Consider the following 43,994-nt stretch of genomic DNA (forward strand, 5'->3'; position numbering starts at 1 on the left):
AGGGAAGTAATGGTAAGTAGAATTGGAAATTTTAAAGTGAATATTAATCAAAAAGTAGGGGTGAAGCTAAAAAGCCGAACCTTGAAATAAAGTAAGATTAAGCTCTTCGAGTTTTCGAGAGCCTACTGACTATATAAGGAGGTATATATGATGAAGAGTTGTCCGAAATGTTCAGGGGAAATGTTGGAAACGAAAAATAAAGGAATTTTTATTGCACGTCGGAACGATGGTCTAATAGGTGAAACAGAGACAGTTAAATATATGTGCAGAGAATGTGGATATATAGAAGAATATGCAGTTAATCCTTTTTATCTAAAAAGAAGAGAATAATAAGATAGTAATATATTAAAGTCTTTCCTCTGTAATTTATTATAAATAAAATGCAGAGGAAAGACTTTGCATTATTTGCTTTAAAATTATGACTTAAAGTATTTTTCGTTAAGTATTGGCATAATAGAGTCAGAGGTATATAATTAATATTACATAAAAAGACATAAAATTTCATTTAATAGGGGATGAAGTCATGGATAAGATATATCTGGATTTTGATGGTTATGTACCAAGATACGTATCTACAGCATGTATTAATTGCAGCAGTGTTATGGGTACAAGCTTTTGTAGCATAAAAGATCGTGGTTGTTGTTATTATTATCCAAAGTTTAGTTTAATAGAGATACAGCGTATGTCAAAAACTTTAAAAGGACGAAAGACTTTGGATATTATATTAAAAAATCCTGGTACTATAGTATATCATTTTTATATACATGCAAAGGGATTCTTTGATAAACAGGGTTATGACAGATATATGAGAGATGGTGGTTTTTGTGAAGTAGAGGATAAAACCATGTTTTTTAGGGCTTGTCCATTTGTAAAAAGTAGCTATGGTTGCACACTCCCGCCTAAATATCGTACATTGGTATGTAACTTTTTTATGTGCAATGAGTTAATAGGTTCTAGAGACGCAAAGAATGGAATAGATAGATATTTAACTGAACGGGAGCGATATGCAAGGTGGTACAAATGGGAAAATACAAATCTTGAAGGTATTTTGAGAGAACGGGGATTAAACCTTATTGATAATATTTATGGAACCTTAAATTTGTTAGCGGAAATACCTGAAGACATATATGAGTTCCCGAAATTGCAGCCTATCTATTTAGATTACTCACCCCATAGCAGGGGAGCATAACAAGATAAGGGTGAATATTTGCATCTTACAGCATGTAAATGGTATGTTAGCCAAAATGACTTTGATAAAATATTAACAATAGTATAATTAGAAATAGGAAAATATAAATAAACGAAATATTAACGGAGGTGCTTATTCACATGAAGGGTTTTGCAATGTTGGGAGTAGGTAAGACTGGATGGATAGATAAAGAAAAGCCAGTAGCTGGGCCATATGATGCGATTGTTCGACCTTTGGCTGTTGCTCCATGTACATCTGATATTCATACTGTATATGAAGGTGCTTTAGGTGAGAGAAATGATATGATATTAGGACATGAGGCAGTAGGTGAGGTAGTAGAGGTAGGCAGCGAGGTTAAGGATTTTAAACCTGGTGATAGGGTAGTAGTACCTGCAATAACTCCTGATTGGAGATCAATGGAAGTACAAAGAGGTTTTCAACAGCATTCTACTGGTATGCTAGCTGGTTGGAAATTTTCAAACTTTAAAGATGGTGTGTTTGCTGAATATTTTCATGTAAATGATGCAGATATGAACTTGGCGATTTTACCTGATGAGATTTCCCTTGAGAAGGCAGTTATGCTGACTGATATGATGACCACCGGATTTCACGGATCAGAATTGGCTAAAATTGAATTGGGTTCAACTGTAGTATGTATAGGTATAGGTGCAGTAGGTCTTATGGCTGTAGCCGGTGCAAAACTGAGGGGAGCAGGTAGAATAATAGCGATAGGTAGCCGTCCTGCGTGTGTTGAAGCTGCTAAATTTTATGGTGCTAGCGATATAGTAAACTATAAAAATGGCGATACTGTAGAGCAGGTTATGGAATTGACAAAGGGTGAAGGTGCAGACAGTGTAATTATTGCTGGTGGTAATTCTGATATATTGATATCTGCTGTAAAGATGGCAAAACCGGGTGGAACAATATCCAATGTTAACTACTTTGGTGATGGGGATTTAGCTATACCAAGGGTAGAATGGGGCTGCGGTATGGCTCATAAGGATATACGCGGAGGATTGACACCAGGTGGTAGGCTCAGAATGGAGAGACTAATTGATCTAGTTAAATATGATAGGGTAGATCCAGGCAAACTTGTTACTCATGTATTCCATGGTTTTGACAATGTGCAGAAGGCTTTAGAGCTTATGCATGATAAGCCCAAGGATCTTATAAAACCTGTAGTTATAGTAGACTAATACTTCCATAAAAATATATGAAGGACTTTAGCTTTAATGCTAGAGTCCTTTTTTAATTGACAAAATCATGGGCAAATTATAATATAGAAAGTAGGTGAAACAGAAATTAAGGGGGTCTGATGCTTTGGATAATATCAATGATGTATATTTAGCCTTTGATATTGCAAGCCGACTTGTAGAACTCTTGCCAGGGGGCTTGGCAAATAAACAGGATTATCAGCGCCTTATAGCCATGCTCTATGGTATATTGGATTTTAATGCAGTGGTATTTTGGAGGGAGGAGAAGATAGAGGCACAGGCGGGAGATATACAGATAACCCTTGATAATCATACCAAATTTTCAAGTGCCAAGGTAGGCATTTCAAAAGGGCTTGATCATTTAGGCACCATAGCTTTCTATAAATTACCACAATATTCAGTATCTGATGTGGAAAAAACCATGGTAGGAGGAATAGGCCATCTTATATCAACACAGCTTACATTTAATAGCAAGGACTATTATGCCAGTTTGCGCTCAAAAGCTGAATTAAAAGCGCTACAGGCTCAAATAAACCCCCATTTTCTATTCAATGCTTTAAATACAATATCCTCCATGTGTAGGATAGAACCATTAAAAGCTAGGGAGCTTTTGCTCAAACTTTCAAATTATTTTCGGGCTACTATTGAAACTTCTCCAGATCTTGTAGATATAAACAAGGAAATAAGTACGGTAAAATGCTATTTGGATATAGAGAAAGCTAGGTTTGGCGACAATTTTGATGTTCAAATAAATGTACCCCTTGATACCCATCTTAAGGTACCACCTCTTATTCTTCAACCACTAGTTGAAAATGCTATAAAGCATGGCCTCGTTGGTAAACAAGGGGGTCTAATTATTATAGATGTAGTTAGACATACTAGATCTTATGAGATCAGGATAGCTGACAATGGATGCGGTATGGAGCCGGATATTATAGATAAGCTACTAAATGAAAAACAGGAGGAAAAGCGAATAGGTATATATAATGTTAATCAGCGCCTTAAAGAAATATATGGAGAAGAGAATGGCCTTGTAATACATTCTCAACCAGGAGAGGGTACAGAGGCTATCATAACTATACCAGTAAGGGAGAGGACGCATAGAGATGCCATTAAAGGTTATTATAGTAGATGATGAAAAGTATGCTATATCGGAGCTTAAATATCTATTAACCCGTTATAGTGATTTTAAAATATGTGGCGAGGCTACAGATGCAGGAGGTTGTCTCATGTTGGTAGCTGAATATAAACCCGATGTAGTTTTTTTAGATATTGAGCTACAGGATAAAAATGGTGTAGAGGTAGCGAAGAGCATAAAAAAGATAAGCTCTGACACCCATATAGTATTTGCGACTGCATACAGTCATTATGCTGTGGATGCCTTTGAAGTACAGGCATTTGACTATATCTTAAAGCCGTTTGAGGATCAAAGAATTATAGATACCATAAATCGTATTAACAATTATATAAAACCAAAAGGACTACCTGAAGTTATAACCGTATGGAAAAATGATCGAATGGTGGTGTTGTCTCCGAAAGATATTGTATATTGTAGCATATTAGATGAGAAGACCGTGATAAAATCTATAAAGGGCGAATTTACTACAAACCTTACTCTATCCAGTTTGGAAAATAAGCTACAGGACTTTATGTTTATGCGGACTCATAAAAGTTATCTTGTAAATCTAAAGTATATAAAAGAGATAATACCATGGTTTAATCACACATATCTTTTAGTAATGAATGGCTATGAGAAGGATGAAGTACCAGTTAGTCGTACCTATATAAAAAAATTCAAATCCATAATGAAGATAGATTGATATATATAATATAAAACACACCCCCAGATTTTTTACTCCCGTTAAAATCTAGAGGTGTGAGAGAGGGCTAATCTATTGATGATAAAGATTCATCAATTGCATGGGCTGCTTTTTTACCAGCGCCCATAGCAAGTATTACAGTTGCAGCTCCCGTTACGGCGTCACCGCCGGCGTATATACCTTCACGGGAAGTTTGCATAGTCTCCTCATCTACTATTATTCCGCCCCATTTATGGGTATCCAGTCCCTTTGTGGTACTGCGAATAAGCGGATTTGGAGATTGTCCAATTGCTACTATAACTGTATCTATGTCAAGGGTATATTCACTACCCTTTTTCTCTATAGGTCTGCGTCTGCCAGATGCATCGGGTTCACCAAGTTCCATTTCTATACATTCCATACTATCTACCCATCCATCTTTACCAAGTATCTTTGTAGGATTGGTAAGAAGTCTAAATTCTATACCTTCTTCCTTGGCATGTTCTACTTCTTCAGCCCTTGCAGGCATTTCCTCTTCAGACCTTCTATATATTATATAAACATTTTCTGCACCTAATCTTTTTGCAGTACGTGCAGCATCCATGGCTACGTTTCCGGCACCAACTACGGCTACATTTTTACCTACATATATAGGTGTAGGACTGTTTTTCCTATCATATGCCTTCATAAGATTGCTTCTTGTCAGAAATTCATTAGCCGAGTAAACGCCGTTTAGGTTTTCGCCAGGGACTCCCATAAATCTAGGAAGCCCAGCGCCGCTACCTACAAATACTGCTTTATATCCTTCTTCAAATAGTTCATCTATAGTTATTGACTTTCCTACTATAACATTGGTTTCTATTTTTACTCCCAATTTTGCTATATTTTCTATTTCTTTTTGTACTAGTGTTTTAGGAAGCCTAAACTCAGGGATACCATACATGAGCACGCCTCCCGCCTTATGAAGGGCCTCAAATATTGTAACATCATATCCCTTCTTAGCGAGTTCACCTGCACAGGTAAGTCCGGAAGGACCTGAGCCTACAATGGCTACTTTTTTACCATTTGATACAGGTTTTTCCCCATCTTTTTGTACATTTTTCATGGCATAATCTGCAGCAAATCGCTCTAATCGTCCTATGGCAACCGGTTCACCCTTTATGCCCCTTACGCATTTGCCTTCACACTGATTCTCCTGGGGGCATACCCTGCCACAAATAGCGGGTAGGGCATTTTGAGTGGTGATTACCTTATATGCCTCTTCAAACTTGCCTTCTTTTACCTTTTGGATAAACTGGGGGATAGGCACATTTACAGGACAACCCTCAACGCATTTTGGATTTTTACAGTTTAGACATCGCTCTGCTTCTTCCATCGCCTGTTCTTTGCTATATCCTAGAGTTACTTCTTTAAAATTCTTATTACGTACATCTGCTGGTTGTTCAGGCATTTTTACTTTGTTCTTGCTCATATTAGCCATTATTTTTCACCCCCCAGACCTATTCTACATTCGTGTTCATGTTCTTTTTCAAAAGCTACTTCTGTATCCTTATACATACGCTGTCTACGCATCAGTTCATCAAAGTCGACTAAAAATCCGTCAAAATCAGGTCCATCAACACAAGCGAACTTGGTTTCTCCACCTACAGTTACTCTGCATCCTCCACACATACCTGTTCCATCTATCATTATTGGGTTTAAAGAAACATTTGTAGGTATATTTAGGGATTTAGTAAGTTCAACTACTGCCCTCATCATGGGTACTGGGCCTATAGCTATTACTAGATCATATTTATTTTCCTTTACCAGTTCTTTAAGGGCATCAACTACCGTACCTTTCATGCCCTTACTTCCATCATCGGTAGCGATGGTAAGATTGGCTATTTCGGTAAATTTATCTTCAAGTATTACTAGTTCGGCTGTTCGCCCGCCTAGTATAACATCTACAGCTGTACCTCTATTTGCCAGTTCCCGTACTTGGGGATAGAGGGGGGCAATACCCACGCCACCACCTATGGCAAGGACACGTTTGTATTCCTTATCCAATGGTGCAGGCATACCCAAAGGGCCTGCAATGTCTTCAATATATTCACCGGTCTTTTTAGTACTTAATTTCTTTGTTGAATAGCCCAACTCTTGATATATTATGGTTACTGAATTTTTTTCTCTGTCATAGTCTGCTATGGTAAGGGGGATTCTCTCTCCTTCTTCATCCACCCTTACTATAACGAACTGGCCAGGTTGACAGCGTCTGGCTACATAGGGAGCTTCAATATCCATAGAATTTACTACTTTATTTAAACGCTGTGAATTCAAAATTTTATACATTAGCATCACCTTTTAATAATTTTAGAAGTTAATAGGATCTCCATAGAAAGCGCATTCCAATACTTTCTTAAGATCCTCTGCAGTTGCCTTCCTTGGATTGCTAGCTGTGCAGGGATCAAGTTCTGCATTCTTTGAGATTTCATCCAATGTTGATTTAAATAGTTCTTCTGTTACACCCTGTTCCTTTAGTGTAGATACGATATTTACCTTATCATTTAACTCTTCTACAGCCTTTATCAGGGACTCTACCAATTGCTTATCGGTATGGCCGGGTAAGTTCAACATACGTGCTATATCTGCATAATCCTTCATGCAAGTCTTGGAATTATACTTAATTACATATGGCAACAATATGGCATTGCAGCATCCATGGGGAACATCATATTGTGCACCAATCTTGTGTGCCAAGCTATGAGTAATACCAAGTAGTGCATTACTAAATGCCATGCCTGCTAAGCATTGTGCTATATGCATTTGCCCTCGAGCATTTTCGTCTCCATTATAAGAATCAACTAAGTGATCAAAAACCATGCTAATAGCTTCAAGTGCCAAAGGATCTGAGAATTTTGATCTAGCTGTTGCTACATAAGCTTCTATTGCGTGGGTTAGCGCATCCATACCGGTATGGGCTACCAATTTTTTAGGCATAGTAGCAGGTATGGAACTATCTAGTATTGCAATATCAGGTGTAATTTCAAAGTCAGCTAGGGGATATTTGATCTTTGTAGAATAATCGGTTATAACTGAGAATGCTGTAACCTCTGTAGCTGTACCGCTAGTAGAAGGAATAGCTGCAAATATTGCTTTTTTACGTAGCTGCGGCATTGAAAAAGGAGTCTTTATATCGTCGAATGTCAGATTTGGATACTCGTAGAATACCCACATTGCCTTAGCTGCGTCAATAGGTGATCCACCACCAATAGCAACTATTAAATCCGGTTCAAATTCCTGCATGGCCTTTGCACCTGCCATAACGGTTTCAACTGAAGGATCAGGCTCTACACCTTCAAATTTTTTAACCTCCATGCCAGTTTCTTTTAATATATTTTCTAATTTATCCAAAAATCCAAATTTCTGCATGGAAGATCCGCCTGTTACTATTATAGCCTTTTTGTGACCTTTAAGGTTCTTTAATTCCTCCATTGCATTATCGCCAAAGTATATATCCCTAGGTAGAGTAAAACGTGCCATTAAAATACACCCTTTCATATATTATTTATTATAAACTAGTATTTGTCCATGTCATCATTACAATACAATTATATCATCGTTAATTAAATAACAATGATATTTGGGGCAACTTGCACCTATGGGGACTCAAAATGCCTAAAAAGGGTGTTGTTATGCAAATAAAGTATACTAAAAAGCACTACCTTAAAATTTAGGGCAGTGCTTTTTAAAACATTACTGATTATTCAGCATTATATGGCAATAGAGCCATATTTCTAGCTCTTTTGATGGCTATTGTCAATTGACGTTGATGTTTTGCACAGTTACCAGAAATTCTTCTAGGAACTATCTTGCCACGCTCAGTAACATATTTTCTAAGTTTTGGTATGTCTTTGTAGTCTATAGTTTGTGCCTTATCTGCACAAAATACACATACTTTACGTCTGCTTCTGCGTTGTCTAGGTCTTCTGTTAGCTTCAGCCATTTATATTACCCTCCTTTTAATTAAAATGGAAGCTCGTCATCCTCTCCAGGTAGAGGCTGGAATCCAGGAGTAGTATCCTCTGACGGGAATGCCTGGTTATCCATATTGTTGGCCCCGGGGAAAGACGATGGCGAACTATTACCGCGATCTAAAAATTGTACCTCATCCGCTACTATCTCTGTTATATAACGTCTTTGACCTTCTGGAGTGTCATAAGTGCGTGTTTGTATTCTGCCTGCAACTGCTACTAATCTGCCTTTACCTAAATATTTGCTGCAATTTTCGGCCAGTCCTCGCCATGTAACTATGGGAATAAAATCGGCTTCCCTTTCTCCCTGTTGATTGGTGTAGTTTCTGTTCACTGCAAGCATAAAAGTGGTTACAGCTACACCGCTTGGCAAGTATTTAATTTCCGGATCCTTGGTCAGGCGTCCTATTAACACTACTTTGTTTAACATTTTATAACACACTCCTTTTAATCATCGTCACGGATTATGGTATATCTTAGTATACTATCGGTAATCTTGTATACACGCTCGAGTTCACCTGGTAGGGTGGCGGGAGCAGAGAAGTTCATGAGGACATAATATCCCTCTTTAAGATCATCTATAGGGTATGCCAGACGGCGTCTGCCCCATTCGTCTATCTTTTCTACTTGTCCACCTTCCTGTGCGATAAGGTCGGAAAACCTTTCCACTACACCTTTTACGGCTTCCTCATCGAGTGTAGGACGGATAATATACATGGTTTCGTATTTGCGCATTTCCATGTCGTTTCACCTCCTTTTGGACTTTGGCCCTGCAAAGAGCAGAGCAAGGATTTACAACTAAAAATTATATCATTACTGACTGATAAAATCAATAAAATAGTATGGATTAACTGTAAATTGCAATATGGATTATATTCGTATAAAAATTATGCTATACTCCTATGTGTTTTTCAGTTTTATATCATCTATATCGAATTAGTCATTTTAAAATTATTAATAGGACTTTAGGACTATTTTAACAAAAATATGAAACTTTTTTGGTAGTTAGGGTCTCTATATTATATAAGCAGTTCTTTTTTTTACTTAGGAACTTCATACAAAATGGGGGGTCTAAAATGTCTAAGTCATTAAAGATGAGATATATAGGCATTGCTCTAGTTATAGCTGCTTTTTTTATTATATTTATAAATAGAGATGTTATTCAAAAAACTTCTGGCAATACTATAGAGATAACACAGGATGATGTATATACAAAAATTAAGGCATTGGAAAAGGGGCAGATAGGCTCTGCCGGATGGAGCATTGATTTTGCAAATGATGAAGTCATTATACTACGAGATGATGCATATTTTTTAACCCTTATGAAAGAAAAGGATGAATTATCACTTAATACTATTATTTCTATAGATGGTCTTGGCATCAAAGATAGGGAACATATTATTGTTTCATACAGTCCTAATGGCAGATATGCACTTATAGGCAGCAATAAAAAAATATATGTTTGGGACATATCAGGTAAAAAAATTAGGGATATCGGCCATATTGGAATAAATCCTTCAGTCTGTGCCTGGGCAGGTACTTCTGAGTATTTAGCATTGACATCAGCTAACAAGGGAGAAGCTGTTGTTTATAATGTATTTAGTGGTGAGATAAGTTCTAGATCATTTGATAGTATTCCTGTTATCAATATGATAGTATCTGATGAGGGAGATATCGCATTGGAGGGGGATGGCGGGAGATGTATATATGTAGATATGGCTGGTGCCCATGATATTATAGATCAAGGCGGTAGGCTCATAGCTTTTGATGAAAATAGTATATTTTATGCCATTGAAAACAATGTAATGAGATTTTTAGCAGATGAACACCAATTAGTAAGGCAGATGGAAAATGGTTGTAGATATTTGGATGCTGATTTCAATAGGGTATTATTTGGAAATGAGAGATCCAATTCCATATATAATATAGATGCAAACATTATATATACATTTTACAGGGGAAGTGCATCTAAGGTGCAGATGTTTTCAACCGATTGCCAAAAGATGATATTTTCTAATAATGGAGTTATAAAGCTTATAGACTACTCTGGTAGGGATATAGTATTAGAAGATACAGCACATCCAAATCTTGATACCTCATATACATGGCTTAATAGTGAGGAAATAATAAAAGTTATTCAAGAGGATGATTCTGTTATAAGCATTATAAGTATACATCTAAAGGATGGTACGGAATCGGTTTTGTTTGAAATGCCATATAAGACCAGTTAAAAATATAAAAGGTGAATTATACGTGTAGGTAGAATTCACCTTTTATAAAGTATTATTTCAAGAATCCCTCTAGTATTATATCTTCTGCTTCTTTTTGTGAATAACCAAGGGATTGAAGCTTTAAAAGCTGTTCTGAAGCTATTTTGCCAATGGCTGCTTCATGTATAAGTTGTGCATCGGCATGGTAAGCAGATATTTCAGGTATTGAGCTTACGTTGGCATTGTCCATTATGATGGAATCACATTGTATATGGCCCCTGCATCGATTTTTACCTAAAAGATTTAGATTAAATACCTGCTTGGAATTTCCCTGGGCTACAGATCGTGATATTATCTGTGCCGAAGAATCTTCACCTAAAAGTTCTACATTTATAATGGAATAGGCCTCCTGATCATCTGAGGTAAGGAGCCTTTCTGTTACTATAAGGCGGGCATTTTTATGAAGCTTTACCCGGGTATCCCTTTTCGTATAATCTACTCCCTTTATCTGTACCAGCTCAAGTTCAGCTACACCATCTTCCTCTACTTCCACATAGGTAACAGGATTTAAGATTCTCTTGCCAGTACCCTGGCCTTGCCCGTAATGTTTTTCTACGTATTTCATGCGTGCTCCTTTGTGCACTACAAATTCATGTACGCCATCGTGTTCGGCGGTTTCATTGCCCGGGTTGTGTATGCCACATCCTGCTACTACTAAAACATCGGAACCTTCACCTATATCAAAACTGTTATATACCATATCATTCATACCACTAGCAGAGAGTATGACTGGTATATGCACGCTCTGCTTTTTGGTACCCGGTTTTACTATAATATCTATACCAGGTTTATCTTTTTTGGGAATAATATCTATATTAGCTGTGCTATTGCGTCCTAGAGCTTTACCATTTTTACGAATATTATATGCGCCCTGGGGTACATCATGAAGTCCAGCTACCTGCTCAAGAATTTGCTTGTCTATAGTATTCAGCATTAAAACCAGCCCCCTTTTCGCAACCTTGTTTACATAGGCAATTTGCATCTTGATCTATTTTAGAGAAAAAGTTTGTTTTGTTGGTCCTATCGATTACTTCTCCATCATTCATCACTATTACTTCATCAGCTAAATTGAGGATGCGTTCTTGATGGGATATTATTATTATTGTAGTATCGCTTCTCCTATGCATCTTTTCAAAGGTTTCAGCAAGCCTTTGGAAACTCCATAGGTCTATGCCTGCTTCTGGCTCATCAAACAGTGCTACTTTGAGGTCCCTTGCTATTACGCTGGCAAGTTCTATACGTTTTAACTCACCGCCTGACAAACTCCCATCTATTTCTCTGCTTAAATAGTCCTGTGCACATAATCCAACATCCATTAAAAGATCACATAAAGCAGTGACGTTTTTACCATTTCTAGACGATAACTCTAAAAGCTTCCGTACTGTTATACCTTTAAATCGCGGGGGTTGCTGGAAGGCATACCCTAATCCTAAATTTGCCCTCTCTGATATATCCATTTGGGTAATATCTTGCCCATTAAATATCAAATTCCCTGAAGTAGGGGTATATATGCCCATTATAGTCTTTGCAAGAGATGATTTTCCGCTGCCGTTTGGACCTGTGATGACATATATCTTGCCGCTATCCAATGTGAGATTGATATTTTTTAGTATATCTACTTGACCCTCTTCATCATCTATTGTTAAGGATACATCCTTGATGTCTAGCATAAAATTCCTCCTGTTTCAATTAAGAATATTTATTAATCTATATTTACCCTAAAAAATATATAAAAAACAAATAATATTATATAAGTCCCGCATCGGCAAAACTAAAGTATCTATCTCCCGCCACTATTACGTGATCTACCACATTTATGGATATGGCTCCTAGTGCATTTTTTATAACTTTGGTAGCTTCAATATCTGCTGTAGAGGGATTTAGACTCCCGCCAGGGTGATTGTGTGCAAGTATAACGCTATTGCTCTTATGCCTTAGTGCAGTTTCTACTATGAGGCGTGGGTATATGGGGGCCTGATCTATGGTACCTTCATGTACTAATGCCGCATGATTTACCCTGTTTTGGGCATCAAGGCATATTACATAGAATACCTCATACATCCTTCCTGCTAAAAGGGCTATGGTGTATTCTCCCGCCTTGGTAGATGTATTAAGCTGGGGCTTGTCCCCCCACTTGTCCTTAAAATATATTCTGGACAGATGGGGTATAAGGGATAGGAGTACAGCTGAATTAGGGCCTATACCCGGCACGGTCATAAGATCATGTGCATCGGCCTCAAATACGGCAGATAAGGATCCATACCGCTTTAAAAGGGAATGGGCCAGTTCATTTGTATCCTTATATGGTATGGCAAAAAAGAGCAAAAGCTCTAATATTTGATGATCTTCAAATCCATCCAATCCTTCATTTAGAAACCGATCCTTTAATCTTTGTCTATGACCCTGGTGCAATTTTATCACCTCTCTACAGCATTTTTTAGAACCTTGCCTATGCTGTCATGTATTATTAAATCGGCTGTATTGTCATATGGTGTTTCATCCCTATTTATAAGCACGAGTTTATTTCCGTTATAGTAGTCCACCAGTCCTGCTGCAGGATATACTACCAGGGAGGTTCCACCTACTATGAGCATATCGGCATTTTTGATATACCATATGGCCCTATTTAATACCTCCATATCGAGCCCTTCTTGATACAGTACTACATCAGGACGGACAATGCCGCCACATACTTTACATTTAGGTACATTGTCGGTATTTAATATATAGTCTAGGTCATATTTTTTATTGCACTCCATGCAGTAGTTTCTATATATGGAACCATGGAGTTCTAAAACATTTTTGCTGCCTGCCTTTTGATGCAGCCCATCAATATTTTGAGTGATTACGGCTTTTAGCTTGCCTTCCTCCTCTAATTTTGCCAATGTTTTGTGGGCGTCATTTGGTTTTGCGTCCTTATATACCATATTTGTTTTATAGAAATCATAGAAATCCCTTGTATGCTGTATAAAAAAGCTATGACTTATCATAACCTCTGGAGGATAGGGATATTTATGGTTTTTATCGTATAATCCGGTGTCCTGTGTTCGAAAGTCTGGTATATTGCTTTCCGTTGAGGTACCGGCTCCACCGAAGAAGACAATGTTATTGCTCTCCCTTATCCATTCTCCAAACTTTTCTATACTCATACTATCAACTCCTTTATACCATTATACAACAAGTTTTCAATTAAATCTTTAGATTTTTAAAGAAATGTGTTAAGATATACTTACTATGGGGTGTTGTATCCGGGAGGGTGAACATATTGGGAAAGGATAATGAACGGAGTATTGATATAGCGAAAAATATAAAGCTTATTGAATGGCTCAAGAGTGAGATGTTAACATCGCTGGCAGAGCTTTTTAGACTGCTTACCAATGGTATAAAGGGTACACAGAATGCCATTGTGGATTGCCTAGCGAATATCATCATTGTATGTTATCTTTTAGGTAAACGGTTGGGTATACAGTTTTCTTCTATAGATAAAAATATAGAGAAAAAGATCAAATTGGGCATAGTAGAGGAGCACGATGTTGAGAGATATTATGGTGATTTATCAGCTTTAGGAGAACATATAAAACAAACCAGAGAATAAAATGGAGTGTTGTGGATGAGTTTACAAGATAGAGGACAACCGGTTTTAGAGGCCATATTAGTATCGATTATAAGCACATTGGCTATGGCAGGCATGTATATGGTACCTTTTCTAAATAGTTTTGTGTTTTTGTGGCCTGTACCTATAGCGATAGTGGCTGTAAAATATAATAATTACTGGCTAAGTGGGATAGGATTGGGCGTTGCTGCTGCTGTTATCAGCTTTTTGGATCCATCCCTTGCCATTATTGCTGTATTGGTGTTTAGCATAATGGTATTTATATTGCCCTGGTCTATAAAGAAGAAACCAGGAATTTTTGAAGGGACGGCAATGTGTTCTGCTGCCATGTTTATAGCTTTGATTGTAGTACTGAAGGTACTATCTAGTATGGTGGGACAGGATATATTTACCTATTCATGGGATGCCATAAGGCAGTTTTTTGACAGGGGTGGGGGCGATAACTTTAATAAGGTACTTGAAATGTATAAGAAAATTGGGCTGATAGAGCATTCCATTACTGGACCTCAGTTTGCAGAGCTTCTTATAGATAAGTTAAAAGTTATGGTGCCATCCATATTGATAATATTTTCTATGGTAGCAGGTGGAGTGGATTTTTTGCTCGCCAGTGTTGTTTTAAAGAAGATGCAAATGGATGCACCTTATATTCCTCCCTTTGTCGAATGGAAGCTGCCGGGGGGTACTGGCAAAGGGTTTTTCACTATTATAGTGGTAGCGTTTATAGGTGCTTTAGTTGGAATAAAAAATTTTGATATAGTACTTAGTACTGTATTAGCAATATTTTCTTTTATATTCTCCATACAGGGATTGGCTTTTTCATCATTCCTGCTGAAGATGGGCAGAATACCTACATGGATAAGGGTGCTTCTTCTTTTTGTTTTTTATTTATTCTTCCAGGGGATATTGATATTTATGGGTGTTTTTGAACAAATGTTTAATATAAGAGATAATTATAGGAATCCACCTACTCCCCGCATCTGATACAGTAATGGAGGTATATAATGAAAAATTCCGTTAAAAAAAAGCTAACTATTCCTGAAGTGAGACTTTTTTTATTGGTAGTATTCATGCAGGCCATTATATTTTTTTATTTTGATTGGCGGATAGGTGTTATATCATGTATCGTATTTGCCTGTCTAATATACTATGACATCAAAGTAACTAAAAAAAGACAAAGGGAATGGATAAAATATTTAGAGAGCATATCTGAAAATATTGAGTGGTCAACGAAAAATGCAGTACTAAGCGTGCCACTGCCACTAGTAGTTGTAGAGATAGATGGCTCGATAAGCTGGTTTAATCCTAATTTTTCTCATATGTTTGAAGGTCAAGATTTGCTGGATAAAAAGATAACAGATTATGTTCCGGAATTGGATCCTCAAATGATTTTGGATAATCAAGATAAAAACTCTAAGAGATTAGAGCTAAATGATCGTATATACAATGTTATATGGACACCCGTGCAGATAGATGGGGTTAATAGTGAAAAGAAAGTTATGATACTCTTGTATTGGGAGGATATAACGGAATATGTTAGGATAAAGGAAGAGTATTATAATCAGCAGATAGTTGTCATGGATATACAGATAGACAATTATGACGAAGTTATGGCCAATACTGATGATACCCATCGTCCAAATGTACAGGCAGAGATAGAGAGTAGACTGGCAAAATGGGCTAATGCATTGAATGGGGCATGGACTAAATATGACAGGGATAAATTTATAGTGATAATTCATGCAATGAAATTTAAAAAACTGTCGGAGAAAAAATTTGATATATTAGATGAAATTCGAGATATTAATGTAGGTAATCAAATACCAGTTACCCTTAGTGTAGGGGTAGGCGTGGGAGGCAGTACCCCATTGGAATCCCAATATTATGCCCGAAGTGCTATAGATTTGGCACTAGGTAGGGGCGGGGATCAGGCAGTTGTAAAGAATGGTGACAAATTATCATTTTATGGCGGGAGAAACAAGGCGGTAGAAAAACGTAGTAAGGTAAAGTCCAGGGTGATCGCAAATGCATTAAGGCAGCTTATGGAACAGTCTTCTGAGGTATTAATAATGAGTCACGAGGTTCCAGATCTAGATTCCATAGGTTCTGCACTTGGCATATATAGATGTGCACAGTATATAGACAAAGGGGCACATATAGTATTAAACATGAGTAACGCATCTGTAGACAGATTAGTAAAAAAACTTTTACAAATAGACGATTACAAGGATATATTTATAACAGGGGATCAGGCTATGGACAGGATAGACAAGAGGACGCTTCTAGTGGTGGTAGATACCCATAGGCCTAGTTTTACAGAAGTGCCTCAGCTAGTTAAGATGGCAGAAAAGGTAGTGGTTATAGATCATCACAGGAGAAGTGTAGAGGGTATGGAAAATGCCATATTGACCTACTTAGAGCCATATGCCTCATCTACCAGTGAGCTTGTTACTGAGATGACGCAATACTTTGGAGAAAAGGTAAAACTTAGTAATATAGAGGCTGATGCCCTATTGGCTGGTATAACAATGGATACTAAGAATTTTATATTTAAAACAGGTGTAAGAACGTTTGAAGCGGCGTCGTTTTTACGTAGAAGTGGAGCAGATCCTACTTCAATAAGACAACTTTTTCAGGATGATATGGATACTTACGTCGCTAGGGCAGATGCAGTGAGGGCTGCAGAAATAGTGTATCCTGGTATTGCAATAGCCATATGCCCGCCTGATATAAAAAATGCACCTTTAATTGCCGCCCAGGCAGCGGATAATCTGCTTACAATAAGGGGGATACATACATCATTTGTATTATGTAAAAACGGTGATGAGATTATGATAAGTGCCAGATCCCTTGGCAATGTAAATGTGCAGGTGGTCCTTGAAAAACTAGGCGGTGGTGGACACTTAACCATGGCGGGAGCCCAGATTAGCGATATAACAGAAGAGGAAGCCAAACAAAAGGTTATAGAGGCATTAGAAGAATATTTAAAGGAGGATGAGAGCAAATGAAGGTAATATTACTGGATGATGTTAAAGGAAAGGGTAAGAAGGGTACGGTGGTAAATGTAAGTGATGGTTATGCTAGAAATTTTTTATTCCCCCGTTCTTTAGCTATAGAGGCCAATGATAAAAATATGAAGGAATTAAAGGCTAGACAAAAGGCCGAAGCAAATAAAAAGGCAGAAGAGCTTAACGAGGCAAAAAAATTGGCGGATAAAATTTCAGAGCTTACTGTAGTGGTAAAGGCAAAGAGTGGAGAAAACGGAAAACTATTTGGTTCCATTACCAATAAGGAAATAGCAGAGGCTTTGAAGATGCAGCATGGTGTTAAAATAGATAAAAAGAAGATAGTACTAAATGAGCCTATAAAGACCATAGGCGTAAAGCAATTAGAAGTAAAGGTATATCCAGAGGTTAGTGCCACTCTCAAAGTGAATATCGAGGAGGAATAACATGGATGAGCCTATAACCCGCGTTCCTCCCCATAGCTTGGAGGCTGAGCAGTCGGTCTTAGGATCCATGTTGCTGGATAAAGAGGCTGTGGCAACGGCTTTTGAATTTTTAAATGCAGATGATTTTTATGTAGATGCCCATAGGGAAATATTTGATGCAATATTAAATATCTATGATCGGGGAGCACCAGTTGATTTAATTACTCTTATAGAGGAACTTAGACAAAGGGGTACTATAGAAGCTGTAGGTGGGACTAAGTATATAACCGATCTGTCAATGACAGTACCTAGTACTGCAAATATCGGGTTTTATATAAAAATCATAGAAGAAAAATCCATACTTCGTAAGCTTATAAAGGCATCTAGCGAGATAGTAAAGGATAGCTATGTGGCTCAGGAAGATGTGGATATAATACTTGATAATGCAGAAAAAAAGATATTTGATATATTACAGCGGAAAAGTACGCGGGATTTTGAGTCAATAAAGACAGTACTATTGGAGACATACTCTAAGATAGAGGATATGTCCAGAAATAAAGGTAAGATAATAGGTGTGCCTACTGGTTTTATAGACTTTGATCAAAGAACATCGGGTCTCCAACCATCTGATTTTGTACTAATAGCAGCTCGGCCATCCATGGGTAAAACTACCTTTGCCCTAAATATTGCCCAGTATGCAGCCGTAAGGGAAAAGGTGCCGGTAGCCATATTCAGCCTAGAGATGGCAAAGGATCAGCTAGTACAGCGTATGCTAAGTGCAGAATCAAATGTGGAACTTCAAAAGATACGTACTGGTGAACTGGATGAAGAGGACTGGCTAAAACTAGTACAGGCTGCTGGACCATTGTCCCAGGCACCAATATTCATAGATGACACCCCAGGTATGTCTGTTATGGAGATAAGATCCAAGGCCAGAAGGTTAAAGCTGGAGCATGGTTTGGGTATGATAGTAATAGACTATCTGCAGCTTATGTCAGGTAGGGGTAAGACAGAAAGCAGGCAACAGGAGATATCGGAGATATCACGCTCCCTAAAGGCGCTAGCAAGGGAACTGGATGTACCGGTAGTTACATTATCTCAGTTAAGCCGTGCACCAGAGGCACGAACGGATCATAGACCTATGCTAAGTGACCTTCGTGAGTCAGGGGCTATAGAGCAGGATGCGGATGTGGTAGTGTTTTTATATAGGGATGAATATTACAATCCAGATTCGGAAAAAAAGAATATAGCAGAAGTAATAATATCCAAACAGCGTAATGGTCCCACGGGGACATTGGAGCTAGTATGGTTGGGTCAATTTACTAAGTTTGTGAATTATGAAAGGAGCCGTCAGGAATCTTGACTGCTCCTTTTTAGGTTTTGTTAGATTTTATTCTTATGTCTTTGCCTACAAATTTTATAAGCATAGTATTGGATGTATCAAAGAGTCTTGAGGTTATCCTATCGGAGTATCTATCTTGCAGCTCTGGTAGACTGAGATTTGTAGAGAGAAATGTATGTTTTCCCCTCAAAAAACGTTCATTGAGTATGTTAAATAGATTTTCCGATGTAAAATTATTGCGCCTTGTCTCAGTACCTAGATCATCTATTATTAGCACTTCTACCTCGAAAAGATTGTCTAGAAGCTGCAAACTATCATTCATATTGTTTATGACGCTATAAAAAAGTTTATCGAATAGTTTATAGGCAGTGATGCTTATGGTTGTATACCCTCTATCCAATATGGCCTTTGCTAGACAATTTAGCATAAAAGTTTTGCCTAGGCCGGTTTTGCCGGTAAACAGTATGCATTTTCTATCGTTGTCAGGAAATGCTTCTACATATTGTAGAAGCCGGGTTTTTAGATTGAGCATATATTCCCTTTGGGATATCTTGCTTCCTTTAATGGGCGTATCAGGAAATATATGCTCATTAAAGGTATCAAAGTTTTGGTTTTCTACAAGCTGTGCGTCCGATAATTCATATGTCTGTATTAACATTTTTTGTATAAAACATTGACATTTTACTTTTACAGTTTCCCCTGTATAACCAGTATCTTTGCATATAGGGCAATGATAGTGCATTGAAAGGTAGTCCTGTGGGAATCCATTCTCTAAAAGTAATTTTAACTGTTTTTCCTTTAGTTTAGGTATTTTTAGTTGTAGAGTCTCAACTGCTTCTGGATACAGGTCTGGATCCTGTATAACACGGCGTGAGGTCTCAGCCATAAGATGGATTATTTCCTCCTGTATCTCAGCATATTCAGGTATACAGCTTATTACCTCATCTTCCCGTTCTCGAAGATGCTGTTCTTCTTTTATTCTGATCTGTTCGTATTCTTTCAATAAATCGATTATTATTTTATTGTGCATGGTAAAACTCCCATTTAAGCATTTTCTATATCCTCAAAAAGAGATTCAAGTTCTTCATCCGTATACGAATGTTGTTCAAAGTTATTAAAATCTACCTGTTTTTTAAGTCCCGCATCCCTTGTATCGCTTCTTGACTGTGATACATGTTTTTCATGGTCTTCCTTTGCAGACGCAACTGTTTTTATATTTCCTATATGCCAATTATATAATATTTTGTGCATGAACGGGAGCTTATTTTCTGCCATTAAGGAATATTCTGCAGCGAGTAGAACAACTTCATATGGCATATTCCATTCCTCTGTCCATTGCTTGAATATCTTTCGATCGGCAGATGTTACACCCCGTTTTTCTCCCGCCCTATCCAGTACTGCCTGTATTTCCATATCCAGTTGTTTTTTCTTTGTTAGATAATCCTTTATATCACCTGGAGAGCGCAGACCATAACCTACCCATTTTTGTAGCAATATATCTAGCTTATCAAAGGAGGCCTGCTTTTTCCTTACGCATTGTTTACAGGCTAAAATTATTGTATCATGTTCTATGCCCATTTTTTGTGTCCAGGTAAGATACATTGATTGGTGCTCCGGGCTAGGCAGGCTATCCTTATATCCTAGTTCATACATTACCTCTTTTATATGGTTATTTACCACATCACGGGAATTTATATAGTTATAAATATCCTGTGGAGTAGAGAGACCTAAGCGATTGAAGTTTTCTAAGATCTTATCTAGGTAAGCAAAATTTGGGGATTGTATTTTTGCAGTCTCCTTACAGGCCTGCAATATGGCACTTAGTGAAAACGCCCATTCATCCCGCCATTTTTTATAAAGTTCTAATTCAACCTTAGATGGTGAGCGGTGTATACCAAGATATTTTAGTACAGCGATGGTATCCTGATAACAACTTTCGCTAGTCTGTATATATTCTTCTGATTTTTGTAGTGTATTAATTCCTTGTTCAGCCCAACTTATTGCTACCTTATCCAAATAGTTTATGCTTATCTTGGAACCCTTTTTAGCAATATAAAATTGAATCATCATGAGGACTACTTCCTTTGGAAGTTCCAAAACTTCTATCCAGTCATATATCTTTATGTATTCCTGCGGGGTAAGGAGTCTGTTGCCAAATATTAGCTGTAGATTCTGGTTAAAATCCTTGTATCTATATAGTGTCTTTTCCATATTATTGTAGTTTTTGTTATATAGAATATCTTTTATATTGAAATATTCGACACTAATGCTATTATCAGTAGATTGGTTTATCTTTAAGATCCCCTGTCTCTCCCAGTAACTGAAGGCATTCTGCACAGTTTTAGTATCTAAACTGAGGGCTTTTGAGAATGTGTCTAGGTTGTCCTCTCCAAGCTCAGAGTGATAACATTGCTTGAGACCATATATATATACTTTGACAAAATCCCCCGGTGCCTTCAGCATAAACTCTTCTATGTACAAGTTTTCCACCGGGGTTATATCGAATATATGATAATTGTTAGCGAATTGGCATAATGCCATATTCATCATCCTTTACCTAGTAATTAGTAACAGTATATCATGTAAATATATATTACCACAATGGTAGGTAATTGCAAATGATATGTTAGAACAAAAAAGTATCAAAGAATGTTTCATATTAGGAGTAGGGTTTATTATTAAAGTAGGCATTTAAAAACTATATGAAAACTTTATCAATAAAAAACTTGAATAAAGCATATAGTAAGTGTATTATGTAGTAAAGAAAAAATTATACGAGGAGGGAAATAAATGACTCATATAACAAAGGATATGACCATCGCTGAGGTTTTACAGATAGATGCTGGTACGGCTCCTGTGTTTATGCAATATGGTATGCATTGTCTAACTTGCCCTGTATCTGTTGGGGAGAGTATAAAGGATGCTGCAGCAGTACATGGGGTAGATGTTGATGCCTTGGTTAAGGCACTCAATGAGTATCTTGGAGGCAAGGCAGAATAAATCCGAATATTAAATATAAGATAATGAAAAATATTCGGATTTTTGTGGGCTGGCTGTTGATTTACAGCCAGCTTTTTGATATTATCTATAGGGACTTAAAAACAGTCTGTCCCCCGCAACATTTGAAAGAGGGGATATATCTATGAAGAATTATTATGATGTTGTCATTATAGGTGCTGGTCCTGCAGGGATATTTACTGCACTTGAAATTTCTAAACAGGATAAGGATCTAGATGTACTCATAATAGATAAGGGAAGGGAGATTACAAAAAGAGTATGTCCAGCCCGTACTACAGGGGAATGTGCAAACTGCCATCCATGTTCTATAGTAAGTGGTTGGTCGGGTGCCGGTGCATTTAGTGATGGAAAACTAAGCCAGAGTCCCGAAGTTGGGGGCAGAATATTGGATTATATAGATGAAGGAAAAGCAAATGCCCTTATAAAATATGTTGATGATACTTATTTGCATTTCGGTGCCGATTCAGAGCTCTATGGTACCAATAACAAAAGGATAGATGATATAAAATATCAGGCAGCAAGATATAATATTCGTTTAATACCCTGTTCTGTAAGACACTTAGGAACTGAAAAAGCATTTAATGTACTAAAAAATATGTACGATTATCTAATAAATGAAACCAAAACCGAGTACAGTGAACTTACTATAGCTAAGGAAATAACAACCGATGGTGATATTGTAAATGGTGTAATCATAGAGGATAAAGATGGATTTGAGAAAAAAATAGAGTGTAAATATGTAGTGGTAGCTCCTGGAAGGGATGGTGCTGCTTGGCTTAGTAAGCAGGCAAAGAGTTTGGATATACCCATTTGTAATAATGCTGTGGATATAGGCGTACGGGTGGAAGTACCAAATGCCATAATGGATCATTTGACCCGTGACCTATATGAAGCGAAGCTTGTATATTATTCTGATACATTTGAAAATAAGGTAAGAACCTTTTGCATGAACCCTGGCGGAGTGGTGTCAGAGGAGCATTATGATGGCAAACTAGCAGTAGTAAATGGTCATAGTTATGCCGATCAAAGGCTTAGAACGGATAATACTAACTTTGCAGTATTGGTATCCACGAGCTTTACCGAACCTTTTAATCAACCTATAGAATATGGGAAATATATAGCACAATTGGGTAATATGCTCACAGGTGGAGGCATTATGGTACAGCGTTTAGGGGATCTTTTAAAGGGTAGAAGGACAGATTATTCCCGCCTTAAAAAGTCTACTACCATTCCTACATTAAAAAGCGCAGTACCAGGAGATCTTAGCTATGTGCTACCACATAGGTATTTGATGTCTATAATAGAGGCGTTGAGAGCATTTGATAAGATTGCACCTGGACTTTATGAAAGGGACACGCTCCTTTATGGCGTAGAGGTTAAATTTTATAGTAGTAAGGTAACCGTTAATGATGGCTTTGAGACGGACATTCAGAATCTATATGCTATAGGTGATGGTGCCGGTATTACCAGAGGACTTATGCAGGCATCTGTAACTGGAGTCATAGTTGCAAGGGATATCTGCATTAAAAAACAGTGATTAGACAAATAAAGTGGAAATGATATAAAAAAATTAAAAATATAGTTGACAAGTATGGTGGTTATGTTGTAATATATAACTTGCCCGTTGTTAGGGCCTTGACCCATTAGCTCAGTCGGTAGAGCACTTGACTTTTAATCAAGGCGTCCGGCGTTCGAATCGCCGATGGGTCACCACCGTATGACCCCTTGGTCAAGTGGTTAAGACATCGCCCTTTCACGGCGGTATCAGGGGTTCGAATCCCCTAGGGGTCACCACTTTTATTTCAAATATTGTGGCCTGGTAGTTCAGTTGGTTAGAACGCTAGCCTGTCACGCTAGAGGTCGAGGGTTCGAGCCCCTTCCGGGTCGCCATTATATATGCTGGTGTAGCTCAATTGGCAGAGCAGCTGACTTGTAATCAGCAGGTTGCGGGTTCGAGTCCCATCACCAGCTCCATTAGTACCAAGACTTTAATGGTCTTGGTATTTTTGATTTTGGGAAATTATTCTTTGATAATTTCGATAGAATAAAAATATAGCTTTTAAAGTTCTATTCTATATGGTAATTTAGTACTAAAAGATAGAAAAATAATTCTATATGAAGGATTTTATTAACATTTATAGAATATAAATAGTTAGGACTAATGTGGCGGGGGTTAATAAATGAGTAAGGACTGGATTGATGCTATGAATAAGAAATATTTTCCATCCCATATATGGCATATGAATGTTGACATGTCAAATACGCAAGAAAGGTGTAATAATATGGAAGACACATCTAGGGTTTTGTCTGAGATGTTTGAGCCTAATGATAAACAATTTGGGGAAATAAAAAGCAAATATGATAAACTTATAAAGGTATCTATACCATATATAAATAAGCTAGATACTGTAGTCACTTTATCAAATGCTATCATAGGAATTAGCACTGTAGATGGAGTAGTGTTATATAGCAAAGGCAAGAATAATGAACTTGAAGGTACAGAATATAGAGAAGGTGCTATTTTATCAGAAAACAAGCTTGATAATACTGTTTTTTCTTTATGTTTGAAAGAAGATGATCTTGCCATGACTATAGGCAGTCAACATGGTTTAGATATACTTGGGAACTGGTCTTATTTTGCTTCTCCTATGCATGATGAATTGGGAAATGCAATTGCGGTTTTATATATGATATATCCAGTTAAGTTTTCATGTAATAGTTTTTTGCATATGGTAGATATGGCGGCTATGGGTATAGAAGAGCAGTTAGCAATATTAAAAGAGCAGGAACGACTTGTCAATGTAAATGGAGTATTATCAAATTTAAGCAGTGAAATAGTAAATGCTGCTTCGTTGTTATCCCACGAAATTCGTAACTCCTTATCCACTATAGGTGCATATGTACAACTCTTAGAATTGGAATATATACTTCAAAGTGATCAAGGTGATAAAATATTATCAGAAATAGGTCGTATAAATAAGCTATTGGATGGTTTTAAAAACCTTACTATGTCTTTTCAACCTAAATTCATGCGTCACTCACTAAAGGAAATCTTGAAATCAACATTTGAGATTATGCAGGCAAAGGCAAGTATGAACAATGTAGATATGCATTTGTATATGGATAAGGCAGATGTATATGTAGAGGCAGACGTAGATTCTATGAAGCAGGTGTTTATAAACATAATAGTAAATGCTATTCAAGCCATGGCAGGCGGGGGTAGACTTGATATTTCCCTATCTGTGGATCCAAGATTTGAGAATGCCATAATAACTTTTAAAGATACTGGTGAAGGAATAAGCAAAAAGGATTTATCAGAGATATTTAAGTTGTTTTATACTACAAAGAAGGAAGGCAGTGGCATGGGACTTGCCATATGCAACAATGTAATAAAAGCACATGGGGGAAATATAAAGGTGGATAGCAAATTAGGTAAGGGTACAACGTTTGTCATAGAATTGCCCTATTGTAATTAATTCTAATAAAGCCCCACCTTGAATAATGATATACTATAATGCGCAATTTAAAATAAAAGAGGTGGAGCAATGGGAGATATAAGAAACAATAAAATACTAAAGAGAATAACAATAGGATTTTTGGTTATTTTAGTGGCAGCATTGGTGGGAAGTGCATTTAATTCACAAGGGCTGCCACATCTTATACTTAAGGATGAACAGAGCAAGGTTTTAGTTCAAGCCAGTGAGGACTTGACAGAATATAAAATAGACGTGTATTTTGATGCAATGAAAAAGGAAATAAGGTGCAAACAGGTTGTAGACTATGTAAATAATACAAGTAAAGGATTGGATAAGGTATATTTCCACCTATATCCCAATGCATTCAAGGATAAAAATAGATCAGTCTATCCTGAAGAGGAATTCTATGCTGCCTATCCAAATGGTTTTTCACAAGGATATATAAAATTTGATGATATATCAATAAATCATGTGCCTGCTTATTTTCGTATAGGGGGATATAGTGAAGAATTGTTGATTATAAATCTTCCCACGAAACTAAAACCGAATGATAGAATAGAGATAACCATGGAATACGAAGTAAAAATACCAAATAGTGTAGGACGTTTTGGATATGGAGAATATACCTTTAATATTACTAATTGGTATCCAATAGCTTGTGTATATGATAATAAGGGTTGGAATACCCACCCATATTACGATATAGGAGATCCTTTCTATAGTGAAGTATCAAATTATGATGTAATTATTCATGCGCCAGATAAATATACTATTGCTACAACTGGGGATATAATATCTATTGAGGAACAAAAAGATAAAAAGCTATGGCATATAAAAGCTATGGCAGTACGAGATTTTGCATGGGTAGCAAGTAATAAATTTAAAATATCTTCAAAAAAGGTAGATGGGATAACGGTATATTCTTATTATTTTGACCAGGCATTTGGAAAAGAAGCGCTAGATTTTGCTTTGGATGCAATAGGGATATATAATAAGAAATTTGGTAAATATCCATATAAACAGTTTTCTGTAGTAGCTGCTGATTTTTTTATAGGGGGTATGGAATATCCAAATTTAGTGCTTATAGACAGAACACTTTATAATATGTCTTCGAAAGATTGGCTTGAGATTGTAACTGTGCATGAAACAGCTCATCAGTGGTGGTATGGCTTAGTAGGTAATAATCAGATAGAAGAGCCATGGCTTGATGAAGCACTGGCTGAATATTCCACCGTATTATATTATGGGCATAAATATGGTGCCGATAAGATGGATAATATGTATAAAACTATGATAACTGAAGGCAAATATGATTATATAAATCAATACATACCTGGAGAAAAAATAGATGAAACTATAGATAGGCCAGTTTACAAGTTTCCAGATTGGATTATTTATGATATATTAGTATATGGAAAAGGTTCTATAATGTTAAAAGAGTTCCATGACAAGGTAGGAGATAAAGGCTTCTACAATGTATTGCAGACATATTATAGTGACAATATGTTTAAAAATGTAACTAAAGAAGATTGGCTAAAGGCCTGCGAAAAAGCAACAAACAAAAGCTGGAACGACTTTTTTGATGCCTGGCTATATGCTAAATAGCCCTATTTTAAATACCAAAGAAGGGAGTAATATAGTATGCCATTGCTGGATTTCAAATGTTTAAAATGTGGCGAAAAGTTTGATGAGCTTGTTAATAATGAAACTCGTGATAAAATTACATGTCCCAAGTGTAAAAGTAAAGATATTAAGCAAATATACGAAGGTAAATGTTATTTTGGTACATTAGGAGGGACAACAGGAGGTTGCTCAGGCAAAGATTGTAGCAGCTGTTCTGGATGTCATTAATTTCCTAATGATATATTCTGCCTTTTGTGTTAAAATTAATTGATGTAATCTTATTTGTAATAAATAGGGTACCCCGATTGAAGGGGGAATGTATCATGAAAAAGATGTCAAGTATTTATAATTTAATAATGGTTTTAATATGCTTTGTATTGCTGTTTGCTCTTCATTACAGAGGGATGATTTATACTGCTGTCTATCCTGTATTTAGGGATATTGGCCAGTACAGGCTATCGAAATCAGTAGCTAACTACGATATTATAGAGCATGATAATTTTTCTATTAGTTCCTATGGTGAGGATGAGAATAACATTGATAACATTCAGCAGATAATCGATGAATATGGGGACAAGGTGTTTGGATATTTTAATTATCATACTAGTAAAAGAATAGATGTTATAGTTTTTCCTTCAAAGCAAGAATTATATAGTACACTAAAAATTGATGATGATAAGTCCACCATAGGCGCATATTTTGGAGGCAAGGTAAATCTTTTGTCCGTAGATGTATTGGAAAAATCCGGTGAAGATAGTAGCATACTGACCAATGTTTTTGTACATGAGCTTACCCATTTAGTTATTGATAATATGACTAGGGGTAATTATCCACTCTGGTTTACTGAAGGCAGTGCCCTTTATATGGAGTATTATCTGCTTGGATATGAATGGGGAGCTTTAGTAGAAGATATGCGGCCTTTTTCGATGGACAAATTGACGTATGAGTTTGATAAACTGGATGATTTTTTGTCCTATAAGCAGTCTTTTTTATTGGTTAAAGGTATAATAGAGACATATGGCAAGGATAAATATATCGAATTGATTAGAAAATTAGGGCAGGGAGTAGATTTTTCGGCGGCCTGCAGATTGGTTTTAGGTGTTCAGCCGGATGAACTTCTATTATTAACTGAATTAATACAATAGTATGACTAAAAATTAATGTAAATTTTACAATATTTTAATGCAGTAACTTGTGTAAGCATGATATAATATTGATTGTTTAGTTGTTCAAAATTGACGCTTGGAGGTGAAGTTCCTTTTGATAGGAAAGGGACGCTACATTGGAAAAATTGCTGATTCGAGGTGGAAAAAGATTATCAGGTAATGTAAAAGTTAGTGGGGCTAAAAATGCAGCAGTTGCCGTAATACCAGCTGTATTGCTTACCGATGAAATTTGTATAATAGATAATTTACCATATATAGATGATGTTATTGTGCTTAAAAATATTTTGTCAGAATTAGGGGCCAAGGTTTCTCTAAGTCCCAATGGACGCATGGTGATAGATCCATCGAGTGTAAAGAGATATATCGCCAACAGTGAAGAAGTAAAAAAAATGCGTGCATCGTATTATCTTTTAGGTGCTCTTTTAGGACGGGGAGGTTATGCAGAGGTAGCTTTTCCTGGTGGATGTGAGATAGGCGCTCGTCCTATTGATCAGCATATAAAGGGGTTTGAGTCATTGGGAGTCCATGTGGACATAGAGAGCGGGAGTATAAGGGCAAGGGCTGACAAGCTTATAGGAAACGATGTGTATCTTGATGTAATTAGCGTAGGTGCTACAATAAATATAATGTTGGCATCGGTACGGGCTGAAGGTACAACGACCATAGTAAATGCTGCAAAGGAGCCGCATGTAGTCGATGTTGCAAACTTTTTAAATGCCATGGGAGCTAATATAAAAGGTGCGGGAACGGATACTATAAAGATAAAGGGTGTTGAACGGTTATCAGGTTGCCATTATACGATAATTCCCGATCAGATAGAGGCAGGTACATTTATGATTGCTGCAGCTGCTACAAATGGCGATGTTTTAATAAAGGATGTTATTCCCAAGCATTTAGAGGCAATATCAGCAAAACTTGTAGAGATGGGTGTAGATATTATGGAAGGGGATGACAATATTAGGGTAAGGGGTTGTAATCGTCTTAAAAGTGTAAATATAAAAACCCTGCCATATCCCGGGTTTCCTACCGATCTTCAGCAGCCAATGTCTGTTTTGCTTAGTATAGCAGAAGGGAACAGTGTAATAACTGAAAATGTATGGGAATCTCGATATAAACATATAGAGGAAATTTGTAAGATGGGTGCTAATGTTAAGATAGAGGATCGTGTAGCCATAATAAAAGGTGTACCTTCATTAAAGGGTGCACCAGTTGCTGCAAGTGACTTGAGAGCTGGTGCTGCCCTTATAGTAGCGGGTTTGATTGCTGATGGAGTAACGGAGATAAGCAATGTACAGTATATTGACAGAGGATATGAGTGCATTGAAGGTAAGCTCATAAGTCTAGGTGCAGATATAAAGCGTATAGATGATATGGGTAGAATAATACCTACTAAAAAGTCTGCAGCTGTTATTTGATGGTGTTTTTGAAATTATATAAGCTATTGCCTTGAGCATCTATGGCTACAATTAAAGGGAATTTTTCAACTTCCAATCTATATATGGCTTCTGGACCCAGGTCAGCAAATGCTATGACCTGGGCTTTTTTAATGCATGTAGTTATCAAGGCTCCGGCCCCTCCGGTGGCAGCAAAGTATACGGCTTTATTCTTTATTATAGATTCTATTACCCCTTCTGATCGCTCTCCCTTGCCTATCATGCCTTTAAGTCCTAAATCTAAAAGGCGGGGTGCATATGTATCCATACGGCTGCTGGTAGTAGGACCGCATGGTCCTATTACCTGACCAGGCTTTGCAGGGCATGGGCCTGTATAGTATATTATTTCATTTTTTAGTAGGATGGGAAGGTTTTCTCCTCGATTTACCATATTTACCAGTCGTTCATGCGCTGCATCACGGCCTGTTATTATGGTACCTGAAAGCTGTACTATATCTCCCGCCTTTAAGTTTATTATCTCCTTTTCTATGGCGGGGGCATGTATATGTTGTATCATAAGAGTTTAGCCTCCTATTCGTATATATTTACAATATAGACTGTTTATGTCTGGCTGCATGGCATTGCATATTTACTGCTACTGGTAGCCCGGCTATGTGGGTGGCAAATGTATCTATATGCACTGCCAATGCGGTGGTATTGCCGCCTAGGCCTTGTGGCCCGATACCGGTACTGTTTATGGCTGATAACAGTTCTTTTTCTAGTTTAGCTATATTTTCATCTGAATTATGTCTGCCGGCTGGACGGAGAAGGGCTTTTTTTGCCATATAGGCAGCATTTTCCATCGTACCTCCAATGCCTATACCTATTATACCTGGTGGACAGGGACCACCACCAGCCAATGTAACGGTCTCTAATACAAAGTCTTTTATCCCTTGTACACCATCTGAAGGATTGAGCATTTTAAGCCGACTTTTATTTTCACTTCCAAATCCCTTTGGGGCTACGTTTATAGTAATTCTATTTCCAGGTACTATACTAGTATGTATTATTGCAGGTGTGTTATCTTTTGTGTTTACTCTGCAAATGGGTGATTCGACTACCGATTTTCTCAAATATCCTTCTGTATATCCTTGTCTTACGCCCTTATTGATAGCATCATATATATTCCCACCTGTTATATGAATATCTTGTCCTATGTCTAAAAATACAACTGCCATGCCCGTGTCTTGACATATGGGGATATGCTGCTTTTTTGCAAGTTCTATATTCTTAATTAGTTGTTCTAGTATGTTTCTAGCAAGGGGATATGTTTCTTTTTTTAAAGCTTGTTTCATCAATTCTGCCACATCATCACCCAGCTCACAACAGGCTTCAATACATAAGTTCCTTACTACTTGTGTTATAGTATCCGTATGTATTTCACGTATTTTTCCCATGTTATCGACTCCTACTTTTTATTGATCCTGCTCTACAGCTTCGTTGCTTGTAACAGCCGATGTATCACCTTGAACTGAGCATTTTCCTTCAAAAATACTGCCTTCATCGGCTACAAAGTTTTTTACCTTTATATTACCATATAGGGAGCTAGTGGATGTCATCTTTAGGAGCCCTGTGCATATTATATCCCCTTCTACCTTACCAGATATATGTATGTTTGAACCCGATAGATTGCCATTTATGTATGCTTTTTCTCCGATTATAATATCCCCATTAGTTTCTATGTTACCTTGCACGTTTCCATCTATACGTACTATACCGTTACAGGATAATCTCCCTTCTAGATGACAATTAGGGCCTATCAGTGTATCAAATTTTTGGGAGCCCTCTTTATTGCCTTTTATTAACATCATTTCTCCTCCTCATCTTTAAATTTTGACTCATTTATATAATTTACAGGATCTATGGGTTCACCATTTAGCCTTACTTCAAAATGTAGATGTGGGCCGGTGCTTCGGCCGGTACTACCTACCTCTGCAATTATATCCCCTTTCTTTATCTTATCACCTTCCTTTACAAGCAGTTTTGAAGCATGACCATATACCGTAGATAATCCATTTCCATGATCTATCATGATCATGTTGCCATATCCACTGTTTCTGTCTGCCATTATGACGGTGCCACTTGCTGCTGATTTTATGGGGGTGCCCCGGGGAGCTGCTACATCAAGACCAGCATGAAATTTTTTTGTTGAATTAAAGGGGTCATTTCTAATGCCAAACCTTGAAGTGATACGACCTTTAACAGGGACAAATGTGGGTATGTGTTCTAGATAGACGTTTAAGTTATGTGCTGTTTGTTCTAAATCAGGATCTTTATTTAAATCGTTAGTTTCATCAAAATGATCTATTAAAGATTTGATGTTTTGCATATTTTGGGCTATCTCTGCATTTGGGTAGTTTTGATCTTTGGAAGTTCCTCTAGAGGAGGTTTTTAGAAATATACCGGCTATTTTATTGTATTCTTCAGTTATTTGCCTTACCTGACCATACATTGCTATTTGATTACTTTTAAGTGAATTTATGTATTTGTCATCTTCGGATAACATTATATCCTTATGCTTATTTAACTGATCTAATTGGTCTACATGGAGTATTAATGCATTATTTTCTTTGCTTAAATCTGTATTACGTATAGAGATTATTGTAAGACACATAATTACGGCTAAAATACATGCACAGGCCTTTAGATAAAAGTGGGATATATCAAAGCTTTTTGTTTTAGACGAGTCATGGGGTATTATTACTATGGATACGTAATGATTTTTTTTCTTAACTTTTGCTTTTTCCATAAATCTCACCTAACCTTAAGTTTCATTATGAATCTTTTCCGTATTAGTATAACATATTTTTTGGTTTAGGGTAATATACCCTATTTTATTTAATGCTATTATGTTATAGTATAATCTATAAGTATATAATTGTTTTTACATCAGATCTATGTGTTTGTGCAGGGAGGATAGAGGAGAATGAGATTTAGCATTTGCTCCTTATTTAGTGGGAGCAGTGGCAATTGTACATATGTGGGAAGCGAAGATACGCATATTCTAGTAGATTGTGGCTGCACAGGTAAGAAGGTGATGCAGTCTTTAGATCAGATAGGCATGGATTCAAAGGCAATAGATGCTATATTGATAACCCACGAGCATACGGATCATATACAAGGGGCCGGGGTATTATCTAGAAAGTTAAACGTGCCCATCTATGCAAATGAGGATACTTGGAATGCTATGCGTGATAAGGTAGGGAAAATAGATGAAAAAAATATTCGAATATTTTCCAATGATATGGATTTTTATATAAAGGATATAAATATAGAGCCATACCAGATTCCCCATGATGCAGCTAATCCAGTGGGTTTTTGTTTATATTGTGGAAACAAAAAAATAAGTATTACTACTGATTTAGGGTATACTAACAATAAAATTATAAACAAGATTATGGATTCTGATTTGGTGGTATTAGAGTCAAACCATGATATTGACATGCTAAAGGCCGGTCCATACCCGTTTGTTCTAAAAAGGCGTATTTTAGGAAAAAAGGGGCATCTTTCAAATACTGATGCAGGCAAAGCCATTACAGAGCTGATAAATGGGAAAGTAACCCATGTACTTTTAGGTCATCTTAGTAGGCAAAACAACCTGCCAGAATTGGCATATCAAACGGTTGTTGAGATATTGACCTCAAATGGCATAAAACCAGGCTCAGATCTGGTTATAGATATGACATACAGGGATCAGGTGGGAAACTTCTATCATTTAGGCGCATAATACGGGTATAAGGCCCTAACGCATGTAACCATTTATGATAATGTTGTGAAAGGGGAATGGCTGAATGCGTAGGAGATGTAGTTATACTCGTTTTGGGGCAGGAATTTTGAGCCTCTTTATGACATGTGCTCTATTATCGGCATGTGGTACATATAGGCGCCCTTCCGAACCAAATGAAACTAAAAATCAAATAAAATATGATTACAATAAAAATTATTATGTTGATAGAACTAAACAGGTAAGAGATGATGCAAATAACAATACATCCATAGCTCAGGTAGTTGGTGATGTAGTGCCTTCAGTGGTGGGTATATCCACCATAGAGACTAAACAGGATTCTATGTTTGATGCAAATAAAGTCGTTCAGGGTGTAGGTTCTGGTGTTATAGTACATTCAGATGGTTATATATTAACAAATGACCATGTGGCGGGAGGAAATCCTACCAGTTTAACTGTTATACTGAAAAATGGTGATGAATTAGAGGGTAAAACTATGTGGTCCGATCCTACACTTGATTTGGCTGTTGTCAAGGTTAATGCTAAAAATTTGCCTGTAGCAAGAATTGGTGACAGTGAAGAGCTGATAGTAGGAGAGACAGCTATAGCAATAGGTACACCATTGGGGCTTCAGTTTCAACATACAGTTACTTCAGGAATTATAAGTGCACTGGGAAGAACTATCCAGGTACCCACAGAGCGGGGAGAAAACTTTATGGAGGATCTTATACAGACAGATGCATCTATAAATCCAGGGAACAGCGGAGGGCCCCTTATAAATTCAAAGGGTGAAGTGGTGGGTATAAATACTGTAAAGGTTACAAGTGCAGAAGGCATTGGCTTTGCAATACCCATAGATGTGGCGAAACCTATAATAAGTCATTTTATAGAAGAAGGGGAATTTATAACTCCATATATAGGTGTAGTTGGCTTTGATAGAGAGATAGCAAGCTATTATAAACAGGACAAAAATATAAATGATGGTGTATATGTAGTAAACATAGATCCTAGAGGGCCGGCCTATAAGGCGGGAGTGAGGATAGATGATATAATAACCCATATAGGTGGTAAAAAGATAGATAATATGTTACAGCTTAGAAAGACAATATATGCCTATAAGGTAGGCAGCAAAGTAAAGGTTCGAATAATCCGAAATGGACAGCAAAGGGATGTTGTCATAAGTTTGGATTACAAACCAGTGTAGGTAGAATAATTTAAAAGAAAGGGGCTTGGGGAATTTTTATGAGAGAGACTAGATATCCTTCTGTTTTAGCAAGTAGTATTCTATATCTTGTGGTATTACTACTTATGATAGTAATGCCACTTTTATTCAGTGGTCAAATAGACATGGAAAATGAGCCGATTCTTTACTATATAATGACTTTCAGTTTGGAAGTGACCATAATAGGTCTTCCACCTCTTATATATCTACTAGCCACTAAAAAAGATGTAAAAGAGGTTGCTAGATTTAATCCGCTGACCAAAAGGCAGGGCTGGCTGGTAGTTGGTATGGCGGTATTTGGATATTGTGTTATCATATTTATTAATATTATTTGGCTATGGCTTTTGAGCTTTATAGGCACACCAACAGCACCACCTTCACCGCCAGTGGAGAATCTGTGGCAGTACCTTTTGGGAGTAATATGTGTAGGTGCAGTGCCAGCTTTTGTAGAGGAGTTTTTATTTAGAGGTGTTATATTAAGGGGATATGAAAATATAGGACGTACTGCGGCGGTTGTTTTAACCGGTATCTTATTTGCATTACTTCATATGAGTGTGGTTACATTGCCGGCAATAATATTGTTAGGTATTGTGATAAGCTATGTGGTGCAAAAAAGCAACTCCATATGGGCTGGATTTATATATCATTTTACAAATAATACCATAGCGGTTACTGCTACCTATATACAGTCAAAAGTTCAAGGTTTGTATGCTGAAAATGAAATTATGATGCAAGATATTTCAAAGCTTCCCAAGGGGGCTATACTTGCCGGCATAGGATTTTGGGCGATTATAGCAGTGCTTGCATTATGGGCATTTATATCATGTTTTAAAAGTTTTAACAAGGAAACGAAAGGGACTTCAGTATATGTGGAGGAAGATGGGGCTATGGTTTCGCCCATAAGGTGGAGTATGGTAGATATGATGCCGGCGATAGTTGCTGTTATCATAGTAGGAATTTTTATTGCCATAGAGATCTTAGGAATGCGAAATGGCTTTATCTAAAGTATGGAGCAGTGTTTATGGATATCAGAATAATAGCTGTAGGTAAGGTGAAAGAGCCTTACCTCAAAAAGGGTATAGAGGAATATATAAACCGTATTAGAACTTATTATAATATAGAGATTATAGAAGTGCAGGATGAAAGAGCACCGGAGGGTATATCAAAGCATGCACAGGATATTATAAAGGCCAAAGAAGGGGAAAAGATCATGAGATTTAAAAGGGCGGGAGCCTTTTCTATAGCATTGGCTATAGAAGGGCAGCCCTTTAATTCTGAAAATTTTGCAGAAAGGATAAGTAACTTAGGTGAAAAAGGAGTAGAAAGTATAGATTTTATAATAGGTGGTTCTTTGGGATTGCATGATAGTATTATAAATGGTGCTGATATGCTACTATCTTTTTCATCATTTACATTTCCACATCAACTTATGAGACTTATACTGCTCGATCAGATATATATAGCGTATGAAAAAGGAAGCAAGGGACATGAAAATAAAAATAATAGGTGAAGAAAAAATACAGCATAAATATACTAAAGAGGCCATAAAAGAATATACCAAAAGGCTAAGTAAATATTGTAAAATAGAACATAAGGTAACTAGAAATATAGAAAAAGAAACAAATAAGAAAACATATATAATTAAAATAGATAAAGATGGTGCAAAAATATCATCTGAAAAACTGGCAAATAAAATAAATGATCTGGGAATACAAGGCTATAGCAATATAACCATAATTTTAAACAATGAATTTAATGAAAACATAGATTTTTATTTGAATATTTCAAATATGGATATGGATACGGATTTACTTTTTATAATTATATATGAGCAGATCTATAGGGCTTACCGTATTATTAATAATGCTCCTTACCATAAATAAAAATAGGCTATATAAAGGGGTTGATGTCATGGACAGGGGGAAATTACAAGAGATAATGGATGATTTGTCGATTTTGCCGGGATTACAGGAGCGTATGGAAAAGTTACGCCGACGTATATATGAAGCCGAAGATGAGGTAAAACAGTTACAAAGCAAATATGAATCCGAATCTTTAGATGTGAAGCAGCTAGAGCGGGAGTCATTTTCCAAAATAATATTAAAGTTCATTGGAAAATATGAAGGTAAAGTTGATAAAGAAACACAGGAAATGTTGGCTGCAAAGCTAGAATATGATGAAGCATGTGATAGAGTTAGGGAGCTATATCGAGAACGTAACGAACTGGGGAGTAAAATAGCAGATTTAAAAAGGCAAGAGAAGCTATATGAAGAAGAGCTAAAGAGGCGGGAGAAAGAGATACTCAGTGGTATTACAAATGAAGTTTCCATTAAATATAAAAAACTCGAAGAAGAACGTGAAAGACTTTTAAAGCAGTTAGTCGAGACGGAAGAGGCTATTATGGCAGCAAATAGAGTTCAAAGTACAATAGAAAGTGCAATGAAACATCTTGAAAGCGCTGAAAGTTGGGCTACATATGATATATGGGCTAAAAGCGGGATAATAAGCCACATGGCAAAGTATAGTCATGTTGATGATGCTCAAGCGGAGTTTAATAGACTGCATTCTCAGCTTAAGGATTTACATAAGGAACTTATAGATATAGATATCTTTAAATCAGCAGAGTTTATAGACATAGATTCAACAACGAGAGCAATTGATTTTTGGTTTGATAATATATTTACTGATCTAAATGTACGTAGTATGATTCGTGATAATGAGAAAAAATTGAGAAATCTAGATAGAAATATAGATAGAATAATTGCCAAACTTGAAAGTAATAAAACACAGATAAATAGGGATATCAATAATATCGAGTTTAAGAAAAAAGAGTTGATTGTGTAAATAATTTTGTGTATTCTTTTTACAAACAGTAGGAGTTGTCCCTGCTGTTTGTATTATATTTGCTATGATATAATCTACTAAAAAGTTGGTAAGGTGGAATAGGTAGGAGGGTGGAAATAACATGGGTAATGAGAATGATTCAAGAATACTTATTGTTGAAGATGATACAGATATCAACAATTATATTTTTGAAAGTCTTTCAGTTAATAATTATAATTGTAAACAGGCTTTTTCTGGGACAGAAGCTTTGCTTTATTTAGGGAAATATGATTTTGATATTATTTTGCTTGATTTAATGCTTCCAGGAATTTCAGGAGAACAATTAATATCAGAAATAAAGAATTTGACGGATTCCTCTATCATTGTTATTTCTGCGAAGGATGAATTGGAAAGCAAAGTTGATGTATTAATGTTAGGAGCAGATGATTATCTTACAAAGCCCTTTAAAATAGAAGAATTAAAGGCTAGAATGTTTGTGCAATTAAGAAATAAAAACAAAAAAGTAAATAACAAATTGATGAAATATAAAAATCTGACACTGGATAAGTCTTTGCATAAGGTAATGATTGAAAATCATGAGGTGGATTTAACTCCGCAAGAATTTAAAATTTTAGAATTATTACTGAGCTTTCCTAATAGAGTGTTTTCAAAGCAAGATATCTATGATTTTGCATGGAATGAATACTTTGAGGGAGAAGATAAAACAGTAAATGTACATATTAGTAATATGAGGAAAAAATTCAAAGAGTATTCAGATGAAGAATATATAGAAACAGTTTGGGGAATAGGATTTCGGTTAAGCAAATAAATCTTTAACAATTCTTTAATCTTTATTTTCGAATTGTTAAACTTTTTCTTTTATAATGTAAGTGATTATAAGAGAAGGAGGTTAGAAATGGATTATTTACTTTCAGTTCAAAACTTATCAAAAAAATATAGCAATCAATTTGCCATTAATAATATAAGCTTAAATTTAAAAAAAGGCGAAATTTACGGGCTAATTGGGAAAAATGGAGCAGGGAAAACAACTCTTTTAAAGATTATAGCAGGATTAGTAAAACCTAGCAATGGAGAAATTGCCTTATTTGACTATAGTGGGGCTGATAGGGAAAAGGTTTTATCAAGAATAGGTACATTGATTGAAGCTCCTGGACTATATTCAAATTTAACGGCATATGACAACTTAAAGTTAAAGTGCTTATGCTTAGGGATAAATGATTCTAAATATATTGGTTCTATCTTACAAATTGTTGGGCTAGAAGGGGAGTCAAATAAAAAGGTAAAACAATATTCTTTAGGAATGAAACAAAGATTAGGAATTGCCATGGCATTAGTAGGAGAACCAGATTTATTATTATTAGATGAACCTATAAATGGATTAGATCCACAAGGGATAAAAGATGTTAGAGATATTGTATTGAAACTCAATAAAGAGTTGGGGATAACAATGATAATTTCAAGTCACATTTTGGATGAATTGTTAAAAATCGTTGATAGGTTTGGAATAATCAATGATGGAAGGCTATTAAAAGAAATATCGAAGGCAGAGTTTAAGGAGATATGCTCTAATCATATTGAAATAAAGATAGAAGAATCTAAAAAAGCAATTGTAGTCCTAGACAAATTAGGATTTAACAATTACAAGGTGATAGATAATCATACGATAAATATTTATGAAAGATTAAATGATAGTGGATTAATCTCAATGGGATTATATAAGAACAATATTTCTATTAACAGTATCTCTATAGAATCTATCTCTATAGAGGATTATTTTATTCATTTAACAGGGGGTAATATTCATGAACAATCTAATTAGAATGGATTTTTATCGTATGAGAAAAAATAAAACCACATGGCTTATTTTGATATTTTTGATATTAATGATGTTTGCTTCCGTCTATATGTCCTATTCAGATATAGAGTATTATAAGAACAACCCATCTGCATTAGAAAATCTAAAGTCATCTTCAGAGGAAGTTAATTGGGGAATATATATAGGAAGTGTTTCGCCAAAGTGGTGTGAAGATAATAAAGTTCCCGTTGATGGATTAATCAAAATAAATATTCAGAGCAAAATTGTACTAATGTTTTTGGTCGTGTTTATTGTGGGTTTTGTAAGTAAAGAAAATACTTCTGGTTTTATTAAAAATATTGCGGGACAAGTATCAAATCGTGGATTTATATTGTTATCTAAAATGATTATCGTAGGGATATATTCATTAATTTTATTGGCAGTAGCAACTGTAACAATATTTGTAAGCAGTAAAATATTGTTTGGATATGTTTTTGTGGAGAATTTGCGATTGTTGATAAAATATATTCTTTATCAATGGATATTGCATGTGGCATTTGGATCATTTATGATATTTTCAATTACACTTTTAAAAAATGAAATTGCAAGTTTATTAATAGGTATTTTAGTTTCCGCCGGTATATTACAAATTGTTGATGCTTTCATAAAATCAAATAAAAAAAGTATAATGTACTTTTTAAATTCGGGAAATATTGGACGATTAAGTATGAAGGGTATGGAGTTGGGAGATTATATACCATTATTTATAGCGATTGTTTCAACGACAATATATACGGCAATTAGTATGTATATTGCGAATAACAGAGATATTCAATAAGGAGAGTATTAGGCTGAAGTTTGCGCTAATTATTATCATTATTATTTTATTTATTGCTATATTATATTTATATAATTATCGGAAACAAGTTCGTTCTATTACTGAGCAATTAAAATTTATTATTTCACATGATACAAATAAAATTATTTTTTGTAATATGAAAAATAAAGAAATAAACAAATTAGCTAGAGAAATTAACGAATTGATTAATCAATCAAAGGGTTTAAAAAAGGAATATGTAAATAAAGATATTTATTTAAAAAACACTTTAACAAGCTTATCTCATGATATAAGAACTCCATTAACTTCCTTAGATGGTTATATTCAATTGCTAAAAGCAAGCGATGATTTAAATAAAAAGGATTATTATACAGATATATTACAAGATAGGGTAAATGTATTAAATTACATGATTGAGAATTTATTTATATATTCAAAACTTCAAAATCACATATTTCATTTAGAATTAGAAATATGTGATTTAAAGGAAATTTTAGTTAATACAATTTTTCAATACTACGAAGAATTTCAAAAAGAAAACATTGATTTATCAATTAAATTCAATGAAGATGAAGATTATTATGTTGTTTCAAATGAAACAGCTTTGATTAGAATTATACAAAATATCATTAAAAATATTTTAGAACATGCTAGAGATAGTGCGGTAATAGCAATGGCAAAAGTAAACAATAAAATTACATTAGAATTTAAAAATCAATTCGATATCAGTGATAAGGTTGATCCAAATAGGATTTTTGACTTATTTTATAAAAGCGATTCAGCGAGGAGTAAAAGTTCTAGTGGCATAGGGTTGACTGTTGTAGAAGAATTAGTTAGGCAAATTAAGGGAAATATCAAATGTGAAATAAATGGGACTGCATTTAGTTTGATACTAACATTTTTCACTAAATAACTAGGATATATGGAGCATTAAACGGGAAAGATGTTTTAGGTATCATAACTGGGATCTTGTAATAAACCAGCCTAGCATAATGTTTTCAGCAACTAAATCTTCTGATATAATTATTCTGTAAGTCATCCTTTGTTATATTAGTTTTTTGATAAAAACATTTTATTACAAAGCGATGACTTATTTTATTGATAAGTTCTGTTTATGCAACAAACTAATATTAGAATAAATAATTCAAGTTATAATTTATTATAGGGACGTGAAGATATTTATATTTAAACCTTTTAGGAAGCAGGAGAGCAAGAATTGCAAAATTGCTGGTATATAGGTCAATCATCGGAAGACCTTTATACAATGCTATTTCCTGGCATGGTACAATATTCTGGTAATTTTCGCAATGATCCCATACACGGAGTTTCAGAGAAAGTTGTAGCTGCTACTTGGTTTGTGTTGATTATAACCATATTACTTCTTACTTATTATGATACGGTATATAGTAAAAAAGAGCAAATAATAAAAATGGTATTAGGTGCAGACTCTATTCATATGCGGGCTCATAAAGTCATATCTGATATAGTGGGATTTTTGATTTCAGCACTTGTAGCTATACTATTATTATTGCCATTCACAAATCCGCTGTTTAGATGGAATACATCTGTAATAGGATTTTTGATCTTGATTTTAAGTAATGGTTTTGTTATTGCCTTAGGTATGGGAGTCAGAAAGCCTTTACAAATTAAATTTGTTGCTTATTCTAAAAAAGCATTACGTATAAGCGTTATAATTAAGGGATTAGTTGCTATTCTAACTGTTTTAATATTATCTGTTACTATATATCTATCCTTTGAAGGGATAAAGCTTTATAAGCAAAAAAACTACTATTCAAGACAACCGAATATGGTTCACGTTGATGTTACTTATCCCTATGACTATGAAAAAATGGAATTTGCAATTGGACACTTTGAAAGCATCCCCCCTCTTGATATATATGAGCAGGTTCGTGATAATTTTATGCGTTATAGTTACAATGAACTTAGATGTTCTCTTGTCTGTTACGAATCTTTTGAAAAAGTTTGTCCAAAATGGGGAGATAGATATATATTTGCTAACTTGTCGGGATTAACACAATACAGTGACATGGTTCCAGAATGGGATGTTCTTTGCCAAATGGAAGGTAATTATATTTTAATTCCTGATAGTGCAAATAAATCAGAAATAGTGGAAGAAATCATGGAAGCTGGCAATCTGTTGGGATTAGATGAAAATAATTTAAATGGAGTATTCACATATAAAGATGGACTCTCTGTTATAGCAGAGGGTCATATAAACAATGAATTTGATTATTCTTACAAAATTAAAAATCCAGTTATACTCTTGGATACCTATAACTATGGAGCATTGCCAGTATATCCTGTGAGTTATCAATTAAAAGAAGCTGACCATCCCGATGGAATAATTGCACATAAATTTGAATATCTTATGCAATTTATAACTTTAGAAAATAACCAAGAAAAAATTCGTGACTTTGCCAATGCAATTTCCGGTGAGGCAATAAATCCGTCATTGGTCGAATTTACTGTTATCAATGTGGGTAATTGGTTTAATGGCCTCTGGTCTCTGCAAAATAGAAGTTTGTTGATTGCTGTGATATTGACATTATTGATACTCATTCTGGAAGTGCAGATTTCAATTCTTTCGTTGAGAATCGCCTACGAAACAAATGCAAAGGAACTGACCATTAAAAAGGTCATGGGCTATTCTGTATTTGAACGATTTAAATCTTTTTTTCTATTGATTGGTGTCCTGTGTGGGATTTCTTTGGTTGGTGCTCTAGTATGTACAATAATTTTTAAAATTGGTGCTATTGGCTATATAGCTTGGGAAAGTATTATTGTCTTTTTATTAGATATTGGCATCCTTCTATATTTGACACGGAAAAATGATAATTTACAAATTCAAAGGGTATTGAAGGGAGGAATTTAGTTTGAAAAAAGCATTGATTGAATTACATAGTGTTTGTAAATCATTTGGCAATAAAGTAATATTTGATGATTTTAATTGTAGTATTGGTGATGGTGAATTTGTAGTAATTACAGGTGAAAGTGGGTGTGGGAAGACCACCTTGTTAAATATGATTGGGGGGCTAGAGCCTGTCACAAAAGGAAATATCAATGTGGCTGGGTTGGAAATTACCAACACGAAAAACCTTAAAGAGTATTTTAGAGATATAGTAGGATTTGTTTTTCAAAATTTTGCTTTGGTGGAGCAGAAAACAGTAGAAGAAAATTTGCTACTGGTTCATCCAAAAGGCAAATCTGGTATAACGGTAGAAGAAACATTGCACTCTGTTGGTATGGAAACCTCACTAAAGCAAAAAGTTTATTCTCTATCTGGTGGTGAACAACAACGTATTGCACTTGCAAGATTGCGATTAAAGAATTGTCAGCTCGTATTGGCAGATGAGCCTACAGGTTCCCTTGACCGTAAGAATGGTCAAATGGTAATGAAAATTCTTCACCAATTAAACCATGAAGGAAAAACTGTACTAATGGTAACTCATGATGAAACTTTGATACAGGCAAATGATCGTTTGATTAAGCTATAAATTAAAAAAGTTATTATCATATATTCTACTATTGCTTAAGTAGAACTTAGCGTGTCAGACTAATGATACAAAAATATATTTGGAAGGTAAATTTTATATCACTTTGTAATGAGATTGTAAGAACTAACTTATATAATTTAGACCATAAGATATTTTATGGTCTATTTTTTCATGCTTTTGCCGGTAAATTAGCCTTTTACTAATGCATAATAAGTTTTATTAGAAGAGAAAAACTTTATAATCATAAAATTAAACTTAAATATTTTATAATATATTTTTTTTTACATAAAATATACTTAAGATTGACATATGGTATATACATGTATATACTATAAATAAGGAGTAATTTGTAGCCTCTCGAAAAAGAATTGGAAATAGTTAAGGCTAACCTAAAACTGGAATATATCGAGATGCTACGGCTGATTTTGTAAAAGAAATAAAATTGAACGTTGAGAAACGCATATTGTAGTGATTGG

46 protein-coding genes and 4 tRNA genes are annotated in these 43,994 nt (G+C 35.7%); 34 read left to right on the plus strand and 16 right to left on the minus strand.

Annotation, left to right across the window (positions count from 1 at the left end):
- Nucleotides 1–147 precede the first annotated feature (147 nt).
- From EJN67_RS09845 to EJN67_RS09865, 5 genes are all read left to right on the plus strand, one after another.
- Nucleotides 148–330, plus strand: coding sequence for a hypothetical protein (locus tag EJN67_RS09845; protein ID WP_129724146.1), 183 nt, complete (start codon nucleotides 148–150; stop codon nucleotides 328–330).
- 193 nt (nucleotides 331–523) lie between these two features.
- Complete coding sequence (locus tag EJN67_RS09850; protein ID WP_129724147.1) at nucleotides 524–1,189, plus strand: hypothetical protein; 666 nt, start codon at nucleotides 524–526, stop codon at nucleotides 1,187–1,189.
- A gap of 140 nt (nucleotides 1,190–1,329) precedes the next feature.
- A complete protein-coding gene (locus EJN67_RS09855; protein WP_129724148.1) occupies nucleotides 1,330–2,385 on the plus strand; it encodes an NAD(P)-dependent alcohol dehydrogenase in 1,056 nt (351 codons plus the stop codon).
- 124 nt (nucleotides 2,386–2,509) lie between these two features.
- Nucleotides 2,510–3,538: a sensor histidine kinase gene (locus EJN67_RS09860; RefSeq protein WP_129724149.1), complete on the plus strand. Its 1,029-nt coding sequence runs from the start codon at nucleotides 2,510–2,512 to the stop codon at nucleotides 3,536–3,538.
- Entirely contained in the window at nucleotides 3,510–4,223 is a 714-nt protein-coding gene (locus EJN67_RS09865) for a LytR/AlgR family response regulator transcription factor (protein ID WP_129724150.1), read from the plus strand. Before EJN67_RS09860 ends, EJN67_RS09865 begins: the two co-directional genes overlap by 29 nt.
- Before the next feature lie 67 nt (nucleotides 4,224–4,290).
- Here EJN67_RS09865 and gltA read toward each other — a convergent pair whose 3' ends face one another.
- The 6 genes from gltA to rpsF form a co-directional block, all read right to left on the minus strand.
- Nucleotides 4,291–5,682 carry an NADPH-dependent glutamate synthase gene (gene gltA, locus EJN67_RS09870; RefSeq protein WP_129724151.1) on the minus strand — a complete coding sequence of 464 codons (1,392 nt, stop codon included), beginning with the start codon at nucleotides 5,680–5,682 and terminating at the stop codon, nucleotides 4,291–4,293.
- Complete coding sequence (locus tag EJN67_RS09875; protein ID WP_129724152.1) at nucleotides 5,682–6,530, minus strand: sulfide/dihydroorotate dehydrogenase-like FAD/NAD-binding protein; 849 nt, start codon at nucleotides 6,528–6,530, stop codon at nucleotides 5,682–5,684. Before EJN67_RS09875 ends, gltA begins: the two co-directional genes overlap by 1 nt.
- Before the next feature lie 21 nt (nucleotides 6,531–6,551).
- Nucleotides 6,552–7,721 (minus strand): iron-containing alcohol dehydrogenase, encoded by a 1,170-nt coding sequence (locus tag EJN67_RS09880; RefSeq protein ID WP_129724153.1) that lies wholly within the window; start codon nucleotides 7,719–7,721, stop codon nucleotides 6,552–6,554.
- A 220-nt stretch (nucleotides 7,722–7,941) separates the two neighbouring features.
- Nucleotides 7,942–8,184 carry a 30S ribosomal protein S18 gene (gene rpsR / locus EJN67_RS09885; protein ID WP_129724154.1) on the minus strand — a complete coding sequence of 81 codons (243 nt, stop codon included), beginning with the start codon at nucleotides 8,182–8,184 and terminating at the stop codon, nucleotides 7,942–7,944.
- 20 nt (nucleotides 8,185–8,204) lie between these two features.
- Nucleotides 8,205–8,642, minus strand: a complete 438-nt coding sequence (locus EJN67_RS09890) for a single-stranded DNA-binding protein (RefSeq protein ID WP_129724155.1) — start codon at nucleotides 8,640–8,642, stop codon at nucleotides 8,205–8,207.
- A gap of 17 nt (nucleotides 8,643–8,659) precedes the next feature.
- Nucleotides 8,660–8,947 (minus strand): 30S ribosomal protein S6, encoded by a 288-nt coding sequence (rpsF, locus tag EJN67_RS09895; protein ID WP_129724188.1) that lies wholly within the window; start codon nucleotides 8,945–8,947, stop codon nucleotides 8,660–8,662.
- 341 nt (nucleotides 8,948–9,288) lie between these two features.
- On the opposite strand from rpsF, the gene EJN67_RS09900 reads away from it, so the two are divergent.
- Nucleotides 9,289–10,443, plus strand: coding sequence for a hypothetical protein (locus EJN67_RS09900; RefSeq protein ID WP_129724156.1), 1,155 nt, complete (start codon nucleotides 9,289–9,291; stop codon nucleotides 10,441–10,443).
- A 52-nt stretch (nucleotides 10,444–10,495) separates the two neighbouring features.
- On the opposite strand, the gene EJN67_RS09905 is transcribed toward EJN67_RS09900, so the two are convergent.
- The 4 genes from EJN67_RS09905 to EJN67_RS09920 all read right to left on the minus strand — a co-directional run bounded on the left by EJN67_RS09905 (nucleotide 10,496) and on the right by EJN67_RS09920 (nucleotide 13,631).
- Nucleotides 10,496–11,416 (minus strand): SufB/SufD family protein, encoded by a 921-nt coding sequence (locus EJN67_RS09905; protein ID WP_129724157.1) that lies wholly within the window; start codon nucleotides 11,414–11,416, stop codon nucleotides 10,496–10,498.
- Entirely contained in the window at nucleotides 11,385–12,152 is a 768-nt protein-coding gene (locus EJN67_RS09910) for an ABC transporter ATP-binding protein (protein ID WP_129724158.1), read from the minus strand. The genes EJN67_RS09905 and EJN67_RS09910 overlap by 32 nt, the downstream gene beginning before the upstream one ends.
- Nucleotides 12,153–12,228: 76 nt before the next feature.
- Nucleotides 12,229–12,894: a RadC family protein gene (radC, locus tag EJN67_RS09915; RefSeq protein ID WP_129724159.1), complete on the minus strand. Its 666-nt coding sequence runs from the start codon at nucleotides 12,892–12,894 to the stop codon at nucleotides 12,229–12,231.
- Nucleotides 12,895–12,899: 5 nt separating this feature from the next.
- Complete coding sequence (locus EJN67_RS09920; protein WP_129724160.1) at nucleotides 12,900–13,631, minus strand: NAD-dependent protein deacylase; 732 nt, start codon at nucleotides 13,629–13,631, stop codon at nucleotides 12,900–12,902.
- A 116-nt stretch (nucleotides 13,632–13,747) separates the two neighbouring features.
- Here EJN67_RS09920 and EJN67_RS09925 point away from each other — a divergent pair, with 116 nt between their 5' ends.
- From EJN67_RS09925 to dnaB, 5 genes are read left to right on the plus strand one after another with little or no spacing between them, the layout of a single operon-like run.
- Entirely contained in the window at nucleotides 13,748–14,077 is a 330-nt protein-coding gene (locus EJN67_RS09925; protein ID WP_394347516.1) for a MazG-like family protein, read from the plus strand.
- 15 nt (nucleotides 14,078–14,092) lie between these two features.
- Complete coding sequence (locus tag EJN67_RS09930) at nucleotides 14,093–15,076, plus strand: DUF2232 domain-containing protein (protein WP_129724161.1); 984 nt, start codon at nucleotides 14,093–14,095, stop codon at nucleotides 15,074–15,076.
- Nucleotides 15,077–15,096: 20 nt separating this feature from the next.
- The gene (locus EJN67_RS09935) at nucleotides 15,097–17,100 is read left to right on the plus strand and encodes a DHH family phosphoesterase (protein ID WP_129724162.1); all 2,004 of its coding nucleotides are present in this window, start codon (nucleotides 15,097–15,099) and stop codon (nucleotides 17,098–17,100) included.
- The gene (gene rplI / locus EJN67_RS09940; protein WP_129724163.1) at nucleotides 17,097–17,543 is read left to right on the plus strand and encodes a 50S ribosomal protein L9; all 447 of its coding nucleotides are present in this window, start codon (nucleotides 17,097–17,099) and stop codon (nucleotides 17,541–17,543) included. The genes EJN67_RS09935 and rplI overlap by 4 nt, the downstream gene beginning before the upstream one ends.
- A 1-nt stretch (nucleotide 17,544) precedes the next feature.
- Nucleotides 17,545–18,885, plus strand: coding sequence for a replicative DNA helicase (gene dnaB, locus EJN67_RS09945; protein WP_129724164.1), 1,341 nt, complete (start codon nucleotides 17,545–17,547; stop codon nucleotides 18,883–18,885).
- Nucleotides 18,886–18,895: 10 nt separating this feature from the next.
- Here the strand turns inward: dnaB and EJN67_RS09950 are convergent, their stop codons facing one another.
- Together EJN67_RS09950 and EJN67_RS09955 are read right to left on the minus strand one after the other, a co-directional pair.
- Nucleotides 18,896–19,894 carry an ATP-binding protein gene (locus EJN67_RS09950; protein ID WP_129724165.1) on the minus strand — a complete coding sequence of 333 codons (999 nt, stop codon included), beginning with the start codon at nucleotides 19,892–19,894 and terminating at the stop codon, nucleotides 18,896–18,898.
- Nucleotides 19,895–19,908: 14 nt separating this feature from the next.
- Nucleotides 19,909–21,405 (minus strand): DnaD domain protein, encoded by a 1,497-nt coding sequence (locus EJN67_RS09955; protein ID WP_165000834.1) that lies wholly within the window; start codon nucleotides 21,403–21,405, stop codon nucleotides 19,909–19,911.
- Between the two features lie 249 nt (nucleotides 21,406–21,654).
- Between EJN67_RS09955 and EJN67_RS09960 the strand changes: the two genes are divergently transcribed.
- From EJN67_RS09960 to EJN67_RS10010, 11 genes are all read left to right on the plus strand, one after another.
- Nucleotides 21,655–21,864, plus strand: a complete 210-nt coding sequence (locus EJN67_RS09960) for a DUF1858 domain-containing protein (RefSeq protein ID WP_129724167.1) — start codon at nucleotides 21,655–21,657, stop codon at nucleotides 21,862–21,864.
- 142 nt (nucleotides 21,865–22,006) lie between these two features.
- A complete protein-coding gene (locus EJN67_RS09965; RefSeq protein WP_129724168.1) occupies nucleotides 22,007–23,419 on the plus strand; it encodes an NAD(P)/FAD-dependent oxidoreductase in 1,413 nt (470 codons plus the stop codon).
- 100 nt (nucleotides 23,420–23,519) lie between these two features.
- A tRNA-Lys gene (locus EJN67_RS09970) sits at nucleotides 23,520–23,595 on the plus strand.
- A 6-nt stretch (nucleotides 23,596–23,601) separates the two neighbouring features.
- Nucleotides 23,602–23,676: transfer RNA gene (locus EJN67_RS09975), tRNA-Glu, on the plus strand.
- A 19-nt stretch (nucleotides 23,677–23,695) separates the two neighbouring features.
- Nucleotides 23,696–23,772 (plus strand) — tRNA-Asp (locus EJN67_RS09980).
- Between the two features lie 8 nt (nucleotides 23,773–23,780).
- Nucleotides 23,781–23,856: transfer RNA gene (locus tag EJN67_RS09985), tRNA-Thr, on the plus strand.
- 206 nt (nucleotides 23,857–24,062) lie between these two features.
- On the plus strand, nucleotides 24,063–25,358 hold the full coding sequence (locus EJN67_RS09990; protein ID WP_129724169.1) for an ATP-binding protein: 1,296 nt from the start codon (nucleotides 24,063–24,065) through the stop codon (nucleotides 25,356–25,358).
- A gap of 69 nt (nucleotides 25,359–25,427) precedes the next feature.
- Complete coding sequence (locus EJN67_RS09995; protein ID WP_129724170.1) at nucleotides 25,428–26,963, plus strand: M1 family metallopeptidase; 1,536 nt, start codon at nucleotides 25,428–25,430, stop codon at nucleotides 26,961–26,963.
- Nucleotides 26,964–26,999: 36 nt separating this feature from the next.
- The gene (locus EJN67_RS10000) at nucleotides 27,000–27,209 is read left to right on the plus strand and encodes an FmdB family zinc ribbon protein (RefSeq protein WP_129724171.1); all 210 of its coding nucleotides are present in this window, start codon (nucleotides 27,000–27,002) and stop codon (nucleotides 27,207–27,209) included.
- A gap of 95 nt (nucleotides 27,210–27,304) precedes the next feature.
- Nucleotides 27,305–28,126 carry a peptidase MA family metallohydrolase gene (locus tag EJN67_RS10005; RefSeq protein ID WP_129724172.1) on the plus strand — a complete coding sequence of 274 codons (822 nt, stop codon included), beginning with the start codon at nucleotides 27,305–27,307 and terminating at the stop codon, nucleotides 28,124–28,126.
- 137 nt (nucleotides 28,127–28,263) lie between these two features.
- Nucleotides 28,264–29,562 (plus strand): UDP-N-acetylglucosamine 1-carboxyvinyltransferase, encoded by a 1,299-nt coding sequence (locus EJN67_RS10010; protein WP_129724173.1) that lies wholly within the window; start codon nucleotides 28,264–28,266, stop codon nucleotides 29,560–29,562.
- On the opposite strand, the gene EJN67_RS10015 is transcribed toward EJN67_RS10010, so the two are convergent.
- From EJN67_RS10015 to EJN67_RS10030, 4 genes are read right to left on the minus strand one after another with little or no spacing between them, the layout of a single operon-like run.
- The gene (locus tag EJN67_RS10015) at nucleotides 29,555–30,097 is read right to left on the minus strand and encodes a Fe-S-containing hydro-lyase (protein WP_129724174.1); all 543 of its coding nucleotides are present in this window, start codon (nucleotides 30,095–30,097) and stop codon (nucleotides 29,555–29,557) included. The two genes, EJN67_RS10010 and EJN67_RS10015, sit on opposite strands and share 8 nt — an antisense overlap.
- A 28-nt stretch (nucleotides 30,098–30,125) precedes the next feature.
- Nucleotides 30,126–30,968 carry a fumarate hydratase gene (locus EJN67_RS10020; RefSeq protein ID WP_129724190.1) on the minus strand — a complete coding sequence of 281 codons (843 nt, stop codon included), beginning with the start codon at nucleotides 30,966–30,968 and terminating at the stop codon, nucleotides 30,126–30,128.
- A 27-nt stretch (nucleotides 30,969–30,995) separates the two neighbouring features.
- Entirely contained in the window at nucleotides 30,996–31,388 is a 393-nt protein-coding gene (locus EJN67_RS10025) for a bactofilin family protein (protein WP_207208010.1), read from the minus strand.
- Nucleotides 31,388–32,329, minus strand: a complete 942-nt coding sequence (locus EJN67_RS10030) for a M23 family metallopeptidase (RefSeq protein WP_129724176.1) — start codon at nucleotides 32,327–32,329, stop codon at nucleotides 31,388–31,390. The genes EJN67_RS10025 and EJN67_RS10030 overlap by 1 nt, the downstream gene beginning before the upstream one ends.
- A gap of 177 nt (nucleotides 32,330–32,506) precedes the next feature.
- On the opposite strand from EJN67_RS10030, the gene EJN67_RS10035 reads away from it, so the two are divergent.
- From EJN67_RS10035 to EJN67_RS10090, 12 genes are all read left to right on the plus strand, one after another.
- Nucleotides 32,507–33,307 (plus strand): MBL fold metallo-hydrolase, encoded by an 801-nt coding sequence (locus EJN67_RS10035; protein WP_129724177.1) that lies wholly within the window; start codon nucleotides 32,507–32,509, stop codon nucleotides 33,305–33,307.
- 64 nt (nucleotides 33,308–33,371) lie between these two features.
- Nucleotides 33,372–34,508 carry a S1C family serine protease gene (locus EJN67_RS10040; protein ID WP_129724178.1) on the plus strand — a complete coding sequence of 379 codons (1,137 nt, stop codon included), beginning with the start codon at nucleotides 33,372–33,374 and terminating at the stop codon, nucleotides 34,506–34,508.
- A 38-nt stretch (nucleotides 34,509–34,546) separates the two neighbouring features.
- The gene (locus EJN67_RS10045; RefSeq protein ID WP_129724179.1) at nucleotides 34,547–35,530 is read left to right on the plus strand and encodes a CPBP family intramembrane glutamic endopeptidase; all 984 of its coding nucleotides are present in this window, start codon (nucleotides 34,547–34,549) and stop codon (nucleotides 35,528–35,530) included.
- A 17-nt stretch (nucleotides 35,531–35,547) separates the two neighbouring features.
- Entirely contained in the window at nucleotides 35,548–36,036 is a 489-nt protein-coding gene (gene rlmH, locus EJN67_RS10050) for a 23S rRNA (pseudouridine(1915)-N(3))-methyltransferase RlmH (RefSeq protein WP_129724180.1), read from the plus strand.
- Nucleotides 36,014–36,409, plus strand: coding sequence for a 23S rRNA (pseudouridine(1915)-N(3))-methyltransferase RlmH (locus EJN67_RS10055; protein WP_129724181.1), 396 nt, complete (start codon nucleotides 36,014–36,016; stop codon nucleotides 36,407–36,409). Before rlmH ends, EJN67_RS10055 begins: the two co-directional genes overlap by 23 nt.
- Before the next feature lie 28 nt (nucleotides 36,410–36,437).
- A complete protein-coding gene (locus EJN67_RS10060; protein ID WP_129724182.1) occupies nucleotides 36,438–37,370 on the plus strand; it encodes a coiled-coil domain-containing protein in 933 nt (310 codons plus the stop codon).
- A gap of 121 nt (nucleotides 37,371–37,491) precedes the next feature.
- Nucleotides 37,492–38,178, plus strand: a complete 687-nt coding sequence (locus EJN67_RS10065) for a response regulator transcription factor (RefSeq protein ID WP_129724183.1) — start codon at nucleotides 37,492–37,494, stop codon at nucleotides 38,176–38,178.
- A gap of 87 nt (nucleotides 38,179–38,265) precedes the next feature.
- The gene (locus tag EJN67_RS10070) at nucleotides 38,266–39,189 is read left to right on the plus strand and encodes an ATP-binding cassette domain-containing protein (RefSeq protein ID WP_129724184.1); all 924 of its coding nucleotides are present in this window, start codon (nucleotides 38,266–38,268) and stop codon (nucleotides 39,187–39,189) included.
- On the plus strand, nucleotides 39,173–40,003 hold the full coding sequence (locus EJN67_RS10075; RefSeq protein WP_129724185.1) for an ABC transporter permease subunit: 831 nt from the start codon (nucleotides 39,173–39,175) through the stop codon (nucleotides 40,001–40,003). Before EJN67_RS10070 ends, EJN67_RS10075 begins: the two co-directional genes overlap by 17 nt.
- Nucleotides 40,004–40,160: 157 nt before the next feature.
- A complete protein-coding gene (locus EJN67_RS10080) occupies nucleotides 40,161–40,916 on the plus strand; it encodes a sensor histidine kinase (RefSeq protein ID WP_129724186.1) in 756 nt (251 codons plus the stop codon).
- 303 nt (nucleotides 40,917–41,219) lie between these two features.
- Nucleotides 41,220–42,896: a hypothetical protein gene (locus tag EJN67_RS10085; RefSeq protein ID WP_129724187.1), complete on the plus strand. Its 1,677-nt coding sequence runs from the start codon at nucleotides 41,220–41,222 to the stop codon at nucleotides 42,894–42,896.
- Nucleotides 42,897–42,909: 13 nt separating this feature from the next.
- Nucleotides 42,910–43,518, plus strand: a complete 609-nt coding sequence (locus EJN67_RS10090) for an ATP-binding cassette domain-containing protein (RefSeq protein WP_129724191.1) — start codon at nucleotides 42,910–42,912, stop codon at nucleotides 43,516–43,518.
- Nucleotides 43,519–43,994: the final 476 nt, after the last annotated feature.

The organism is Xylanivirga thermophila (assembly GCF_004138105.1).
GTDB classification, from domain to species: domain Bacteria; phylum Bacillota; class Clostridia; order Caldicoprobacterales; family Xylanivirgaceae; genus Xylanivirga; species Xylanivirga thermophila.

Excerpts from the sequence above, each read along its gene's own strand:
- EJN67_RS09845 (WP_129724146.1), top strand. The coding sequence starts at position 148 with ATGATGAAGAGTTGTCCGAAATGTTCAGGGGAAATGTTGGAAACGAAA.
- EJN67_RS09850 (WP_129724147.1), top strand. The coding sequence starts at position 524 with ATGGATAAGATATATCTGGATTTTGATGGTTATGTACCAAGATACGTA.
- EJN67_RS09855 (WP_129724148.1), top strand. The coding sequence starts at position 1,330 with ATGAAGGGTTTTGCAATGTTGGGAGTAGGTAAGACTGGATGGATAGAT.
- EJN67_RS09865 (WP_129724150.1), top strand. The coding sequence starts at position 3,510 with ATGCCATTAAAGGTTATTATAGTAGATGATGAAAAGTATGCTATATCG.
- gltA (WP_129724151.1), bottom strand. The coding sequence starts at position 5,682 with ATGGCTAATATGAGCAAGAACAAAGTAAAAATGCCTGAACAACCAGCA.
- EJN67_RS09875 (WP_129724152.1), bottom strand. The coding sequence starts at position 6,530 with ATGTATAAAATTTTGAATTCACAGCGTTTAAATAAAGTAGTAAATTCT.
- EJN67_RS09880 (WP_129724153.1), bottom strand. The coding sequence starts at position 7,721 with ATGGCACGTTTTACTCTACCTAGGGATATATACTTTGGCGATAATGCA.
- rpsR (WP_129724154.1), bottom strand. The coding sequence starts at position 8,184 with ATGGCTGAAGCTAACAGAAGACCTAGACAACGCAGAAGCAGACGTAAA.
- EJN67_RS09890 (WP_129724155.1), bottom strand. The coding sequence starts at position 8,642 with ATGTTAAACAAAGTAGTGTTAATAGGACGCCTGACCAAGGATCCGGAA.
- rpsF (WP_129724188.1), bottom strand. The coding sequence starts at position 8,947 with ATGCGCAAATACGAAACCATGTATATTATCCGTCCTACACTCGATGAG.
- EJN67_RS09900 (WP_129724156.1), top strand. The coding sequence starts at position 9,289 with ATGTCTAAGTCATTAAAGATGAGATATATAGGCATTGCTCTAGTTATA.
- EJN67_RS09905 (WP_129724157.1), bottom strand. The coding sequence starts at position 11,416 with ATGCTGAATACTATAGACAAGCAAATTCTTGAGCAGGTAGCTGGACTT.
- EJN67_RS09910 (WP_129724158.1), bottom strand. The coding sequence starts at position 12,152 with ATGCTAGACATCAAGGATGTATCCTTAACAATAGATGATGAAGAGGGT.
- EJN67_RS09920 (WP_129724160.1), bottom strand. The coding sequence starts at position 13,631 with ATGAGTATAGAAAAGTTTGGAGAATGGATAAGGGAGAGCAATAACATT.
- EJN67_RS09930 (WP_129724161.1), top strand. The coding sequence starts at position 14,093 with ATGAGTTTACAAGATAGAGGACAACCGGTTTTAGAGGCCATATTAGTA.
- EJN67_RS09935 (WP_129724162.1), top strand. The coding sequence starts at position 15,097 with ATGAAAAATTCCGTTAAAAAAAAGCTAACTATTCCTGAAGTGAGACTT.
- rplI (WP_129724163.1), top strand. The coding sequence starts at position 17,097 with ATGAAGGTAATATTACTGGATGATGTTAAAGGAAAGGGTAAGAAGGGT.
- dnaB (WP_129724164.1), top strand. The coding sequence starts at position 17,545 with ATGGATGAGCCTATAACCCGCGTTCCTCCCCATAGCTTGGAGGCTGAG.
- EJN67_RS09950 (WP_129724165.1), bottom strand. The coding sequence starts at position 19,894 with ATGCACAATAAAATAATAATCGATTTATTGAAAGAATACGAACAGATC.
- EJN67_RS09955 (WP_165000834.1), bottom strand. The coding sequence starts at position 21,405 with ATGGCATTATGCCAATTCGCTAACAATTATCATATATTCGATATAACC.
- EJN67_RS09960 (WP_129724167.1), top strand. The coding sequence starts at position 21,655 with ATGACTCATATAACAAAGGATATGACCATCGCTGAGGTTTTACAGATA.
- EJN67_RS09965 (WP_129724168.1), top strand. The coding sequence starts at position 22,007 with ATGAAGAATTATTATGATGTTGTCATTATAGGTGCTGGTCCTGCAGGG.
- EJN67_RS09990 (WP_129724169.1), top strand. The coding sequence starts at position 24,063 with ATGAGTAAGGACTGGATTGATGCTATGAATAAGAAATATTTTCCATCC.
- EJN67_RS09995 (WP_129724170.1), top strand. The coding sequence starts at position 25,428 with ATGGGAGATATAAGAAACAATAAAATACTAAAGAGAATAACAATAGGA.
- EJN67_RS10000 (WP_129724171.1), top strand. The coding sequence starts at position 27,000 with ATGCCATTGCTGGATTTCAAATGTTTAAAATGTGGCGAAAAGTTTGAT.
- EJN67_RS10005 (WP_129724172.1), top strand. The coding sequence starts at position 27,305 with ATGAAAAAGATGTCAAGTATTTATAATTTAATAATGGTTTTAATATGC.
- EJN67_RS10015 (WP_129724174.1), bottom strand. The coding sequence starts at position 30,097 with ATGATACAACATATACATGCCCCCGCCATAGAAAAGGAGATAATAAAC.
- EJN67_RS10025 (WP_207208010.1), bottom strand. The coding sequence starts at position 31,388 with ATGTTAATAAAAGGCAATAAAGAGGGCTCCCAAAAATTTGATACACTG.
- EJN67_RS10030 (WP_129724176.1), bottom strand. The coding sequence starts at position 32,329 with ATGGAAAAAGCAAAAGTTAAGAAAAAAAATCATTACGTATCCATAGTA.
- EJN67_RS10035 (WP_129724177.1), top strand. The coding sequence starts at position 32,507 with ATGAGATTTAGCATTTGCTCCTTATTTAGTGGGAGCAGTGGCAATTGT.
- EJN67_RS10040 (WP_129724178.1), top strand. The coding sequence starts at position 33,372 with ATGCGTAGGAGATGTAGTTATACTCGTTTTGGGGCAGGAATTTTGAGC.
- EJN67_RS10045 (WP_129724179.1), top strand. The coding sequence starts at position 34,547 with ATGAGAGAGACTAGATATCCTTCTGTTTTAGCAAGTAGTATTCTATAT.
- rlmH (WP_129724180.1), top strand. The coding sequence starts at position 35,548 with ATGGATATCAGAATAATAGCTGTAGGTAAGGTGAAAGAGCCTTACCTC.
- EJN67_RS10055 (WP_129724181.1), top strand. The coding sequence starts at position 36,014 with ATGAAAATAAAAATAATAGGTGAAGAAAAAATACAGCATAAATATACT.
- EJN67_RS10060 (WP_129724182.1), top strand. The coding sequence starts at position 36,438 with ATGGACAGGGGGAAATTACAAGAGATAATGGATGATTTGTCGATTTTG.
- EJN67_RS10065 (WP_129724183.1), top strand. The coding sequence starts at position 37,492 with ATGGGTAATGAGAATGATTCAAGAATACTTATTGTTGAAGATGATACA.
- EJN67_RS10070 (WP_129724184.1), top strand. The coding sequence starts at position 38,266 with ATGGATTATTTACTTTCAGTTCAAAACTTATCAAAAAAATATAGCAAT.
- EJN67_RS10075 (WP_129724185.1), top strand. The coding sequence starts at position 39,173 with ATGAACAATCTAATTAGAATGGATTTTTATCGTATGAGAAAAAATAAA.
- EJN67_RS10080 (WP_129724186.1), top strand. The coding sequence starts at position 40,161 with ATGAAAAATAAAGAAATAAACAAATTAGCTAGAGAAATTAACGAATTG.